This is a genomic window from Fulverythrobacter fulvus (assembly GCF_037154085.1).
In the GTDB taxonomy this organism is placed as follows: Bacteria; Pseudomonadota; Alphaproteobacteria; order Sphingomonadales; family Sphingomonadaceae; genus Andeanibacterium; species Andeanibacterium fulvum.
Genome location: NZ_JBANRM010000003.1, coordinates 223357 through 280157 on the forward strand (window position 1 = coordinate 223357; position 56801 = coordinate 280157).

51 protein-coding genes and 1 other RNA gene (2 of these 52 only partly in view) are annotated in these 56801 nt (G+C 64.2%); 29 read left to right on the forward strand and 23 right to left on the reverse strand.

The window, feature by feature from the left end; genetic code table 11:
• The 3 genes from WFP36_RS10795 to purQ all read left to right on the forward strand — a co-directional run.
• On the forward strand, positions 1-2093 hold the 3' portion of the coding sequence (locus tag WFP36_RS10795; RefSeq protein ID WP_336980400.1) for a M16 family metallopeptidase. 796 nt of this gene lie to the left of the window's left edge; 2093 of the gene's 2889 nt are visible here — the last part of the coding sequence; its start codon lies beyond the left edge, outside the window; the stop codon is at positions 2091-2093.
• Between the two features lie 81 nt (positions 2094-2174).
• Positions 2175-2411, forward strand: coding sequence for a phosphoribosylformylglycinamidine synthase subunit PurS (purS, locus tag WFP36_RS10800; protein ID WP_336980403.1), 237 nt, complete (start codon positions 2175-2177; stop codon positions 2409-2411).
• A complete protein-coding gene (gene purQ, locus WFP36_RS10805; protein ID WP_336980405.1) occupies positions 2408-3085 on the forward strand; it encodes a phosphoribosylformylglycinamidine synthase subunit PurQ in 678 nt (225 codons plus the stop codon). The genes purS and purQ overlap by 4 nt, the downstream gene beginning before the upstream one ends.
• Before the next feature lie 143 nt (positions 3086-3228).
• On the opposite strand, the gene WFP36_RS10810 is transcribed toward purQ, so the two are convergent.
• The 5 genes from WFP36_RS10810 to glmU form a co-directional block, all read right to left on the reverse strand.
• Positions 3229-5520, reverse strand: a complete 2292-nt coding sequence (locus tag WFP36_RS10810) for a putative bifunctional diguanylate cyclase/phosphodiesterase (protein WP_336980407.1) — start codon at positions 5518-5520, stop codon at positions 3229-3231.
• A 144-nt stretch (positions 5521-5664) separates the two neighbouring features.
• Positions 5665-6288 carry a hypothetical protein gene (locus tag WFP36_RS10815; RefSeq protein ID WP_336980409.1) on the reverse strand — a complete coding sequence of 208 codons (624 nt, stop codon included), beginning with the start codon at positions 6286-6288 and terminating at the stop codon, positions 5665-5667.
• Between the two features lie 3 nt (positions 6289-6291).
• On the reverse strand, positions 6292-8115 hold the full coding sequence (gene glmS, locus WFP36_RS10820; protein WP_336980411.1) for a glutamine--fructose-6-phosphate transaminase (isomerizing): 1824 nt from the start codon (positions 8113-8115) through the stop codon (positions 6292-6294).
• Positions 8116-8211: 96 nt separating this feature from the next.
• Complete coding sequence (locus tag WFP36_RS10825; RefSeq protein WP_336980413.1) at positions 8212-9042, reverse strand: TIGR00266 family protein; 831 nt, start codon at positions 9040-9042, stop codon at positions 8212-8214.
• A 29-nt stretch (positions 9043-9071) separates the two neighbouring features.
• Positions 9072-10436, reverse strand: a complete 1365-nt coding sequence (gene glmU / locus WFP36_RS10830; RefSeq protein WP_336980415.1) for a bifunctional UDP-N-acetylglucosamine diphosphorylase/glucosamine-1-phosphate N-acetyltransferase GlmU — start codon at positions 10434-10436, stop codon at positions 9072-9074.
• A gap of 62 nt (positions 10437-10498) precedes the next feature.
• Between glmU and WFP36_RS10835 the strand changes: the two genes are divergently transcribed.
• Positions 10499-11164 carry an HAD-IA family hydrolase gene (locus WFP36_RS10835; RefSeq protein ID WP_336980417.1) on the forward strand — a complete coding sequence of 222 codons (666 nt, stop codon included), beginning with the start codon at positions 10499-10501 and terminating at the stop codon, positions 11162-11164.
• A 236-nt stretch (positions 11165-11400) separates the two neighbouring features.
• Here the strand turns inward: WFP36_RS10835 and WFP36_RS10840 are convergent, their stop codons facing one another.
• A complete protein-coding gene (locus WFP36_RS10840) occupies positions 11401-12618 on the reverse strand; it encodes an OprO/OprP family phosphate-selective porin (RefSeq protein ID WP_336980419.1) in 1218 nt (405 codons plus the stop codon).
• A 222-nt stretch (positions 12619-12840) separates the two neighbouring features.
• On the opposite strand from WFP36_RS10840, the gene WFP36_RS10845 reads away from it, so the two are divergent.
• The 3 genes from WFP36_RS10845 (at position 12841) to WFP36_RS10855 (ending at position 15202) form a co-directional block, all read left to right on the forward strand.
• Positions 12841-13752: an SDR family NAD(P)-dependent oxidoreductase gene (locus tag WFP36_RS10845; RefSeq protein ID WP_336980421.1), complete on the forward strand. Its 912-nt coding sequence runs from the start codon at positions 12841-12843 to the stop codon at positions 13750-13752.
• A 109-nt stretch (positions 13753-13861) separates the two neighbouring features.
• Positions 13862-14515 (forward strand): DUF4328 domain-containing protein, encoded by a 654-nt coding sequence (locus WFP36_RS10850; RefSeq protein WP_336980423.1) that lies wholly within the window; start codon positions 13862-13864, stop codon positions 14513-14515.
• Between the two features lie 24 nt (positions 14516-14539).
• Positions 14540-15202, forward strand: coding sequence for a DUF4328 domain-containing protein (locus WFP36_RS10855; RefSeq protein ID WP_336980425.1), 663 nt, complete (start codon positions 14540-14542; stop codon positions 15200-15202).
• A 13-nt stretch (positions 15203-15215) separates the two neighbouring features.
• On the opposite strand, the gene WFP36_RS10860 is transcribed toward WFP36_RS10855, so the two are convergent.
• The 4 genes from WFP36_RS10860 to WFP36_RS10875 are packed head-to-tail and all read right to left on the reverse strand — an operon-like array spanning position 15216 to position 18174.
• The gene (locus tag WFP36_RS10860) at positions 15216-15572 is read right to left on the reverse strand and encodes a DUF2794 domain-containing protein (protein ID WP_336980427.1); all 357 of its coding nucleotides are present in this window, start codon (positions 15570-15572) and stop codon (positions 15216-15218) included.
• Complete coding sequence (gene epsC / locus WFP36_RS10865; RefSeq protein ID WP_336980429.1) at positions 15572-16279, reverse strand: serine O-acetyltransferase EpsC; 708 nt, start codon at positions 16277-16279, stop codon at positions 15572-15574. Before epsC ends, WFP36_RS10860 begins: the two co-directional genes overlap by 1 nt.
• Positions 16280-16308: 29 nt before the next feature.
• Positions 16309-16917 carry an HdaA/DnaA family protein gene (locus tag WFP36_RS10870; protein ID WP_336980431.1) on the reverse strand — a complete coding sequence of 203 codons (609 nt, stop codon included), beginning with the start codon at positions 16915-16917 and terminating at the stop codon, positions 16309-16311.
• A gap of 3 nt (positions 16918-16920) precedes the next feature.
• Positions 16921-18174 (reverse strand): heavy-metal-associated domain-containing protein, encoded by a 1254-nt coding sequence (locus WFP36_RS10875; RefSeq protein ID WP_336980433.1) that lies wholly within the window; start codon positions 18172-18174, stop codon positions 16921-16923.
• 105 nt (positions 18175-18279) lie between these two features.
• Between WFP36_RS10875 and purM the strand changes: the two genes are divergently transcribed.
• The 3 genes from purM to WFP36_RS10890 all read left to right on the forward strand — a co-directional run bounded on the left by purM (position 18280) and on the right by WFP36_RS10890 (position 21675).
• Positions 18280-19377 carry a phosphoribosylformylglycinamidine cyclo-ligase gene (purM, locus tag WFP36_RS10880; RefSeq protein WP_336980435.1) on the forward strand — a complete coding sequence of 366 codons (1098 nt, stop codon included), beginning with the start codon at positions 18280-18282 and terminating at the stop codon, positions 19375-19377.
• Between the two features lie 146 nt (positions 19378-19523).
• Complete coding sequence (purN, locus tag WFP36_RS10885; RefSeq protein WP_336980437.1) at positions 19524-20474, forward strand: phosphoribosylglycinamide formyltransferase; 951 nt, start codon at positions 19524-19526, stop codon at positions 20472-20474.
• A 4-nt stretch (positions 20475-20478) separates the two neighbouring features.
• Positions 20479-21675 carry a sulfotransferase family protein gene (locus WFP36_RS10890; protein WP_336980439.1) on the forward strand — a complete coding sequence of 399 codons (1197 nt, stop codon included), beginning with the start codon at positions 20479-20481 and terminating at the stop codon, positions 21673-21675.
• Positions 21676-21731: 56 nt separating this feature from the next.
• Here the strand turns inward: WFP36_RS10890 and ndk are convergent, their stop codons facing one another.
• The 4 genes from ndk to WFP36_RS10910 all read right to left on the reverse strand — a co-directional run bounded on the left by ndk (position 21732) and on the right by WFP36_RS10910 (position 24777).
• Positions 21732-22154, reverse strand: a complete 423-nt coding sequence (gene ndk / locus WFP36_RS10895) for a nucleoside-diphosphate kinase (protein ID WP_054529294.1) — start codon at positions 22152-22154, stop codon at positions 21732-21734.
• A gap of 124 nt (positions 22155-22278) precedes the next feature.
• Positions 22279-22779: a hypothetical protein gene (locus tag WFP36_RS10900; protein WP_336980442.1), complete on the reverse strand. Its 501-nt coding sequence runs from the start codon at positions 22777-22779 to the stop codon at positions 22279-22281.
• An 80-nt stretch (positions 22780-22859) separates the two neighbouring features.
• Complete coding sequence (locus WFP36_RS10905; protein WP_336980444.1) at positions 22860-23297, reverse strand: DNA polymerase III subunit chi; 438 nt, start codon at positions 23295-23297, stop codon at positions 22860-22862.
• 16 nt (positions 23298-23313) lie between these two features.
• Positions 23314-24777 carry a leucyl aminopeptidase gene (locus tag WFP36_RS10910; protein WP_336980446.1) on the reverse strand — a complete coding sequence of 488 codons (1464 nt, stop codon included), beginning with the start codon at positions 24775-24777 and terminating at the stop codon, positions 23314-23316.
• Positions 24778-24895: 118 nt separating this feature from the next.
• On the opposite strand from WFP36_RS10910, the gene WFP36_RS10915 reads away from it, so the two are divergent.
• The 4 genes from WFP36_RS10915 (at position 24896) to rsmA (ending at position 30572) form a co-directional block, all read left to right on the forward strand.
• Positions 24896-27193 (forward strand): LPS-assembly protein LptD, encoded by a 2298-nt coding sequence (locus WFP36_RS10915; protein WP_336980448.1) that lies wholly within the window; start codon positions 24896-24898, stop codon positions 27191-27193.
• A 223-nt stretch (positions 27194-27416) separates the two neighbouring features.
• A complete protein-coding gene (locus WFP36_RS10920; RefSeq protein ID WP_419716634.1) occupies positions 27417-28736 on the forward strand; it encodes a peptidylprolyl isomerase in 1320 nt (439 codons plus the stop codon).
• 7 nt (positions 28737-28743) lie between these two features.
• The gene (pdxA, locus tag WFP36_RS10925) at positions 28744-29754 is read left to right on the forward strand and encodes a 4-hydroxythreonine-4-phosphate dehydrogenase PdxA (RefSeq protein ID WP_336980452.1); all 1011 of its coding nucleotides are present in this window, start codon (positions 28744-28746) and stop codon (positions 29752-29754) included.
• A complete protein-coding gene (gene rsmA / locus WFP36_RS10930; RefSeq protein WP_336980454.1) occupies positions 29751-30572 on the forward strand; it encodes a 16S rRNA (adenine(1518)-N(6)/adenine(1519)-N(6))-dimethyltransferase RsmA in 822 nt (273 codons plus the stop codon). The genes pdxA and rsmA overlap by 4 nt, the downstream gene beginning before the upstream one ends.
• Here rsmA and WFP36_RS10935 read toward each other — a convergent pair.
• Positions 30547-31050, reverse strand: a complete 504-nt coding sequence (locus WFP36_RS10935) for a PilZ domain-containing protein (RefSeq protein WP_336980456.1) — start codon at positions 31048-31050, stop codon at positions 30547-30549. The genes rsmA and WFP36_RS10935 overlap by 26 nt on opposite strands.
• Before the next feature lie 214 nt (positions 31051-31264).
• Between WFP36_RS10935 and WFP36_RS10940 the strand changes: the two genes are divergently transcribed.
• Positions 31265-32167, forward strand: coding sequence for a hypothetical protein (locus WFP36_RS10940; protein ID WP_336980458.1), 903 nt, complete (start codon positions 31265-31267; stop codon positions 32165-32167).
• Positions 32168-32185: 18 nt separating this feature from the next.
• On the opposite strand, the gene WFP36_RS10945 is transcribed toward WFP36_RS10940, so the two are convergent.
• A complete protein-coding gene (locus tag WFP36_RS10945) occupies positions 32186-32539 on the reverse strand; it encodes a Rap1a/Tai family immunity protein (RefSeq protein WP_336980460.1) in 354 nt (117 codons plus the stop codon).
• 208 nt (positions 32540-32747) lie between these two features.
• Between WFP36_RS10945 and WFP36_RS10950 the strand changes: the two genes are divergently transcribed.
• Positions 32748-33704, forward strand: a complete 957-nt coding sequence (locus tag WFP36_RS10950; protein ID WP_336980462.1) for an acyltransferase family protein — start codon at positions 32748-32750, stop codon at positions 33702-33704.
• A gap of 23 nt (positions 33705-33727) precedes the next feature.
• On the opposite strand, the gene WFP36_RS10955 is transcribed toward WFP36_RS10950, so the two are convergent.
• Positions 33728-35830: a malate synthase G gene (locus WFP36_RS10955; protein ID WP_336980464.1), complete on the reverse strand. Its 2103-nt coding sequence runs from the start codon at positions 35828-35830 to the stop codon at positions 33728-33730.
• Between the two features lie 136 nt (positions 35831-35966).
• Here WFP36_RS10955 and WFP36_RS10960 point away from each other — a divergent pair, with 136 nt between their 5' ends.
• The 4 genes from WFP36_RS10960 to WFP36_RS10975 all read left to right on the forward strand — a co-directional run bounded on the left by WFP36_RS10960 (position 35967) and on the right by WFP36_RS10975 (position 39808).
• Complete coding sequence (locus tag WFP36_RS10960; RefSeq protein WP_336980466.1) at positions 35967-37181, forward strand: hydrolase; 1215 nt, start codon at positions 35967-35969, stop codon at positions 37179-37181.
• Positions 37178-38194, forward strand: a complete 1017-nt coding sequence (locus WFP36_RS10965; protein ID WP_336980468.1) for an arginine N-succinyltransferase — start codon at positions 37178-37180, stop codon at positions 38192-38194. The genes WFP36_RS10960 and WFP36_RS10965 overlap by 4 nt, the downstream gene beginning before the upstream one ends.
• Positions 38191-39441 (forward strand): N-succinylarginine dihydrolase, encoded by a 1251-nt coding sequence (locus tag WFP36_RS10970; RefSeq protein WP_336980470.1) that lies wholly within the window; start codon positions 38191-38193, stop codon positions 39439-39441. Before WFP36_RS10965 ends, WFP36_RS10970 begins: the two co-directional genes overlap by 4 nt.
• A gap of 109 nt (positions 39442-39550) precedes the next feature.
• Positions 39551-39808 carry a hypothetical protein gene (locus WFP36_RS10975; RefSeq protein ID WP_336980472.1) on the forward strand — a complete coding sequence of 86 codons (258 nt, stop codon included), beginning with the start codon at positions 39551-39553 and terminating at the stop codon, positions 39806-39808.
• A gap of 284 nt (positions 39809-40092) precedes the next feature.
• Here the strand turns inward: WFP36_RS10975 and ssrA are convergent.
• Both ssrA and mscL read right to left on the reverse strand, forming a co-directional pair.
• Positions 40093-40435, reverse strand: a transfer-messenger RNA (tmRNA) gene (gene ssrA, locus WFP36_RS10980).
• A 21-nt stretch (positions 40436-40456) separates the two neighbouring features.
• On the reverse strand, positions 40457-40876 hold the full coding sequence (mscL, locus tag WFP36_RS10985) for a large conductance mechanosensitive channel protein MscL (protein WP_336980474.1): 420 nt from the start codon (positions 40874-40876) through the stop codon (positions 40457-40459).
• Positions 40877-41039: 163 nt separating this feature from the next.
• Here mscL and WFP36_RS10990 point away from each other — a divergent pair, with 163 nt between their 5' ends.
• Genes WFP36_RS10990 through WFP36_RS11015 form a run of 6 tightly spaced genes read left to right on the forward strand, consistent with a single transcriptional unit; the run spans position 41040 to position 45605 of the window.
• Positions 41040-41681, forward strand: coding sequence for a LemA family protein (locus WFP36_RS10990; protein ID WP_336980475.1), 642 nt, complete (start codon positions 41040-41042; stop codon positions 41679-41681).
• Between the two features lie 21 nt (positions 41682-41702).
• On the forward strand, positions 41703-42551 hold the full coding sequence (locus tag WFP36_RS10995) for a TPM domain-containing protein (protein WP_336980477.1): 849 nt from the start codon (positions 41703-41705) through the stop codon (positions 42549-42551).
• A gap of 11 nt (positions 42552-42562) precedes the next feature.
• Positions 42563-43243, forward strand: coding sequence for a TPM domain-containing protein (locus WFP36_RS11000; RefSeq protein WP_336980479.1), 681 nt, complete (start codon positions 42563-42565; stop codon positions 43241-43243).
• Positions 43240-43791, forward strand: coding sequence for an NUDIX hydrolase (locus WFP36_RS11005; RefSeq protein WP_336980481.1), 552 nt, complete (start codon positions 43240-43242; stop codon positions 43789-43791). The genes WFP36_RS11000 and WFP36_RS11005 overlap by 4 nt, the downstream gene beginning before the upstream one ends.
• Positions 43791-44654, forward strand: a complete 864-nt coding sequence (locus WFP36_RS11010) for a kinase (RefSeq protein WP_336980483.1) — start codon at positions 43791-43793, stop codon at positions 44652-44654. Before WFP36_RS11005 ends, WFP36_RS11010 begins: the two co-directional genes overlap by 1 nt.
• 30 nt (positions 44655-44684) lie before the next feature.
• Positions 44685-45605, forward strand: coding sequence for a ketopantoate reductase family protein (locus WFP36_RS11015; protein ID WP_336980485.1), 921 nt, complete (start codon positions 44685-44687; stop codon positions 45603-45605).
• A 31-nt stretch (positions 45606-45636) separates the two neighbouring features.
• Here the strand turns inward: WFP36_RS11015 and WFP36_RS11020 are convergent, their stop codons facing one another.
• Positions 45637-46596, reverse strand: coding sequence for a nuclear transport factor 2 family protein (locus tag WFP36_RS11020; protein WP_336980487.1), 960 nt, complete (start codon positions 46594-46596; stop codon positions 45637-45639).
• Positions 46597-46806: 210 nt separating this feature from the next.
• On the opposite strand from WFP36_RS11020, the gene WFP36_RS11025 reads away from it, so the two are divergent.
• The gene (locus WFP36_RS11025; RefSeq protein WP_336980489.1) at positions 46807-48495 is read left to right on the forward strand and encodes a DUF4231 domain-containing protein; all 1689 of its coding nucleotides are present in this window, start codon (positions 46807-46809) and stop codon (positions 48493-48495) included.
• Positions 48496-48809: 314 nt separating this feature from the next.
• Here WFP36_RS11025 and WFP36_RS11030 read toward each other — a convergent pair whose 3' ends face one another.
• Both WFP36_RS11030 and WFP36_RS11035 read right to left on the reverse strand, forming a co-directional pair.
• A complete protein-coding gene (locus tag WFP36_RS11030; RefSeq protein WP_336980491.1) occupies positions 48810-49802 on the reverse strand; it encodes a TIR domain-containing protein in 993 nt (330 codons plus the stop codon).
• Positions 49803-50073: 271 nt separating this feature from the next.
• Positions 50074-50793, reverse strand: coding sequence for a PP2C family protein-serine/threonine phosphatase (locus tag WFP36_RS11035; RefSeq protein ID WP_336980493.1), 720 nt, complete (start codon positions 50791-50793; stop codon positions 50074-50076).
• A gap of 99 nt (positions 50794-50892) precedes the next feature.
• On the opposite strand from WFP36_RS11035, the gene WFP36_RS11040 reads away from it, so the two are divergent.
• Entirely contained in the window at positions 50893-53262 is a 2370-nt protein-coding gene (locus WFP36_RS11040) for a serine/threonine protein kinase (protein ID WP_336980495.1), read from the forward strand.
• Between the two features lie 36 nt (positions 53263-53298).
• Here the strand turns inward: WFP36_RS11040 and WFP36_RS11045 are convergent, their stop codons facing one another.
• Positions 53299-54678, reverse strand: coding sequence for a spinster family MFS transporter (locus WFP36_RS11045; protein ID WP_336980497.1), 1380 nt, complete (start codon positions 54676-54678; stop codon positions 53299-53301).
• A 508-nt stretch (positions 54679-55186) separates the two neighbouring features.
• On the opposite strand from WFP36_RS11045, the gene WFP36_RS11050 reads away from it, so the two are divergent.
• Positions 55187-56801, forward strand: partial view of a TonB-dependent receptor domain-containing protein gene (locus WFP36_RS11050; protein WP_336980499.1) — the 5' portion only. Its footprint extends 1457 nt past the window's final position; 1615 of the gene's 3072 nt are visible here — the first part of the coding sequence; its start codon is at positions 55187-55189; its stop codon lies beyond the right edge, outside the window.

Consider the following 56801-nt stretch of genomic DNA (forward strand, 5'->3'; position numbering starts at 1 on the left):
GGACCCGCTTTTCCGATTGGGCGCCTGCACCGCAGGGCCCGCAGGACATCGACGCAGGGCCGGTGAACAGCGAACTGGCCGGGCAGACCGACATCTTCATCGATCCCGCCCTGCCGGAGAATCTCTCCGCAACCCGCAACGGGCCGTGGATCGACGAGCCGGACACGGTTGAGAACCGCTTCCGCAACCTGCTGCGCCAGATCGGCTATGGCATCGTCAACCGCCGGTTCGACCGGTTGGCCAATGGCGAGAACCCGCCTTTCCGCGATGCCTTCTTCGGTACCAGCGACGTGTTCGAAACCGGCCGGACCACCAGCCTTGTGGTCGCCTCGGCCGATGGCGAATGGCGCAAGGGGCTGCTGGCGGCCGTGGAGGAATATCGCCGCGCCATGAGCTTTGGCTTCAGCGAGGCGGAACTGGCGGAACAGGTCGCCAATCTGCGCACCGGGCTGGAAAATACGGTGGCGACGGCCGAAACCCGCTATAATTCGACCTTTACCGAGGCTGCGATCGGCCTGCTGCGCGATGGCAGCGTGCCGACCACACCCGAAAGTGCCCTCGCCCGTTTCGAGGCCGCCCTGCCCCGCATCACGCCCGAAGCGGTGCTGGCAGCCTTGCAGGCCGAGGCCCTGCCGCTCGACAATCCCATGTTGCGCTTTCAGGGCCGGGTCGCGCCCGAAGGCGGCGCCGATGCCCTGCGCGCGGCATGGAACGAGGCCACCGCCGCCCCGGTGGAAGCGCGCACTGGCCAGGATGCGGGCAGCTTCGGCTATACCGATTTCGGCATGCCCGGCACGGTAGTGTCGGACAGGGTGGAGCCGCGCCTCGGCATTCGCGAGTTGCGCTTCGCCAATGGCGTGCGGCTCAACCTCAAGCGCACCGACCTGAAGAAGGACCGGGTGACGTTCGAGATCAATCTCGACGGCGGCGACATGCTCAACACGCGGGAGAAGCCGCTCGCCACCGGCATGGTCACCAGCCTGCCGCTGGGCGGGCTCGGCAAGCACAGCTATGACGATCTCCAGTCGATCCTGGCGGGCAAGAGCGTGGGCCTGGGCATCGCCAGCGATGGCGAAACCTTCCAGATGCAGGGCACGACCACCCCGCGCGATCTGGAACTGCAGCTGCAATTGCTGACCGCGGGCATTGCCGATCCCGGCTATCGTCCGCAGGGCGAGGAACGCTATCGCCGCGGCGTGCGCGATTTCTTCGCCAGTCGCGATGCGACCCCGGCGAGCGCACTGGGCAATGCGCTGGGCGGGATCGTCTCCGATGGCGATCCGCGCTTCACGATCCGTCCCGAGGCCGATTACATGGCGCTCGATTTCCAGCGTCTGAAGGCCGATGTAGGTGACCGGCTGGCCAAAGGCGCGCTGGAAGTGGCGCTGGTCGGCGATTTCGACGAGGAGCAGGCAATCGCCATGGTCGCCCGCACGCTGGGCGCCCTGCCCGCGCGCGAGGATGCGTTCCGCCCCTATGACGAGAACCGCGTCCGCAGCTTCACGACCGACCGGAGCCCGCGCACTGTGTGGCATGACGGCGCGGCGGACCAGGCGATGATCCGCTTCACCTGGCCCACCCGCGACGATAGCGACGCGCGGGAAAGCGCCATTCTCGGCCTGCTGGATGCCGTGGTACAGATCGAACTGACCGAGGAACTGCGCGAGAAGCTGGGCAGCACCTATTCGCCCTCCGTCAGTGCCGGTCAGTCACGCTTCTATACCGGCTATGGGACGTTCGACATTGCCGCCTCCATCGCCCCGGCGGACCTTGAAACCGTGCGGCAGGCCATCGTCACGACGATCACCGCCCTGCGCGCTACTCCGGTGGATGACGACACCCTGCTGCGCGCCCGCCGCCCGCTGGTGGAGAACATCGAGAACGCGCTGAAGACCAATGGCGGCTGGATGGGCCTGGTCGACCGCGCACAGTCCGAACCCGAGCGGATCGAGCGTTTTCTCGGATCGAAGGCGCTGCTGGAAAGCCTGACCGCCGAAGATCTGCGCCAGCTGGCGCTGCGCTATCTCGATCCGGCACAGGCGCTGGAAGTAGTTGCCCTGCCGCGCGCGAAAGGCACGCAGGGGGAGGAATAACGTCACCGGCTTGCGAAAAACGCGCCATGAGGCCATAGGGCGCGCGAGTCCATCAAGCCGCATTTGCGAAAGGCGCCGCCCATGAAAGTCCGGATCCATGTCAGCCTCAAGCCCGGCGTGCTCGATCCGCAAGGCCGCGCGATCCATCACGCGCTGGAAGGCCTCGGTTTCGGCGGCGTCAACGATGTCCGCGCCGGCCGCGAGATCGAGCTGGACGTGGACGACAGCGTGACGGACGAAAATCTCGACGCGATGTGCAAGCAGCTGCTCGCCAACATGGTGATCGAGAATTACCGCATCGAACGGGTGGCGGCATGAGCTTCCGGGGCGCGGTAGTCACCTTTCCGGGCTCCAATTGCGACCGTGACATGGCCGTCGCGCTGGAGGCCGTCTCCGGCGTTCCCGCGATCCGCGTCTGGCACGGCGATGCCGAGCTGCCCGCCGATCTGGACTTCATCGCCCTGCCCGGCGGCTTTTCCTATGGCGACTATCTGCGCTCCGGCGCAATGGCCGCGCGCAGCCCGGTGATGCAGTCGGTCGTGGCCGCCGCAAAGCGCGGCGTGCCTGTACTCGGCGTGTGCAACGGCTTCCAGGTGTTGACCGAAGCGGGCCTGCTGCCCGGCGCGCTGATGCGCAACGCCAGCCAGCACTTCATCTGCCGCATGGTGAAGCTGAAGGTGGAAAACAGCCAGTCGCTGTTCACCTCGGGCTACGAAGCCGGGCAGATTCTGGACATCCCTGTGGCCCATCATGACGGCAATTACTTTGCCGACGATGCCACGCTCGACCGGCTGGAAGGCGAAGGCCGCGTAGCCTTCCGCTATGCCGAGACGGTCAACGGCTCCGCCCGCGACATTGCCGGCGTGCTGAACGAGACGGGCAATGTGCTGGGCATGATGCCCCACCCCGAACGCGCCATCGAAGACGCACTGGGCAGCAGCGATGGCCGCGCCCTGTTCGAAAGCGCGATCCGGAGCCTGGTGGAAGCGTGAAGCTCTGAACTGTCACCCCGGACTTGTTCCGGGGCCCAGCTGGTTTCCAATGCGAGCGAGACGGATATCCTGTCCGTCCTACGCCGCTCCGTGTAAATCCTGAAGAGAAGCGGGACCCCGGATCAAGTCCGGGGTGACCGTCATCACGCCGCGGCGCCTCGCCCGGCCAGCGTGCGGAAGAGGGTGATCGCATCGGCGGCGTCCATCGGGCGACCGAAATAATAGCCCTGAATCTTGGTGCAGCCCAGTTCGCGGATCAGTGCGGCTTCCTCGGCCGTTTCCACGCCCTCGGCCGTGGTCGCCATGTCGAGGCTCTGGGCCATGGCCACAACGGCGCGAATGATCGCCAGGCTTTCCGCATTGTCCTTCGCCGCGCCCTGCACGAAGCTGCGGTCCACCTTGATGGTGGAGAAGCGCAGCTTGCGCAGATAGCCGAGCGAGGAATAGCCGGTGCCGAAATCGTCGAGCGCGATCGAGCAGCCCAGCGCCATGATCTGTTCCAGCGTCGCGCGGGCCGTGGCCCCGTCACGCACGAAGATGCTCTCGGTCACTTCGATTTCCAGCCGGTGGGCCGGAAGCCCGGTCGCGGCCAGTGCGGCGACGACCTTGCCCGAGAACTGCGGATCGAGCAGCTGTTCACCCGAGACGTTAACAGCCACACGCACATGGGCCGGCCAGTTCAGCGCTTCCCGGCAGGCTTCGCGCAGCACCCAATCGCCGATCGTCACGATCAGGCGGGTATCCTCGGCCAGCGGAATGAACTTGGCCGGGCTGATGAAGCCGTGTTCCGCGCTGTTCCAGCGCAGCAGCGCCTCGAAGCTGACCACGGTCTCGCTGCGGGCGTCGACCACGGGCTGGTACTGGAGATACAGTTCCTTGCGGTCCAGCGCACGGCGCAGGGCAAATTCCAACTGGCGGCGTTCTTCCGCATCGGCATGCAGCGAAGGCTCGTAAGGCCAGTGGACCGAGCCGCCTTCGTCCTTGGCGCGATAGAGCGCAAGGTCGGCATTGCGCATCAGCGTCTCGACCGAATCCCCATCGCGCGGGCCCAGCGCCGAGCCGACGCTGGCGCCGACATAGAGCGTGTGATGATCGACATCGTAGGGCAGCGAGAGGTGATCGATCACCGCGCGGGCGACCTTTTCCACACGGGTCCGGTCCGAAGCGTCGCGGATCACGATGGCGAATTCGTCGCCGCCCAGACGGCCGCACAATTCGTTCTCGCTCATCAGGCTCTTCAGCCGGGCCGAAACCTGGGCGAGCAGCTGGTCGCCGACCTGGTGGCCGAGCGAATCGTTCACGGCCTTGAACCGGTCGAGGTCGATCATCAGGAAGGCACAACGCGTGCGCCATTGATCGGCATAGCGCAGAGCCTCGTTCAGCGCCTCGGTCAGCATCAGGCGGTTGGGCAGGCCGGTCAGCGTATCGTAGCGGGCAAGATAGGCGATCTTCTCGTCGCTCTCGCGCTGTTCGGTCACATCCGAACCGACGCCGCGGAAGCCATGGAAGGTGCCGTTCTCGTCGATGATCGGGGTGCCGGAAAGCTCCCACCAGCGCTTGGAATTGCCGATGCACACCTGCACCAGTAAATCCGAGAAGCTCTCCCGCCGCTTCAGGCGTTCGGCAAGGTCATGCAGGCTGGGCGGGAACTGGCCGGTTTCCCAGGCCGACCCGGCGATCAGCTGGATGAAGCTCTTGCCCTCGATCTGGTCGAGTTCCTTGCCCAGCGCATAGACGAAGCGCGAACTGGCCGAACGCACGCGGCGCGACGTATCGATCTGCCACAGCCAGTCGGCATCGGTATCCTCGAATTCGCGCAGCAGCAGCGACACCACCTCGCTCTTTTCGGCAACGCCCGCCTCGGCGATACGGGCCGAAAGATAGGTCCGCGCGCCGCGAATGGCGCCGCCCATGGCCAGGCCGCAGAAGGATGCGGCCAGCGCGGCATAGCCAAGCGCACCGTCCACCGCGAAACTGAAAATGGCCGCTGTCCCGGTCACCCCGGCAAAGACCAGAGTCGCCACCGGAGTGGCGGCGAAGGCCAGAGTGGTGCCGGTGATCAGCATGGTCATGATCGCCCAGAAGGCGAGCCGGTCTTCCATCGGGCCATGCGGCTCGAACAGGAAGAAGGGCACGGACCATACGGCCGCGACCAGTGCCACGCTGAGCGCGTGGCCAGCATATTCGCCCTTGGTCATCGCCCGGCGATCGACATCGCGCAGGCCGTTATCGACCCGGCTGGCGTTCCACAGCACGCCCACCAGCGCCACTGTCCATCCGGCCAGAAGTAGCGGCGATACCTTGCCGAAGAAGATGCTGACCGCGATCACCAGCGCGATGGCGTGTGCAAGAAAACGCGAGAGCGAAAGCACTTCGAGCCGCGAATATTGCAGCGCGCGCAATCTGGCCCAGCTCCCTTCCTGGGGCTGGGTCACGCCGATGACGGCGAGGTTGCTCAGCCTCAAGGGAAGCTGAGGAATATCAGAGTGCGAGTCCGTCACGCCCCGGGGGATAGCTTGGAATGGTTAGCGCAGCGTAAACTCCGCCGGTTATTCCCGCAGGCCCGCAGCGGCGGATAGCTATCGGCCGATTAGCTCATCTCCGGCGAGGAACTGGAACAGCGCGCCGCTCCACGCCGCGCGATCCGCGATCAGGCTTTCATAGCCATCCGGCTTCCACGCGGCGCATTGGGCCACGATATCCGCCAGGGCGAGCACGTCATGCAGACCGGTTGCGGCAAGCACCGCTTCGCGCCCCTGTTCGCTAACCGCGCCCCACATCAGGATCGCCCCGTCGGCCACCACCGCCTGTCCTGCGATCTGGACCGACACGCCCCCGTCCGGGCGGGCGGCGGCGAGAAAGGCCGAGAAGGCGGGCTTGGCGTGATGATCGAGCTGATCCAGCCGTTCGAGCGTCAGATAACGGTAGTTCTGATATTCGATCTCGCATTTCTGCTCGACCACGAAGACCTTCCCGGTGCTGCGGCAACGAAAGCAGTAATCCAGCGTCGAGCGCCTGCCTTCATGCAGCACGGTCGGGCGCCCGAGATCTTCATAAGGCGCGCGCGGATCGCGTGCCCAGATGCGGACGATTTCCTCGGAGAATATGCCGAACAGGCGGGAAAGGAACTTGCCCCGCCCGGCATGGGCACCCGGCTGGCGAAAGAAGCTGTCAAACCCGGCGGCGGCCGGAACCGACGACACTCGTCACTCCACCGTGACCGATTTGGCCAGATTGCGCGGTTGGTCCACATCCGTGCCCTTCACGCAGGCCGTGTGATAGGCCAGCAATTGCACCGGCACGGCATAGACCAGCGGCGCGATCAACGGATGCACTTCGGGCATCTCGATCGTGGCAAGGCAGCCCTCGCCCGCCTCGGCCAGGCCCTTCGCGTCAGAGATCAGCACGATCTTGCCGCCACGCGCGCGCACTTCCTGCATGTTGGAGACGGTCTTCTCGAACAGCGGACCCGAGGGAGCGAGCACGATCACCGGCACGGCCTCGTCGATCAGGGCGATGGGGCCATGCTTCATCTCGCCGGACGCATAGCCTTCGGCGTGAATGTAGCTGATCTCTTTCAGCTTGAGCGCCCCTTCCAGCGCCAGCGGATAATCCGGCCCGCGCCCGAGATAGAGCACGTCGCGCGCAGGCGCGATCAGATGCGCCATGGCGGCGATTTCCTCGTCATGGGAAAGCGCGGCATTCAGGCTGGCCGGTGCTTCGAGCAGATGGCCGACGACTTCCGCCTCTTCCTCACGCTCCATCCGCCCCTTCTTTACCGCCAGATGCGCGGCGAGCGCGGCCAGCACGGCCAGCTGGCAAGTGAAGGCCTTGGTGGAAGCCACGCCGATTTCCGGCCCGGCATGGGTGGGCAGCAGCAGATCCGCCTCGCGCGCCATGGAACTGGTGGGCACGTTCACCACCACCGCGATCACCTGGCCTTCCGCCTTGCAGTGACGCAGCGCGGCCAGCGTATCCGCCGTCTCGCCGCTCTGGGAAATGAACAGGGCCAGCCCGCCCTTTTCCAGCACCGGCTCGCGATAGCGGAACTCGCTCGCCACATCGATGTCCACCGGCACGCGGGCGAAACGTTCGAACCAGTATTTCGCCACCATACCTGCGTAATAGGAAGTGCCGCAGGCCACGATGGTGACGCGCTTGACGCCCGAAAGATCGAAATCGATCTGCGGCAGGGCAACCTTGCGTTCGAGCTGGCGGATATAGCTGCGCAGCGTCTGCGCCACGACCACCGGCTGCTCGAAGATCTCCTTCTGCATGAAGTGGCGGTAATTGCCCTTCTCGATGGCGATGGAAGAGGCGCCGGAAGTGGTGATCTCGCGCTCGACGGGGTTATTGTCCTTGTCGAACACCTGCGCGCCTTCGCGCGTGATGATCACCCAGTCCCCCTCGTCGAGATAGGAGATGCGCTGGGTCAGCGGCGCCAGCGCCAGCGCATCGGAGCCGAGATAGGTCTCCCCTTCCCCATAGCCGACTACCAGCGGCGAACCGAGCCGGGCGCCGATCAACAGATCGGGGTGGGAGCGGAAGGCAATGGCCAGCGCAAAGGCACCGCGCAGGCGGGGCAGCACTTCGCTGACCGCTTCGGCCGGGGCCATACCCGCCTCGATCTTCTCCGAAACGAGATGGGCAACCACTTCGGTATCGGTCTCGCTCTCGAAATGGCGACCACGCGCCTGCATTTCCTCGCGCAGCGGGCGGAAATTCTCGATGATGCCATTATGCACCAGCGCCACTTCGCCGGTGGCATGCGGGTGGGCATTGCTGGTGGTGGGCGCGCCATGGGTGGCCCAGCGCGTATGGGCAATGCCGACCAGGCCCGGCGCGGGATTGCTTTCCAGCTCCGTCATCAGATTGATCAGTTTGCCCGGCGCGCGGCGGCGGATCAGCTGGCCGCCATCCACCGTGCAGACGCCGGCGGAATCATAGCCGCGATATTCCATCCGCCGCAGGCCATCGACCAGCCGCGCCGCAACCTGTTCCTTGCCGACAATGCCGATAATTCCGCACATGCTTCTAGCTTTCCTGCACTCTGGAGAAAACGCAGCAGGAGAGCTTTGCTCCGGCCGAATCCCGTGACTTGGGTCTGACAGGCGCCCGCCGGTCCATCAATCCCCGTCGAGCAGATTGCCCAGCCCGCCCAGCACCGATCCTTCGCCCCGGTTCTGGCCGCCCATCGGGCCGATTGCCGCAGCCATGCGGCCGGCGAGGCGGGAGAAGGGCATGGACTGGATCCACACCTTGCCCGGCCCGCGCAGGCGGGCAAAGAACACACCTTCACCGCCGAAGATCATCGACTTGACCGAACCGGCGCGCACCACGTCGAAATCGATCCCGGCGGTATAGGCGGCAACGCAGCCCGTATCGACATGCAGTTCCTCGCCGGGGGCCAGCGTGCGTTCGGTCACCGTGCCGCCCATCTGGACGAACACCCAGCCATCGCCTTCCAGCCGCTGCATGATGAAACCTTCGCCGCCGAACAGGCCGGTCATGATGCGCTGCTGGAAATGGATGCCGATGGAAACACCGCGCGCGGCGGCGAGGAAGGCATCCTTCTGGCAGATCAGCGTGCCGCCGACCTCGTCCAGCTTGAGCGGCAGGATCGTGCCCGGCACCGGTGCGGCGAAGGCGACCCGCGCCTTGCCCTGCCCCTGATGGGTGAACACAGTGGTGAACAGGCTCTCGCCCGTTACCAGCCTCTTGCCCGCGCCCAGCAGCTTGCCCATGAAGCCGCCGCCCTGATCGCCCCTGCCATCGCCGAACACGGTGGACATTTCGACATGGGCGTCCTTCCACACCATTGCCCCGGCTTCGGCCACGGCACTTTCGCCGGGGTCCAGCTCGATCTCGACGAATTGCAGTTCCTGGCCCTTGATCTCGAAATCGACATCGTCGGCGACAGACGAATTGCGGCTGTGGCTCCAGGGGCTCTGGCTCATGTATCTCTCCGGAAAGGGAAGCGGGGGGCTTACTTGGCCTTCTCGGCCTTCTTCTTCTTCATCGCGTCATGGAACTGGTCGGCCCAGCCGGGTTTTACCAGCTGCTCGGCCCGGACCATGCGCAATTCGCCCTCGGCAACGTCGCGCGTCACCGCGCTGCCCGCCGCGACGATGGCATCGGCCCCGATCTTCACCGGGGCAATCAGCGAGGAGTTCGATCCGATGAAGGCGCGCGGGCCGATCACGGTCTTGTATTTGAAATAGCCATCGTAATTGCAGGTGATGGTCCCCGCGCCGATATTGGCGCCTGCGCCCACTTCCGCATCGCCCAGATAGGTCAAATGATTGGCCTTGGCGCCGGGGCCGAGCACGGCGTTCTTCATCTCGACGAAATTGCCAACCTTGGCGCCTTCCTCCACCCGTGCACCGGGGCGCAAGCGGGCATAGGGGCCCACTTCGGTTCCGGTGGCCAGCGTCGCGCCCTCCAGATGGCTGAAGGCGCGGATGCGGGCCTTGTCCGCCACGCTCACGCCGGGGCCGAAGATCACATTGGGTTCCACCAGCACATCGCGGCCCAGCTGCGTATCCCAGCTGAAGAACACCGTATCGGGCGCGGTCAGCGTGGCGCCGTCCGCCATGGCCTGCGCGCGGCGGCGTTTTTGCCAGCGGGCTTCGGCCTCGGCCAGTTCGGCGCGGCTGTTGATGCCCGCCACTTCGTCCGCATCCTCGGCCACCACCACGGCACAGGGGCGTCCGTCGGCCAGGGCGAGGTTCACGATGTCGGGCAAATAATATTCGCGCTGGGCGTTATCGTTCTTCACCCGGTGAAGTAGGCCGAACAATTCTTCCCCGCGCACTGCCATCAGGCCGGAATTGCACAGGCCCACGGCCCGCTCCGCCTCGCTGGCGTCCTTGAATTCCACCATCTTGGCGATGGAACCATCCTGCGCGATCACGCGGCCATATTGCAGCGGATCGGCCGGTTCGAAACCCAGCACCACCACGGCGGGTGCATCGCCCTCGTTCAACCTTTCCGCCATGGCGCGCATCGTGTCCGGGCGCACGAAGGGCACATCGCCGTAGAGGATCAGCACGTCGCCCGGAAAACCGCCCAGCGCGCCTTCGGCCTGCTGCACGGCATGGCCGGTGCCCAGTTGCGGGTCCTGCACGGCCATTTCGACCCGGCCGCCCAGCGCTTCCTTCAACTGGTCGCGCAGATCGCCCACGATCACCACGGTGCGTTCCGGCGCCAGTTCGGCCAGCGAAGCGAGCAGATGCTCGATCATCGGCCGCCCGGCAACGGGGTGGAGGACCTTGTGGGTATCGCTCTTCATCCTGGTGCCCTTGCCTGCGGCAAGCACGATGGCGGCGATGGGGCGTTTGGCGTCACTCATGGCTGCGGGGCATGCCACCATTTTGTTGCGGTTTCCATATGGGCACGGCACAGGAGCCCGCGATGACCACAGTTCCTTTTTCCGCAATCGGCTTCGACCTCGACGGCACGCTGGTAGATACGCAAGGCGATCTCGGCGTAGCGGTGAACCACGCCCTCGCCCTGATCGGGCGGGCGCCGGTGCCGCTGGAAAGCGTCGAATCCCTCATCGGCGGCGGTTCGCGCCTGATGCTGAAGCGCGCGCTGGACCAGACCGGCGGCCAGATTCCCGACGAGGAGTTCGAGGAACTCTATCCGAAGCTGATCGCCCATTATTCCGCCAATATCGCGGTCCATTCCCGCCCCTATCCCGGCTGTCTCGCTGCGCTCGATGCGCTGTCCGGGCTGGGCGTCGGCCTTGCGGTGGTGACCAACAAGCCCGAAGCGCTCTCGCTGCTGCTGCTCAAGGAGCTGGACATGCTGGGCCGCTTCCAATGCGTGATCGGCGGCGACACCCTGCCCCGCGCCAAGCCGCATCCCGACACGGTGCTGGAAGCGCAGGCCCGCTGCGGCGGCGGCTCCTTCGCCATGGTGGGCGATTCATCCTTCGACGTGCGCGCCGCCAAGGCCGCCGGCGTCCCCGCCGTGGCACTCAGCTTCGGCTATCACGACATGCCTGTGCCGGAACTGGGCGCAGATGTGGTGATCGACCATTTCGACGAATTGCTCGGGGCGCTGAAGGGGCTTTGATACATTTGACGCACTCGTCATCCCGGGCTTGACCCGGGATCGCTGTGATCTGGGTGCTTCGTGGCCAGCGGTCCCGGATCAAGTCCGGGACGACGGATCAGGCTGGCTCCACACTACCCTGTCACCCCGGCCCTGTGCCGGGGTCCAGCTTTGTGTCCGGAAATAGCGGGATCCCGGAACAAGTCCGGGATGACCAGGTGGGAAGAGGCAGCCTGTCCGCTTCCCAACTCACACCATCAAAAGTCGAACTGCGCCCGCACCCCGAAGGCATCCGCGCCATAGGAACGGTCCGCACCCACGGCGATGGCGGCCTGATCGTATTCCATGCGCCCGTAATTGGCGATGAAGCGGGTGCGCGAGGTCGGGGTCCAGATCAGCGAGACTTCATAGCCGTTCTGCTTGCCGCCCACGATCGGCCCGTCCACCAGATCGAGATAATCGTAGCGGACATTCACCTGCACCGCGCCGATGCCGCCCTTGCCGACGGGGTTGGCGGGCTTCACCCGTTCGAAGGTGCCGCCCTTATAGGGCCGCGTATCGCCCTTGGTGAGGAAGTAGCCCGCCTCGACATAACCGCCGAAGAAGGTCGGCTCGACCAGCGCGGCGGTGCGGTTCACATGCTGCCAGCGGGTTTCGGCCATCACGTGGAACGGCCCCTTCACATAGGCCGCCTCCAGCCCATAGCTCGCCTCTCCAGTAGAACCGGAGATCGAGCCGGTATTGGCGAACTTCGTATCGGCATTATGGATGAAGGGGCGCACCGAATAGCGGATGCTGGCCGGATCGTCGAAGCTGCGGATATGGGCAGACCCGCCCAGATGCAGCCGCCCGCCGCCGATCTTGGGCGCATAGACCGCGCGCCCGTCAAAACTGTGGCCGCGATCGTTGTCGCCCAGCACGCTGTCGAGATCGTCGGTAAAGGCGCCGCCCTGCAGCAGCACGTCCCCGGTCGTATAGGCAGCGCTCAGCCCCACCCGGCGCTCATGGCCGAAAGCGGTGTTCATCGCGGCGCGTTCCGCAAAGCTCGGGAACAGATCGCTGGTCAGTTCCTCGATCCCCCAGAACGGCTTGTGGTTGCCCAGGGTGACGCGCAAATTCTTGGCCGCATCCCAATAGAGATAAGTATCCGTCCAGGTGACAGTGCCGCCTTCGAAAGGCCCGGCAAATTCGCCTTCGATGCGGAAGCCGAGATTGCCCGGCATCTTGCCGTCCACGCCCAGATAGGCGCGGCGCACTTCGATGTCGGCATCGAGCCCGCCGGGCGTGACGACATCGGCTGCCGCTTCCACCGCCGGGTCGGCGTCGACCCAGCCGGCATCGATCTGCAAGCGCCCGCGTGGCTGGAGCGACCACTCGCTGCCATCCTGCGCCATGGCGACAGAAGGATTCGCCAGCCCACCCAAGGTGGCGAGAACAAGGCCCGAAATGGCCGATTTACGAATATCTGAACGCACGATCCGTCGGTTCCGATTCTGTTTATGACATTTCGGAGGCGCCCCTAGGTCATATTTAAGACTCTTGTGTGACAAACTTCTAATCTTCCTGCCGCTACGGCATCGCGCCTCTTTAAGCGGGTGGTTGAAACCCCCGCAAAGCCGTGCCATCCCGCCCCTGTTCGCGGCGCGGCGCCCGCCCAGACGGGCAGAGCCCGCCCATCCATTTGCGGAGAGCTTGCCATGTCCATTTCCTTCGAAGGTCGCGTTGCCATCGTCACTGGCGCCGGCGGCGGTCTCGGCCGCGCCTATGCCCTCGAACTCGCCAGGCGCGGGGCCAAGGTGGTGGTCAACGATCTGGGCGGCGCGCGCGACGGCACCGGCCATTCCGACGCCGCGCTGAAGGTGGTGGAGGAAATCCAGACCGCCGGCGGCGAAGCCATGTCCAATGGCGCCTCTGTCACCGAATATGAACAGATGGCAGAAATGGTCGCCAAGGCGAAAGAGAAGTGGGGCGGCGTGCACGTCCTCATCAACAATGCCGGCGTCCTGCGCGACAAGAGCTTTTCCAAGATGGAGCCGGAAGATTTCGAATTCGTGGTGAAGGTCCACCTGTTCGGCTCCGCCTATGCCACCAAGGCCTGCTGGGAATTGATGCGGGAGCAGAATTACGGCCGCGTGATGATGACGGCCAGTTCCTCCGGCCTGTTCGGCAATTTCGGCCAGGCCAATTACGGCGCCGCCAAGCTCGGCCTCGCTGGCCTTGCCAAGACGCTGCATCTGGAAGGCGCGAAGTATAATATCCGCGTCAACACCCTCGCCCCGCTGGCCGCCACGCGCATGACCGAGGACATCATTCCCGAACAGATCTTCCCGATGTTCGCGCCGGAAAACGTGGTGCCCGCCGCGCTCTATCTGGTGAGCGAGGATGCCCCCAACAACGTCATCGTGGGCGCAGGCGCAGGCGGCTATCACTCGGCCTGGGTAACGATGAACACCCCGGTGATCCTGCCCGAAGGCGAACGCAGCGTGGAAGGCTTCGCCGCTCACTGGGAACAGATTTCCAACCGCGAAGGCGATTTTGTGCCGGTATCGGGCATGGAACAGACCCAGCGCGTGCTGGCCGCAATCCAGAAGGCGGCCACGGGGGGCTGAGTTCCTCCTGCGGGTTGCTCCGAAACGGATGTGCAGGGGCACCTGAAGACGTTGCCCAACCAGTTCGACTGCATCATACCCCCCTTGGGGAAATCAAGGGGGGTATATCATGGCAGAGATGTCTTTTGCCGAAGGCTTGGCGCTGCTCGAAGCGCGCAGCAGAATTGCAGTTCCCGCTATCTGGGTAACACTGGCCGCCTTTCTGGCGACCATGGCGGGGGAGCTGCTGGAAGCTTCGGGAATAATTTCGCTGAACGATCCGGCAGCCGACACGCCTCTGAGCCTGCTGGTTGCCGCAGTCTACATGGCTTCGTCGGTCATCTTCATCGGCTCAGCGATCATAATGGGCATGTGGATTTACCGCGCCCACGCCAATCTCGAACTGGCAGGCGCCGACGATCTCGAATTTTCCCCCGGCTGGTCGGTCGGCTGGTTCTTTGTGCCCTTCATGAACCTGTTCAAGCCATTCCAGGCCATGCGGGAGCTGTGGAACGCCAGTTACGGGACGAGCAATGCCTTCGGGGCACAGAGCCCGGGAACCGTTGCCGCCTGGTGGGCCTGTTATGTCGGGGGCAACGTCATCAGCTCTGCCGCCATGCGCTTGGCCCGGCTCGGCGGGGATAGCGGCTATGCCGTCGCGGCCTTTGCCAGTGCGATCGGTTCGCTGCTGATCGCAGCTTCGGCATGGTTCCTGCTGACCATCGTCAGGGAAATACTGGACGCACAGCGCAACCACCTGCAAGTTCAAGAGGCATTTGCCTAGGTCGGACTTTGAGGGCGTATCGACATGACGATTAATGAAGGGCTCGCTTCGCTGGGCGTAAGGGCAAAGCTGGCCCAGTGGCTTGTGGCCGGTGCAGCAGCCCTGCTGGCACTCGTCACGCTGATGGAACTCGCCCGGCGAGCCTTGCCCGCTGCGGAAGGGACGATGACGATCTTCGTCGCGGCCGGAATGGGCATTCTTGCGCTGCTCTATCTGCTGGTGGTGATCGCCTCGATCATCGTCATCCCTTTGTGGATCTATCGCGCCTGGACCAATCTGCGCCTGATCGGGCTCGGCGGCCTGCGCCATTCGCCCGCATGGGCCGCGCTCAGCCTGTTTGTCCCCATTGCGAACCTGTTCGTGCCGTTCTTCGCCATGCGCGAACTCTACAATCGCAGCCTGGGCGAGGACGAGGACCATGCAAACGAAAGCGCGGCAGACGTCACCTCATGGTGGGCCTGCTATATCGGCGGCGGCTTCGTCAGCGCTTTCACGGCGCTGGTGCCGATGTTCAACTACCTGACCGGAGGGGTGCTGATGATCACGGCACCCACCTTCATTCAGTGGATGATGTCGCTGTTCGGCACGGCTCTGCTGATCGCGGCGGCCTTCTTCCTGTGGCGGGTGATCGGTACGATCACGGCTGCGCAGCGGTCATTTGCCGGGATTGCCGAAACCTTCGCTTGAAACCGAGAGGCGTTCAGCCTTCCACGATCTTCACCAGCCGCCGCTCGATCGGGGCGAGTACGCCCGCCAGTTCGTGCCCCCGCTTCAGGACCTGACCCTGCTCGCCATACAGCGTCCACATGCCCTGTTTGGAGCGCAAGGCGGGCCGCTTCTCGATCCGGGCCTGCGGATATTCGGCGGCGCGGCGGAAAGCGGAGAAGGCCGCGAATTCCTTGGTGAAGTCCATCGCATAGTCGCGCCATTCCCCGGCGGCGACCATGCGGCCATAGAGATCGAGAATGCGCTGGAGTTCGGCCCGTTCGAAGCCGACCTGATTGGGCGCCCGCCCGGGAAACGGAACAACCGAAGGCCCGCCCGGAACCGACGCCATCAGCTATCCGTGCCGTTCAGCTTGGCGGCCGCCTGCTCCGCGACGCTTTCCACGCGCAGGGCATCGAGTTCGGCCTTCAATGCGGAAATCTGCGCCTCGAGCGTTTCGAGCCGCTGGCGGCTGCTGCTCGGCTCGCAGGGCTCGTCGCAGGGCGTGCCATAGGGAATGAATTCGCGCAGCCAGGTTTCGGCCGGAACCAGCGTGGACCGGGCCTTGAGGCCGATCATGGTCGCGCCTTCGGGCACATCGTCCGTCACCACGGCGTTGGCACCCACGCGGGCGCGCTCGCCGACCGTGATCGGCCCGATGATCTGCGCGCCGGAACCGATAATCACATTGTCGCACAAGGTCGGGTGGCGCTTGCCGCCCTTGCCATTGGCGGGATTGGTGCCGCCGAGAGTAACACACTGATAGATAGTGACATTATCGCCGATCTCGGCCGTCTCGCCGATTACGGTGAAGCCGTGGTCGATGAAGAAGTTCTTCCCAATCTTCGCGCCCGGATGAATGTCGATCGCCGTCAGCCAGCGCGACCAATGGTTCACCAGCCGGGCAAGGAAGAACATGTGCCCCTTGAACAGCCAATGCGCGATACGGTGGTAGAACAGCGCCCAGACGCCCGGATAGAGCAGGATTTCCCAGCGCGACCGCGGCGCGGGGTCGCGCGCGCGGATCGAGTCCAGGTAGGTCTTCAACCGGTCGAACATAGCCCCCTGATTCTCCCTCAAATTCCCGCTCAAAGCAAGCGAGGCTGCTCTGCGCCGACAACAGCCTCCAGCGCGTCGCGCCAGATCGAGAGCGTGGCAGGCTGCTTTCGCTCCAGGCTTATCCGGTCGATCGCGGCGACAAGTCTCTCGATCCCGGCAAAGCTGCGCTCGGCCCGGGGCACCAGATATGTGGTGGCTCCCTCGCCCAGAACAAGTCCGCGCTGTTCGGCATGGGCCAGGATCAGCGCGGCGGCCATGTCGTCATCCGGCTGGTCGAGTTCGAGATGGAGCGCCGCACCCAGGCGGGATCGCAGGTCCGGCAGGGCGATTTCCCAGCCCTCTTGCCCGGCAATCAGCAGCAGCGGCGTGCCGCTTTCCTGCGCCCGGTTCCAGCGATGGAACAGCTCGGTTTCGTCTATCCGGTCCGCATCGTCCACCGCCTCTCCGCTCTGTTCGGCGAACCACCGCGCGATGAGCGATTTGCCCGAGCGCGGTGGCCCGGTAAGGATGGCAGTGCGAAACGGCCAGTTCTGCGGGGCCGCAAGCGCATCGAAGACCGGTGCATTGGCATTGCCGACGACGATCCGTGCGGGGCCCGCTCCCGGCCCGCCGCGCAAGGGCAGAGCAATCTGGCTCATGGCTTAGCGGCTGATGCTCAGCGAATTGCCGCCCTGGCTTACATTCCAGCCCCGCGCACGCAGGGCTGCCGCCAGTGCGGCCAGATCGCCGCCATAGCTTACACGCATCACGGAAATGCCGCCGATCGCCATGCTGCTGGTTGCCGCGCCGCGCACGCCGGGCGTGCCGCGCACCGAAGCGAGGCCGGAATCGACCGCTGCCGCATTGGGAGTGGTGAACTGGACCACGAAGCTGTTGACCGTCTGCGCGGCAGGCACGGGCGTGGGCGCCACTTCGCCGGGCAAGGTCTCTCCCACCGCTGCCGCGGCCGCCGCAGCCGCTGCTGCCGCCTCGGCGCTCTGCGCATCCCGCTCCGCCGCGATCAGGGCGGCCACCGTGGGGTCCAGCGTCAGGCGGTCGGTCCGCAGGCTCGGGTCGGGGCGAAGCTGCCCGGCATTGAGCGCGGCGGTGTATATCTGGTCGAAACGGACGATGGCTTTGTTCAGCATCGCCGGAACTTCATCCTCATTCTTCGCGGTGAGAGTGAAGGTCTGCAGGAACTTGTCGTCGGGGCCATAGCGGGCCGTGAAAGTGCCCTTCACCGGGCCGCCGGGCCATTGCCGCTCAAGCTGGGCGACCGGCACGATCACGTCGGCCGCGCCGAATGCATCGAGCACGTTGCGCCACCAGCTGCGGCTGCGGCGGCTGATCTGCCCGTAATTCACCAGCAGCGAATCGCCCCCCGCGCCGGACGGGCGGACGTAATCGATCGCGCTGCGTCCGGCCTGATATTCGGCCCAGGCCCGCTGCCAGGGATTGCGCACTTCGTAGACGGTGTAAGTACCGCCAGAGCGGAGCACGGGAATCGTCAGCATCGGTGCGGAGCGCACCTGCGGCCCGCCCTGCCCGCTGAGCAGCGATCCCGCCTTGGTCCGGTCGAACACCACGCCCAGCTTGGCGATATAACGACGCGGGCCGATCTGCTCGCTCTCGATCACGATGGCCGACACCATCGAATCGATGTCGGAATCGCTCATCTTCGGCCCGCCGAGCTTTTCCCAGGCCTTGCGTTCGGCCTGCAGCCAACCGTTGCGGCGCGCGTCGTCGGCGTTCTTGCCGGTGGCGTCCACCTCGATTCCGCCGATGGAAATATCGGTGCTGCTGGCCACCGGTGCGATGCCGCGATCCCCGGAAACCTGCGCGATCAGCGCGGTTCCGGCGGCAATCGCCAGGCCGCACGCTCCCAGCGCCGCAATCCAGTGTGCCGGGCGGTCCATCTTGGGACGAAAGGTTGCTGCAAAAGTGGTCATTGGTGGAAACCGCGCGCCTTTTGCCCAAAGGGACATGGAAATCCAAGCGCGAATGCGCCAAAGGCCTTTTCCATGACGTCCAACACGCCTTCTTACACATACGAACAGGCCGGGGTCTCGATCGACGCCGGCAATGCGCTGGTCAAGGCCATCGGCCCGCTGGTCAAGGCCACGGCCCGGCCCGGCGCGGATTCCGAACTCGGCGGCTTCGGCGGATTCTTCGATCCGCGCGCTGCGGGATACAAGGATCCGCTGCTGGTTGCCGGCAATGACGGCGTAGGCACCAAGGTTAAGCTGGCCATCGACCATGACCGGCACGACACGATCGGGATCGATCTGGTCGCCATGTGTGTGAACGATCTGATCGTTCAGGGCGCAGAGCCTTTGTTCTTTCTCGACTATTTCGCCACCGGGCATCTGGATACGGGCGTGGCCGAGCGGGTGATCGCCGGGATCGCCGAAGGCTGCCGCATGGCGCGCTGCGCGCTGATCGGCGGCGAAACGGCGGAAATGCCGGGCATGTATGCCGATGGCGAATATGACCTCGCAGGCTTCTGCGTCGGCGCGGTGGAGCGCGGCGAACAGCTGACGGGCGACAAGGTCGCACCGGGGCAGGTGCTGCTGGGCCTCGCCAGTTCGGGCGTCCATTCCAACGGCTATTCGCTGGTGCGCCGCCTTGCCGCAGACAAGTTCTGGGCCCTGTCCGAACCGGCACCGTTCGATTCTTCGCGCCTGCTGATCGATTATCTGGTCGAGCCTACCCGCATCTATGTGCAGAGCCTGCTGCCCACGATCCGTGGCGGCAAGATCGCCGCCCTGGCCCATATCACCGGCGGCGGCCTGCTGGAAAACGTCCCCCGCGTGTTGCCCAAGGGTGCCCATGCGGTGATCGACGCCGGGAGCTGGGACCAGCCCCCGCTGATGGGCTTCCTCCAGAGCGAGGGCAATATCGTGCCGGGCGAAATGGCCCGCACATTCAATTGCGGCATCGGCATGGTGCTGGCGGTGGACGAAGCGCAGGTGGCTGACGTGATCGCCGATCTGGAAGCGCGCGGGGAAACCGTGTTCCGCATCGGCTCCATCGAAGCGGGCGAGCGCGGCTGCACCGTGCGCGGCGCGGCCGGCATCTGGGGTTCGGCGGATGCATGGGAAGCCAGCCATCTGGCGTGAGGTGGGGCGGCCCGATGCCGCCTCAGGTCCCCATGCGTATAAATCCCGTGCTTGTGCGAACGGGCAACCTGCCGCAAAGTCGCTCCGCACAGGGAGGGCAACGATATGCTGCAAAGCGATCGACCCGGCATTATGAGGCACGTGCGATGACACGGGCCCGGGTCGCGATCCTGATTTCCGGCAGCGGCACCAACATGGCCGCGCTGCTGTATGCCAGCCGTATGGAAGATGCGGCCTATGAGGTCGTGCTCGTCGCCAGCAACGATCCGGAGGCAGGCGGCCTCAAGCTGGCCGAGGCAGAAGGAATCCCGACTTTCTCCCTGTCGCACAAGGGCATGGATCGCAAAACTCACGAAAATTCGATGGATGCAGCGATCCGCGCATCCGGCGCCACTCATGTTGCGCTGGCCGGTTATATGCGCGTGCTGGGCGCGGATTTCGTGCGTCGCTGGGAAGGCCGGATGCTCAACATCCACCCTTCCTTCCTGCCGAAATACAAGGGCCTGCACACCCATGCCCGCGCGCTGGAAGCGGGCGACAGCCATGCAGGCGCCTCGGTCCATCTCGTCACGGCCGAACTCGATGCGGGCGAAATTCTGGGCCAGGCCAAGGTCGCGATCCTGCCCGGCGACACCGAAGATTCGCTGGCAAAGCGTGTGCTGATTGCCGAACATCAGCTCTATTCGCGCGTGCTCAACGCCTATGTCGGGCGCGACATCGATCCGGAATGGCTTGCCGGCCAGGTGCGGGCACGCGCCCTTGCCCTGCCCGATGCGGATGAAGTGCTATCCCACGGCATGCCCTGTTTCGGTATCGTGGGCGGCAAGAAATTCGCTTATGTCTCGATGAACCACCATGGCGATGGAAAGACGGCCCTGCTGGTGAAGATCAGCGGCGCCGAGGAGCAGGCCATGCTGATCGAGCATGACGAGAACCGTTATTACCGCCCGGCCTATTTCGGCGATGGCTGGATCGGCATGAGGCTGGATCTGGGCGATACCGATTGGGACGAAGTGGCCGAGCGGCTGGCGGCAAGCTGGCATTCGGTAGCGCCGAAGAAGCTCTCCGGCCTGATAAACGCGGCGGCGGAGTTCTAGGCCCATGGCGCGCTGCCCTCGCCTCCACCCGCTGGCCCGCGCACCGCTGATCGACCGGATCAACGAGTGGCTGGACAGCGCATGGCGCAAGGGCATGCTCTCCCGCCCGCCGCTCGACCCCGAGGCCCTGTGGCGCAAGGCCTATGGATCGGTGCGCGGCGGCAGCGAAACTGGCGGCCGCTGCGAGGAAGATGCGGCCGATTTCCGCCTGCGACTGGAAGTCCTCACCGAAGCTCTGGTGACAGAGGCGCGCCTCAACCCGCTGGGCGAGGCAGTCGCCCATGGCCAGCTGGTGCGCGTGTTGTGCCAGCGCTTGCGGCTGGGCCGGTTGTGGGAACGCAATCCGCGCCTTGCCCGCACGAAGCTCGCCCCGCCCATCCTGGTCATTGGCCAGATGCGGGCGGGCACAACCCGTATTCATCGCCTGCTCGCCGCCGATCCTGCGCACTCCAGCACCCGCTTTTGCGATAGCTGGAACCCGGTGCCGGAAATGCCGGATTTTCGTGCGTTACGCTCCGCCTGCATGCTGCTTGGCGCCCGGCGGATCGACCCGTGGATCGATTCCATCCATCCCTTCGGCGCGGGCCGAGCCGACGAGGAACTGGGCTGGCTGGCCAGCGCACTGAACCATTGCGCCTATGAGGCCCAGTGGCACGTCCCCAGCTTCACCCGGTTCAGCGAGGCCCGCGATCCCGCGCCGGTCTATCGCGAATTCGCGCGCATTCTGGCCACCGATGCGGCTCGGCACGGCAATGCCCGCCGCCCACGCGTGATGAAGGTGCCGCAATTCGCGGAAGACCTGCCCGCCCTGTTCGCCCAATTCCCCAACGCCCGCGCCATCGTGACTCACCGCGCGGCGCGCGATGTGGCGCGCAGTGCGGTGTCGCTGGTGGCAAACCAGATGACGATCCAGTCCGACGCGGTCGAACTGGGCTGGATCGAGCAGGAATGGCAGCGCAAGATCGCCCTGCGCGAACAGCGCGTCGAGACTGGCCTGGCGGACTTCAGGGGCCCGCTGGCCCGCGTGGACTTCCACGCCTTCGAACTCGACTGGGAAATGGCGATGGCGTCCATCTACCGTAGGCTGGAGCTTGACCTGTCGGACCGCGCCATTGCCGCCATGCACCGCGAACAGCGCCGCGCGGGTGCATCGCCCCATATCCGCCACGCAGAGGACATGCGGGCCTTCCAGTCCGCCTGATACGAAAAGGGCCGCCCAGACGGACGGCCCTTTCGCAATTCGGTGAGGCGAATGCCTTAGCCGACGATTTCTTCCGGCTTGAAGAAGAAGGCGATTTCGATCGCCGCATTCTCATCCGAGTCCGAACCGTGGACCGAGTTGGCTTCGATCGATTCGGCCAGTTCCTTGCGGATGGTGCCGGGCTCGGCATTGGCGGGGTTGGTGGCGCCCATGATGTCGCGATTGCGCTTCACGGCGTCTTCGCCTTCCAGCACCTGCACCACGACCGGGCCGCTGATCATGAATTCGACCAGTTCGCCGAAGAAGGGGCGTTCCTTGTGGACGGCGTAGAAGCCTTCGGCCTGTTCGCGGCTCATGTGGATACGCTTGGAAGCGACGACGCGCAGGCCGGCTTCTTCCAGCATCTTGGTGACGGCGCCGGTCAGGTTACGACGGGTCGCGTCGGGCTTGATGATCGAAAAGGTGCGGGTAACCGCCATGAGACTGTTCCTTATGCGAGTTCCGAGGCGCCGCGCGCCATGTATGGGATAGCGCGCGGGCCCCTAGCGCCCCCGGCTCGCCGGGGCAAGTACAAGCGACGTCTCTCCCTCTTGCGAGAACTCCTTATTTCGTCTTCTCGCGGTTCAGACCGAGACTGACGGTGGTCTTGCCATCCTCGCCGGGCGAGACATGGACCGAGAAATTCAGCCCGTCTTTCGACTGCCCGCCGACGATCCGAACCTTGTCCATCGACATTTCGGAACTGATCTCCACGCCTGCCGCCTCGGCCTGCTTGCGATAGAAGGCTACAACCTGATCGGGACTAGCGCTGGTATTCATGATGAGATTGACGCTGGAGCCGGTGTCGCCGCTCATCTTCGCGTTGGTGACTACTTCCGCTGCGGGATAGACCGTGAAGCCGTTCGGCAAATCGACATCACCTGCGTTGGAGCCGGACTGGAAGTTGACCTCGCCATCCTTGGTCTTGATCGTCATCGTGCCGCCGTCGCCTTCGGTATCGACAGTATATTCGGCCGTGCCGTCTTTGGTTTCGACCGTGCCCGATTTCTCGGACCCGCACGCAGCCAGCGCCAGTGCGCCGCACAGGATCACAAGTTTCCGCATTGCCCTCTCCCCTGTTTGAAAACAGGTGATTTGTCCGTGGAGCAGCACCGCAGGTCAACCCCTGCCCGCTCGGCTCGCCGCTAGGGTCCTTCGCGCCAGCGCCCGTTTTCGCGCTTCCAGAAACGGCGTTCCACCTCCTCGGCCGTGCCCAGGCTGCGCCAGGCGCCGCGCGCACCGTCGATCGCCTCGTCTCCGAACAGCAGGAAGGCACGGGAGAAGCCGGTGCCTTCATCCCGCCACAGCCCGTCGGCGAACATCACCATCCGCGCGCCGTTCACTGGCTCCGGGGCGGGAGCCAGCAGGATGGGCTGGCGTTCCGCATGGGCTTCCCCGGCAAAGCCGTGCGCGAGGAATTCCTCCCCCGCCTCAGCCCACAAGGCTGCCGAAACCGCGCGCAATTGTGCCTCTTCGCGCGAGACTACCAGCAGCTTCTCCCCCGCCTGGCGCACCTTGGCCGCCAGCAGCGGGATCGCCCGCTCGGCGGCTTCGGTGCCCAGTTGGTAGAAGTCGACCCGCATGGCCCCGCGTCCGGGCTCAGCCTTCGATCACGTCGCGGATGTAGCGGTCGAGCAGGCGCACGCCATAGCCGGTCGCGCCCTTGTCCCAGGTGGCGCCGGGCTTGTCCGCCCAGGCCATGCCCGCAATATCGAGATGCGCCCAGGGTGTGCCGTTCTCGATATAGCGTTGCAGGAACTGCGCGGCCGTGATCGAGCCGCCGTAACGCGGGCCGACATTCTTCATATCGGCGATCGGGCTGTCGATCAGCTTGTCGTACGCAGGGCCCAGCGGCATCCGCCACAGCCTGTCGCCGCTGGCATCGCCCGCCGCAGTGAGATTGGCGGCCAGCGTATCGCTGTTGGAGAACAGGCCCGCCTGTTCATGGCCGAGCGTGATGACCATCGCGCCGGTGAGAGTGGCAAGATCGACAATGGCGCTGGGGGCATGCTCGCGCTGAACCCAGGTCAGCACGTCGCACAGAACCAGCCGCCCTTCGGCGTCGGTATTGATGACTTCCACGGTCTGGCCCGACATGGAGGTCACCACATCGCCCGGACGCTGGGCATTGCCGTCGGGCATGTTCTCGACCAGGCCGACAACGCCGATCACATTGGCGGCTGCCTTGCGCTTGACGATGGCCAGCATGGCGCCAGCCACGGCGCCCGCGCCGCCCATGTCCCACTTCATTTCCTCCATGCCCGCCGCGGGCTTGATCGAAATGCCGCCAGTGTCGAAGGTGACGCCCTTGCCGACGAAGGCAACCGGCTTGTCGCCCGGCTTGCCGCCGTTCCACTTGATCGCCAGCAGGCGCGGCTTGCGGGCCGAACCCTGCGCCACGCCCAGCAATGCGCCCATGCCCAGTGCGGCCATCTGGGTTTCATCGAGCACGGTCAGTTCCGCCCCGGTGCCCGCGAAACGGGCCTGGCAACGCTCCACGAAGCTTTCGGGATAGATGATGTTGGCAGGCTCGGTCACCAGTTCGCGCGTGAGTTCGACGCCTTCGGCAAGGGTCTGCAGCACAGCCCAGGCGGCCTCAGTCCCGTCCGGCGCGGCCGTGACCACAATCTCCGAAAGGCTGGCCTTCTGTTCGTCCTTCAGGCGGGTGCGATAGACATCGTGGCGCCAGCTGCGCAGGCGCAGGCCGAGCAGGACCAAAGCAGCCTGCGCGGCCGAGAGGCCCGAGCGCGAGAGATCGAGCGCCATCGCCGTCTCGCCGGAAGTGAGGAAACGCGTTGCGAGCGCGGCCCCGGCCTTCTCCAGCGCGGCGTCGCGATCCGCCGCACCGGCAGAGCCCGCACCAGCCAGCGCGACGCGAAGGACCACTCCGTCGCGCTCGACGAAGGTTTCGAAGGACTGGCCTGTTTTCCCGCTGAAACGCGCCGCCCGGGCGCCCTCTACCACCGATGCCTCAAGATCCGCGGGCAAGCCATCCTGATCGACCACCATGGCGCGCAGACGGGGAAGCAGGCTTTCGGGTGCAGTGGAGAATGTGAACTTCATGGAAACTCCGGGTATGGCGAAATGCGGCTCGGCTCAGTATGCGGCAAGGCGAAACACCCTTACGCCGCGCTTGATGCGTAGCGTTGCAGTTAAGACCCGCCAGTGCGATAGGCAAGTCATGGCCCCTCCTTCGCAGCATCCGCTGCATGCCCCATTCTGTTGCACTACGGCAGCGCCTGCCCCGCAAGGTGGCCGCGTGCGGGCTGCCGCGCTGGTGCTGGCCGCTGCAACGCTCGGCTACGCCCTGCCCGTTCACGCGCAGGAAAGCGGCGAAAGCAGCACGGCCGGGCAGGAAACCGAAGAACAGCGCCAGGTCGCCTTCGAAGCGAACGAACTGAGCTACGACACCGATAACGATGTTGTCACCGCAACCGGCAACGTCATCATGCGCAGCGGCGAACAGTCCGTGCGGGCGGATCAGGTCAGCTGGGACCGCAAGGCCAACACCATTGCCGCATCGGGCAACATCCGCTTCGTCGATGGCGACGGTAATGTGCTTTACACCGACAATCTCACCCTGACGGACGACCTCAAGGTGGGCGCGATGCAGAACATGCTGCTAGCCCTGCGCGAAGGGGGCCGTCTGGCCGCCAATGCGGGCGAACGCGCGGAAGACGGCACAGTGGTGCTGACCCACGCCGCCTACTCGGCCTGCGCCGTGGAAGACGATGCCGGCTGCCCGCGCACGCCCAGCTGGCGGATCGTGGCCGAACGCGTGATCTACGATCCGGAAGCCAACCGGGTGCGCTTCAAGGGCGCGATGCTGGAAATGTTCGGCACGCGGCTGATCCCGATTCCCCGGCTGGAAGTGGCGACCGACGGACGGGCGATCTCGGGCCTAATGATCCCGAACCTGCGCATTTCCCCGTCCAACGGCGTGGAAATCAGCCAGAGCTATTACCACCGGCTGGCGGACAATCAGGACCTTTCCGTCACTGGCTATGTCTATACCGAGGCACCGCCGATGATAGGCGCGCAATATCGCGCGCTGCTGGACAAGGGCGCCTTCCAGATCACGGGCTATGCCACGCGCAGCGCGCGCATTCCCATCGGGCCTGAGACCGACACGGGTACGGTTACCCAGCAGGACTGGCGTGGTTATTTCTTCGCCAATGGCCGCTTCCAGTTCTCGCCCGAATGGAGCCTTACCGCCTCCGCCCGCGTGGCGAGCGACCGCACTTTCCTGCGCCGCTACGACATCAGCCGGGATGATCGCCTGCGCTCCACCTTCAATGTCGAGCGGATCGACGACAATTCCTACCTGACCATTCAGGGCTGGGCCACGCAGACCATGCGGTCGGGCGATTCCCAAGGGCAGGTGCCGATCGTCCTGCCGATGATCGACTACCGCCGGCGGATCGACGATCCCGTACTGGGCGGCAAGGTCCAGTTGCAGCTCAACAGCCTGGCCATTACCCGCACCAATGGGCAGGATACCCAGCGCGCCTTTGCCGGGGCCCAGTGGGACCTGCGCCGCATTACCGGCATGGGGCAGGAAATAACCCTGACGGCCCTGCTGCGCGGCGACGTGTATCATTCGGACCAGAACGAGCTTACCTCCACCGTGACCTATCAGGGCGATCCGGGCTGGCAGGCGCGCGGCGTGGCATTGGGCGCAGTGGATGTGAAATGGCCCTTCGTGGGCGAATTCCTGGGCGGAACGCAGGTCTTCACCCCGCGCGTGCAGGTGGTCGCCAGCCCGCAGATCCGCAATCTCGCCGTACCGAACGAAGATGCCCGCGCGATCGACCTGGAGGATTCCAACCTCTTCGCGCTCAACCGCTTCCCCGGCTATGACCGGGTGGAAGACGGGGTCCGCTTCACTTACGGTTTCGACTGGCAGTTCAACAAGCCGGGCCTGAAGATCAAGACGACCATCGGCCAATCCTATCGCCTGACGACCGAGCCGACCCTGCTGCCCGACGGGACCGGGATTTCGGAGCGCGTCTCGGACTTCGTCGGCCGCACGGAAGTGCGCTACAAGGATTTCGTCAAGGTCACGCACCGCTTCCGGCTGGACAAGGATAATCTGGCCGTGCGCCGCAACGAGTTCGACCTCACGGTCGGCTCTAACCGGACCTATTTCGAAGCCGGCTATCTGCGCCTCAACCGCGACATCGCGGAGGATATCGAGGATCTGCAGGACCGCGAGGAATTGCGCGTGGCCGGCCGCGTCGCCTTTGCCAAATATTGGTCCGCCTTCGGCTCGGCAGTGATCAACCTCACCGACCGCAACGAAGACCCGACGCTGACCTCCGACGGTTTCGAACCGCTGCGTACGCGCCTTGGGGTTGCCTATGCGGATGACTGCCTCGAACTGGGGTTCACCTGGCGGCGGGACTATGTGGCGAGCGGCGACGCGCGCAAGGGCAACACTTTCCAGGTCCACATCGCGCTCAAGAATCTGGGCTTCTGATTCCCGCGCCGGGACGTTGTTGGGCACCTGCTGCCCCTCGCCCGTTGGCATGGATGCGCAAACGCGCTATCCGCCGCTCACTGCAGGGGACGCTCAGCTTCGGTTAAGCAGCAAAAGGCGAACCGAAAGACAGCTACGAAAGGCGCGGATACGCGCCGCTGACGGGAATTAGTGCGTGATCAAATCGGTCAAGAATCTGCTGAATACCGGGCGCGGCATTACCATGGCGGCACTTGTCGCCGGTTCTGCGCTTGCCGGCGTCACTGCCCTCCACGCCCAGGACGAGACTGCAGACAGCGCCGACCCGTTCAACCTGCCATCGTCCATCACTCTGCTGGGCAAGGAAGATCCCAACCTGCGCAAGGCGACTGCCGTGGTGAACGGCTTCGTCATCACCGGCACCGATATCGACCAGCGCGTGGCGCTGATCCTGGATGCCAACAAGCAGGAAGTCTCGCCGGAAGAGCACCAGCGCCTCAAACTGCAGGTGCTGCGCAACCTGATCGACGAAACGCTGCAGATCCAGGAAGCCAAGGCACTCGAGATCGAAGTGAGCAAGGGCGAGGTCGACCAGACCTATGAACGCGTCGCCACGCAGAATTTCGGCCAGAGCAAGTCCGAACTCGACGCCCATCTCAAGAAGATCGGCTCTTCCCCCTCCTCGCTCAAGCGCCAGATCGAAGGCGAAATGGCCTGGCAGCGCATCCAGCAGCGCAACATCCAGCCCTTCATCTCGGTGTCCGAGGAAGAAGTGAACGAGTTGCTGGAGCGTCTGAAGGCAGCCAAGGGCACGGAAGAATATCGCATCGGCGAAATCTACCTGCCCGCTACTGCGGAAAACGAGCAGGTCGTGGCCGAAAATGGCCGCAAGATCATGGACCAGCTCCAGCAGGGCGGCAGCTTCGTCGCCTATGCGCGCCAATATTCGAAGGCATCCAGCGCCGCGGTCGGCGGCGATCTGGGCTGGATTCGCCTGCCGCTGCTTCCGGCCGAACTCGCCACTGCGGCCCAGCAGATGCAGCCCGGCCAGTTGGTCGGCCCGGTGAAGGTCGCCGGCGGCTTCTCGCTGATCTACCTGATCGACCGGCGCCAGGTGCTCACGGCCGATCCGCGCGATGCGACGCTCAGCCTCAAGCAGATTTCGATAGCCTTCCCGGCAGGCACTACCGAAGCACAGGCGGAACCGAAGATCGCCCAGTTCAACGCCGGCGTTGCCCGGATGCGCGGCTGCGGCGATGCGGAATCGGTGGCGAAGGAAATCGGCGCCGATGTTGTCGCCAACGATCAAATCGCCGCGCGCGCCCTGCCCGAAGCCTTGCAGGACATCCTGCTCAAGCTGTCCATCGGCCAGAGCACGCCACCTTTCGGAACAGTGCAGGACGGTGTGCGCGTGCTGATGCTGTGCGGGCGCGATGATCCGCAAGTGGATACCGGCCCCAGCTTCGAACAGCTGATGAACCAGCTTGAAGACGATCGCGTCAACAAGCGCGCCCAGCGTTACCTGCGCGACCTGCGGCGCGACGCGATCATCGAGTATAATTGAGCCACGCATGAAGGCGCTCGCGGCCTCGCTCGGCGATCCCGCCGGGATCGGGCCGGAACTTCTTTGCGAGGCATGGGCGGCCCGCCGGGAAGCCGGGCTGATGCCCTTCTTCGCCGTGGGCGGAGAACATCTGCTCGCCGCAGCGGCAGCCCGGCGCGGAGTGGAAACGCCGATAGTCCCGATTGGCGCCCCTGGCGAAGCCGCCGCCGCATTCGCGGAAGGCCTGCCGGTGCTGGGCGAGGCAGATGGGGATTATTTCCCCGGTGAACCCAATGCCGACGGGGCAAGGCTGGCCCTCTCGTCACTGAGCGATGCCGCTCGGCTCGCGGTATCCGGCAAGGCAGCGGGTATCGTCACCGGGCCGATCTCCAAGGCATTGCTGGCCGAAGTCGGCTTTACCTTTCCCGGCCAGACCGAATTCGTGGCCGATGCCAGCAATGTGGCGGCCGACGATGCCGTGATGATGCTGGCCGGGCCGCAATTGCGCACCGTGCCGCTGACGGTCCATTGCGCCTTGTCGGAAGTCCCCACCCGCCTTTCGCATGCGTTGATCGTGGGCAAGGCCCGCATCGTCGCGCGCGCGCTGGCCCGCGATTTCGGCATCGCGAGACCCCGCCTCGCCATTGCCGCGCTCAATCCCCATGCGGGCGAAGGCGGCAAGTTCGGCGATGAAGAACAGCGCATCATCGCCCCGGCGATAGAGGAACTGCGCGCCGAAGGGATCGAGGCGACCGGCCCGCATCCGGCCGACGCCCTCTTCGCCCCGCATGAACGCGGCCGCTTCGACGTGGCCTTGTGCATGTATCACGATCAGGCCCTGATCCCGCTGAAGGCGCTCGATTTCGACAATGGCGTGAACGTGACGCTGGGCCTGCCGATCATCCGCACCTCGCCCGATCACGGCACCGCCTTCGGCATCGCGGGCAAGCGCCTTGCCAATCCCGGCGCGACCATCGCCGCCATCCGCATGGCCGGTGAATGCGCCGCGCGCCGCGCCGATACCCACAGCCACGCATGAGCCTGCCCCCCTTACGCGAAGTAATCGCCCGCCATGGGCTCAGCGCGTCCAAGGCACTGGGGCAGAACTTCCTGTTCGACGAACAATTGCTTGACCGGATCGCCGCCATTCCGGGCGATCTGAAGGATCGAGCGGTGCTGGAAGTCGGCCCCGGCCCCGGCGGCCTGACCAGAGCACTGCTGCGCGCAGGCGCCCGCGTGACGGCCATCGAGATGGATCGGCGCTGCCTGCCCGCCCTTGCCGAGCTTTCCGACGCTTTCCCCGGCCAGCTCCGCGTGATCGAAGGCGATGCGCTGAAATTCGCCCCTGCTGACCTGTTCGGCACCGAGCCCTACGATGTGGTGGCGAACCTGCCCTACAATGTCGGCACGGCCCTGTTCGTCGGCTGGCTCTCCGGCGAAAGCTGGCCGCCGCAATGGCGATCGCTGACGCTGATGTTCCAGCTCGAAGTGGCCGAACGGATCGTGGCGAAGGAGGGGACTGGCGCCTATGGCAGGCTGGCCGTGCTCGCCCAGTGGCGATCCGAGGCCAAGCTGGCGATGAAGGTCCATCGCAGCGCCTTCACGCCTCCACCCAAGGTGATGAGCGCCATCGTCCATGTGACGCCCGCCGCCATGCCCGAAGGGGTTTCCGCGCGCATGCTGGAACGCGTGACCGAGGCCGCCTTCGGCCAACGGCGCAAGATGCTGCGCCAGAGCCTGAAGGGCCTGCCCGGTGCGGTTGAGGTGCTGGAAGGCCTGGGGATCGACCCGCAACGCCGCGCCGAAACCCTGAGCGTGGCGGAATTTGTCGCTATTGCGCGTGCGCTAACTGGCTGACACCCTTTCCGGCCAGCGCTGCCTCGACACTGCTGAGCGAGCCGAGGGCAGAACCTACGAAATCCGCGACATACAGCGTTCCCACGAAGGCTGCGGCAAAGAAGACCGCGAATTCGATCCGCCGGATCAACCCGCCCTGTTTGGCCGCAACGGCAGTGACCTGTTCGGCAGAGCGCACCGGGCCGCGTGCGCCGTGCTTGAGTTCCCCTTCGCCCGACATCAACCCGATCACGCTGATACGATCGCGAAAAGCCATGCCGAAACGGCGAGGGCCCGACCATTTCACCTGCCCGACGAGATTGTTGCGCCCCACCACAAGTTCGACGATCTCGCCCCGCTGTGGCGCATTCTCGGCGCTCGCAGCCAGCCCGCGGGTCGAAAGATCGAGGATGCACGCCTCCCGTTCCGGCCCCGCGCCGCGCAGGCGCGCCCGGATCATCACTTTCGTGCGTGCTTCAACCCTGGGGGTCTGCCCCATAAGGCTGCTCCTGTTAACCCTGGCCCCGTTAACCTTCGCGGCCAAGGTCGCAGGCAAACCTTTGAGAGTGGTTAAGGCATGCCAGTTAAGCTTCGGCTTCTGGCCCCGTGAACGCTATTCGCCTGAAATTCAGCGTTTTCTGTTATGGAATAGCCCTTAGTATTTTCCTCGCGCGAGGCCGTGATATCTCACGCAAATCCTGGGGGAGGACAAATTGCGTTCATATCTGCTCGCCGGAAGTTTTGCACTGGCCGCTCTTGTTGCACCGAACGCCGTCGCGGCAAAATCCGGAGTCGGGCTACAACCTTTGACCGAATGGAAGGTCGATTTCACTTCCGAACGTTGCAGATTGAGCCGACAATTCGGGACCGCCGACAGGCCCCTTCACTTGCTGATCGATTCCTATGGTTCGCGCCAGACCTTCCGGGTCGAGTTCAGCGGCAACCCCGCCCCCTCATCCAACAGGATCAGCGGCACGTTGTCCTATCGTCTGACTGGCGATGAGGCCTTCCGTGAGGACATTGCCTTTCTCAGAGGCACGTCCCGGAATGGCAGAGCCTTATGGTTTTCCATGTCATTCCTGCCTGCGGAACTGGCAAATCCGGACATCGAGGAATTCAACAGCGATGAATATTGGGCAATGGAGGCGCAGCCCGAGACAGTATTGCCAGACTACGAACAAGGGGTGGAAGAAATCACGCTTAGGCTCGCGCCGAGCAAGACGATGTCATTGGTATTAGGAGAGATGTCGCAGCCGTTGGCTGATCTTCGCCTCTGCGTAGACGGGCTCATCAAATCGTGGGGCCTTGATCCCACGCAGCAGAAAGGCCTTACCCGCCAACCCATTCCCGACACAGCGTCAGTCGCCAAGCTACAGAAAAGCTACCCGCCCGAGATGCTCAAGCAATGGCGGAACGCATTCGTGCCCATCAGGATTATGGTGGATGTAAACGGTGCAGCGACTGACTGCGTGATCCAACGCGCCACGGTCGATGAGAGTTTCAAAGCCGCCATATGCGGCAATCTGGCCAACCGTTTCAAACCCGCGCTCGACGCAAACGGAAATCCTGTAGCGAGCGTCTTTTACACGAGCGTGATCTTCACCATGAATTCTTGAGCAGAATGAGGCGGCCTCTCAGCTTTGTCCGGCCGCGGAGCAGGGATAGGCCTCCGTCAGCGCATTGATGACCATGCTGACCGCCGAGAAATTGCGATCGTGGCTGGCCAGATAGGCCACCACCTTGTCCCGCAGGTCGCCGATCACCGCATTGCCGACCGGGCAGATCGACGGATTGATGATGCCGATATCCTGCATGTAGGTCACCGTGTCATAGACCCCCATCAGAAAGCCGTAGCATTGCTCCAGGGTCGCATCATCGTCGCTGGAACATTGGGTGAAGATATCTTCACCCGTCTTGAACACTCCGCTCGAAGGGGTGGGCGTGTCGGACTGCGCATGGCCTGGGCTTGCGGCCAGTGCCCCTGCCATGGCCGTTGCAAGCATGGCGGATCTGAAGAAGGACGATGCTCGCATTGATCACTCCTGCAATTTTCACGCCTTCATAGCACACGGGCGGCGCCTGACCGAATGCCCGTTGCGGAAATGTGTAAACTTTCGCCCTTATTTCAGCATCGGATGGGACGATCCTCGAACATCCGAGGGATCGCCAACGGCTGGCCTCATGCGGAGATATTTCATGGAAAAACACTGGCGCAGCCTCGATGGCCTCAGGGGCGTGCTCGCGCTGGCCGTGGTGTTCCTGCATTTCGGGATCAATTCCTTCGGAATGCGCGTGTTCGGCCTGCCGGAGCTTCGACTGGGGCTTGCGGTTGATGTGTTCTTCATCCTCTCCGGCTTCGTGCTGACCCATTCGGTCCGCCACGGCACGACCTTCCGCACCTTCGCGTTGAAGCGATTGCTCCGGCTCATGCCGGTCTACTACGTGACTACGCTGGCCGCGTTTCTCGTGGCGCCCGAACTGCCGCAGGACCTGTGGACGGAGTTTTTCGCCATCACTCCGTTCTTCGTACGGGATGCCGCCAATTATCCTGCGTGGAGCATTTGCTTCGAGCTATATCTGCCGCTGCTGGCGGTTCTCGTCCCTGTCCGGCTTTCCCCCGGACTGGTTCGCCCGGCCCTGCTCCTGACATTGCTGGCCAGCGGAATCTGCCAGATATTCGTGATGGAAGGCAATGTGCTGTACCTGCCCCGCGCCATTCTGGGCCTTGCGGCGGGCCATCTGCTCTATCGTTCGAAGATCGAATGCCGCGTGCCGTTCGATGCGGTCGCCGTGGGGGTTATCCTGCTGATCCTGGCAGCCGCCTTCGCGCCCCCGATCACGATATTCCTGCCGTTTCTCACCTCGGCAGCCATACTGGCTGGCACACGGGGGGGATGGCTGTTTGCGACCATGCCGGCGCAATGGCTGGGCTCGATTTCCTACACGCTCTATCTGGTCCACGTCCCGGTCTATTACGCCATGGTGAAGCTGCTCGGCGCGGCCGCCGGACAGAATCCCCCGGTAAAGCTGGCAGGCATTGGCGTGGCCCTCGTTCTCGCGACACTACTCACAAGAGTGGTTGAGCGCCCGGCAATGGCCCTCTCCTCCCGCCTGTTTCCCCGCCCCTCCGGCGTGAGGGGCGAGGCAGCCTAGGCGGCAGGAATAGAGGGCGGCGCTCAGCCCGCCTTCTTCTTCAGGCGCCAGGCATGGAGCAGCGGCTCGGTATAGCCGCTGGGCTGCTCCACGCCCTTGAACACCAGATCGCAGGCGGCCTTGAAAGCCAGGCTGGTGTCCCAATTGCCCGCCATCGGCTCATAAGCCGGGTCGCCTGCATTCTGCGCATCGACCTTTGCGGCCATGCGCCGTAGCGAGTCCATCACCTGTTCGGGCGTGGCGATGCCGTGCAGCAGCCAGTTGGCCATGTGCTGGCTAGAAATGCGCAAGGTGGCGCGGTCTTCCATCAGGCCGACATCGTTGATGTCCGGAACCTTGGAACAGCCCACGCCCTGATCGATCCAGCGCACGACGTAGCCCAGCAGGCCCTGTGCGTTATTATCCAGTTCGGCGCGCACTTCCTCCTCGCTCCAGTTCGCGCCTTCGGCCAGCGGAATGGCGAGCAGCGCGTCCAGCCCCGGCGCGGGCGGCAGGGTCTTCTGGATCTCGAACACATCGGCGCGGTGGTAATGCAGCGCATGAAGCACGGCGGCCGTGGGGGACGGCACCCAAGCGGTGCTGCCGCCCGCCTTCAGGTGGCCGATCTTCTCCTGCATCATCGCGCCCATCCGGTCCGGCGCGGCCCACATGCCCTTGCCGATCTGCGCCTTGCCCGAGAGCCCACAGGCAAGCCCGATGGTGACATTGCGCTTCTCATAGGCATCGAGCCAGGCCGAGGCCTTCATGTCGGCCTTGCGGACCATGGGCCCGGCCTGCATCGAGGTGTGGATTTCGTCGCCCGTCCGGTCGAGGAAACCGGTGTTGATGAAGGCGATACGGTCCTTCACGGCATGGATGCAGGCGGCGAGATTGGCGGACGTGCGCCGTTCCTCGTCCATCACGCCCACCTTGATCGTATGGCGTTCCAGCCCTAGCAGATCCTCCACCGCGTCGAACAGATCGTTGGTGAAGGCGCATTCCGCCGGCCCGTGCTGCTTGGGCTTCACGATATAGATGCTGCCTTCCCGGCTATTGGCCCAGCGGCTCTTGCCTTCGAGGTCCAGCGTGGAAATGGCGCTGGTGAAGACGGCATCCATGATCCCTTCGGGAATCTCGCCCCCATCGGGCAGCAGGATCGCCGAATTGGTCATCAGATGGCCGACATTGCGCACGAACAGCAGGCTGCGCCCCATCAGGGCGAGCATCTCGCCCCCGGTGCGCTGGACCATGATATCGTCGTTCAGCCTGCGGGTAACGCTCTTGCCGCCCTTCTCGAATGTGTCGGACAGGTCGCCCCGGATCACACCCAGCCAGTTGCGATAGGCGGCCAGCTTGTCCTCCGCGTCCACTGCCGCGATGGAATCCTCCAGATCGACGATGGTGGTCAGCGCCGCTTCCAGCCGGATGTCGGAAATACCCGCCTTGTCCGTCTTGCCCACGGGATGCTGGTCGTTGAACACCACCTGGATCAGCAGGCGATTGTGACGAAAGACGATGGAATCGTCCGTCTCGCCCACCAGCTGGCTGACGTCGGCCAGCGGGATTGCCGGGTCCGGCCCTTCCAGATCGGCCCAGCTTCCCTCGAACAGCGGCAGCGCCTCGTCCAGGAACGCGCGCCCGGCGGCAACCACTGCCGCGCCGCGCACAGGGTCGTAGCCGGGGCCAGTGGCAGGCGCGGCGTCCAGCGCATCGGTGCCGTAGAGCGCATCGTAAAGGCTGCCCCAGCGGGCATTGGCGGCATTCAGCAGGAAGCGGGCATTGAGCACCGGCACCACCAACTGCGGCCCGGCCAGAGTGGCGATTTCCGCATCGACATTCTTCGTGCCGATTTTGAAGGGCGCCGGTTCGGGCACCAGATAGCCGATTTCGCGCAGGAACAGTTCATAGGCCTGCGGATCGTGCGGCTTGCCGCGCCGTTCCTTGTGCCAGGCGTCGATCCGGCTCTGGAAATCGTCGCGGATCGCCAGCAACTCGCGATTGCGCGGCACGAAGCGGTCGCAGATCGCCGCGAAGCCCTGCCAGAACTCGCCGGCGTCGCGATCGAGCGGGGCCAGCACCTCGTTTTCCAGGAAGGCGGCCAGTGCCGCATCCACCTGCAACCCGCTGCGTTCAACCCGCTCACTCATCGCTCTCACTCCTTCAAAATCCAATTTTAATTAGCCTGCTAACTAGCGATCTTTCCCGTCGCGGCCAGAGCTTTTCCGCACCTGCATCTCACAAGGGGTTGGACAGCGCCACATGGGAAGTTAGAGATGGTTTCGTATGCAACAGGACGCGCAAATTTCCGGGGCTCAGCTGCTCGATTCCATCGACCAGACTGCCATGCTGGCGCAGGTCGAGCGCTGGGCGGCGATCAATAGCGGCACGGGAAACCTTGCCGGACTCGCGGCGCTGGCAGGCGAACTGGCCGATGCCTTTTCCACCCTGCCCGGCGAAGTGACGCTGGAAGAACCTGCCCCTGTCACCGCCATTGCGCCCGATGGTAGGGAAGTGGCGAAGGAACACGGCCGCCACATGGTGCTGCGCGTCCGCCCCAAGGCGGAGCGGCGGTTCCTGCTGACCGGCCATATGGATACGGTGTTTCCCGTGGACCATGCCTTCCAGTCGCTCGCCTGGCTTGACGCGGACACGCTCAATGGCCCCGGCACGGCCGACATGAAAGGCGGGCTGAGTGTCATTCTGGCAGCCTTACGTGCCTTTGAGGCTACCGCAGGTGCCGCCAAGGTCGGTTACGACGTGATGATCAATTCGGACGAGGAAACCGGCTCGCTCGCTTCCGCGCCGCTGATTTCCGCGCTGGCGCAGGGGAAATATGCTGCGCTGACCTATGAGCCCTCCGCCCTGCCTGACGGCACCCTTGCCCATGCGCGCGGCGGCAGCGGGAATTATTCCGTCACCGTCACCGGCAAATCCGCCCATGCCGGGCGCAATCCGCAGGACGGGCGCAATGCCGTGGTCGCCGCCGCGCGGCTGGCCGTGGCACTGAAGGCGCTCGATCATGCGGGCCTCAGCGTCAATCCGGCGAAGATCGACGGCGGTAGCGCGAATAATGTCGTGCCCGATCATGCCGTGCTGCGCTTCAACATCCGCCCGCGCTCGACCGAGGCGGCGGATGGCTTCCAGGCCGCCTTCGCGGCCCTGCTGGCAGAGCTTTCCAGCGAGCTTAAAGTGGCCTTCCATGTCCATGGCGGCATCACTCGCCCGCCCAAGCCGGTAGATACCCGAGCGCAGAAATTGTTCGATCTGGTAAAGGCTTGTGGCACGGAATTGAATCAATCTCTCAGCTGGCGCGACAGCGGCGGCGTGTGCGACGGCAACAATATCGCCGCCTGTGGCGTCCCCGTGGTGGATACGATGGGCGTGCGCGGCGGGTCTATTCATTCACCGCAGGAATTCATGATCGTTTCCTCGCTTCGCGAGCGTGCGGCCCTGTCCGCCCTCGTCCTTCAACGCCTGTCCGTGGGAGCCCCGCTTTGAGTTTTCGCCTGCGCGCCGCGACTGCCGCGGACCTCGAACCGCTGTACCAGATGGCCAAGCTGACCGGCGGGGGCTTCACGAACCTGCCGCCCGACCGCAAGGCGCTCTCCGCCAAGCTGGAGCGGGCCCAGACCGCTTTCACGCGCCCCGATGGCGAGATGGCCGACGAAGTATTCGTGCTGGTGCTGGAGAATGTGGAAACGCGCGAAGTGCGCGGCACTTGCCAGCTTTTCACCCAGGTCGGGCAGCTGTGGCCGTTCTATTCCTATCGCCTCACCACGCTGACCCAGCATTCGCAGGAACTGGACCGCACGGTGCGCGCGGAACTGCTCAGCCTCGTCACCGATCTGGAGGGATCGAGCGAGGTAGGCGGGCTGTTCCTCCACCCCAATGAGCGCGCGGGCGGCCTTGGGATGCTGCTGGCCCGCAGCCGTTACCTGTTCATCGCCATGCACCGCAAACGCTTTGCCGACCGCATCCTGGCGGAACTGCGCGGCATTATCGACGAGCGCGGCGGATCGCCCTTCTGGGACGGGGTGGCAGGCCGGTTCTTCGGCATGAGCTTCCAGGAAGCCGATTATTTCAACGCCATCAACGGCAACCAGTTCATCGCCGACCTGATGCCCAAGCACCCGGTCTATATCGCCATGTTGAGCGAGGATGCCCGCAACGCCATCGGCGTGCCCCATCCCACCGGCCGCGCGGCGATGCGCATGCTGGAGGCCGAAGGGTTCAACTTCGAAGGCTATGTCGACATTTTCGACGGCGGCCCGACCATGACCGCGCGCACCGACAAGGTGGAGAGCGTGCGCAATTCCAGGCGCTGCACCGTGGTGGCCACCGAAGTGGACATGGGCGAACGCGCGCTGATCGCCACGGGCCACCTTTCCAGCTTCCGCTGCTGCTATGGCGCGCGCAGCATCGACGCGGACGGCAATATCTCGATCGATTCCCGCGCGGCAGACATTCTGGACGTGACGCCCGGCGACGAGGTCTGGAGCGTGGCGCGGTGACGCTGGTCGAAATCAATTTCGACGGGCTGGTCGGCCCCAGCCACAATTATGCCGGGCTCAGCCTCGGCAATCTGGCCGCAACCGCCCATGCGGGGGAAGTTTCCCATCCCCGCGCGGCTGCCCTGCAGGGCCTCGAGAAGATGCTCGGCAACATGGCACAGGGGCTGACGCAGGGATTCTTCCTGCCCCTGCCCCGCCCCAATCACCGCTTCCTGACCGAACTCGCCGCCGACGGACAGACCGATCGGGGCCTGATCGCGGCGGCGTGGTCCGCATCCTCCATGTGGACAGCCAATGCGGCGACGGTTTCCCCCAAGCCGGATACGCGGGACCTGCGCTGTCACCTCACCGTGGCCAATCTCGTCACCATGCCGCACCGCTATCAGGAATGGCCGGACACCGCGCGTCAGCTGCGGCTCGCCTTCGCGGATGCCGCGCATTTCGCAGTGCACGATCCCGTGCCTGCCTGTTTCGGAGACGAAGGCGCCGCCAACCACATGCGCCTGTGCGCCAGCCATGGCGAGGCCGGGCTGGAAATCTTCGTCTATGGCAGGCGCGGCGGCCCCTTCCCCGCCCGCCAGCACGAACAGGCGAGCCGCATCGTCGCCCGCGCCCATGGGCTCGATCCCGATGCCGTGCTGTTCGTCGAGCAGAACCCCGATGCGATTGCGGCGGGCGCCTTCCACAACGATGTGGTCGCGGTCGCCAATGAGCGGGTGCTGTTCACGCATGAACAGGCCTTTGCCGATCCGGACGGCACCTATGCCGCGATCCGCGCGAAAATGCCCGAGGCCGAGATCGTGATCGTTCCGGCAAGGGCGGTGAGCCTTGCCGAGGCGATCCGCACCTATCTGTTCAACGCCCAGCTTGTCACTCTGCCCACGGGCGAAATGGCGCTGGTGATCCCGATGGAAGCGCATGAAAGCCTTGCGGTGCGTGGCTGGCTGGATGCGATGCTGGCAGGCAATGGCCCGATCCGCCGGGTGATCCCCGTGGATGTGAAACAGAGCATGGCCAATGGCGGCGGCCCGGCCTGCCTGCGCCTGAGAGTAGTGGCCGATCCCCAGACCGTCGATCCGCGCTTCCTGCTAACCCCGGCCAAGGCAGAGCTGGTCGCGGCGGTGGTGGAGGAATGGTGGCCCGCACAGATCGATCCGGCCACGCTCGGCTCATCCGCGCTGGAAGAAGAAGTGGTCACCGCGCGGCTCAAGCTGCTCGAGGCGCTGGACCTCACCGAACTGGCCTGATGCTGTCGGCCGCCTTTACACAGCGACGAAATGTTAACCACTTACTTGCCCGGATTTCTGCGTCTGGCATGATCGTTGCTGCTCACCATGTTAAGGAAGAGGGGAACGCATGCTCGCCAAAGTCAGAAGGCTGTTTACGATCAAGACGAAGGTCGAAGCCTTTCTGATCATCTATGCCCTGGCACTCGGCGCGGTGGAACGCGGCACCCTCTACCTCAGCCAATATCCGGGCGTCGGCGGCAAGTTGCTGTTCCTCGCCTGCACCGGGGCAGTGTTCATGGCTGGCGGCAAGATTCTCGACTGCCTGAAGCTGGAAAAGCAGAAGCGCCTCGCCGAAATGGAACTGGCCGCGCAGACGGTCCACTGATCTCCACCACGGGATCGGCCATTCTTCACCCCAGGATCGAACATTCTTCGTCATTCCCGCGCAGGCACGCGCCAGGCGGCTTTTCCGGGCCCGGCCAAAGAGCGATTTCGGCCGGAATTTCGTTCAGGCCGGAGCGAGAGTGCGGGATTTCGAGAACCGGAGCGGAGCGTACTTCGGTACGTGAGCACCGGAAGCGCAGAAAGCCTGCGCTCGCAGCCCGGCATGGGCGGAATTCAGGCTGAAATGGGGTGGGGGATTCTGTTGCTAGGCTCCCCCGAGCCCCCGGAATCCACTTCTGTTGCCCGGTGGGTCCAACCGCGTTCTAACTTTGTAACTTCAGGCCGTTAGGCCCTAGAATTACGCTGCGAGAGCAAGTGCTTCGTTGTCGTTGGCACTTATGAGTTTTGAGCCTTTAACGGGTTACTCAGCCCGGGCGAAAACAGTGCTTTTCAACACACGTCGATCCTGGTTCGGCCCCGTCATTTCCCCCGCGACAACGGAGGAGGTGGTGGAGCCGCCGGGTACTGCCCCCGGGTCCGCTGTGCCTATTGCACACCGCAGTTTATCGCCATAGCCGGCCGAAACCGGCAGGCCTTATATAGGGGCGCTTTGCTGAATGGGAAGTGGCTGGCGAACCAGCCCTTCCGCTTATTTCTTCAGCGCGTCCCTGATTTCGGTCAGCAGGTCGATCTCGCTCGGCCCGGCGGGCGGCGGCGGAGCGGCTTCTTCCTTCTTGCGCAGCACCTTGTTCACCGTGCGCACCATCAGGAAGATCACGAAGGCCAGGATCAGGAAATTGATCACGGCGGAAATGAAGGCTCCCCAGGCCAGCACATTCGCCCCGGCGGCCTTGGCCGCGGCCAGCGGAGTGCCCGGCGCAACCTCGCCGCTGAGCACGATATACTGGTCCGAAAAATCGACATTGCCGATGATCGCGCCCACCAGCGGCATGATCACGCTGTCGGTCAGCGACGTGACGATCGCGGAAAAGGCCGCACCGATGATGACGCCCACGGCCAGGTCCATCACATTACCCCTTGCTATGAACTCCTTGAATTCCTTGATCATTTTCATTCCCTCCAGGCTCATGACGTAAACTTCACACTGCCACCTTTGCGCAAATGTCACAAGCATCCCCTATCCGGTTATCCTTGAACGCGGCCCCCACCGTGCTATCTATGCAATACAGTAAGCCGTCCGCAGGAATGGACGGCATGGAGGAACGATCGCCATGACCAGCTCGCTCACCGCCCGCATCACCCGCCTTGCCGTCGTCGCCGTTGCCGCGCTCGGCCTCGCGGCCTGCGGCATCAACAGCGTGCCGACCAAGGAAGAAGAAGCGAAGGCCCAGTGGGGCACGGTCGAAAGCGCCTATCAGCGCCGCGCCGACCTCATTCCCAATCTCGTCGAAACGGTGAAGGCCGCCGCTGGCTCCGAAAACCAGATCCTCACCAATGTCGTCGAAGCCCGCGCCCGCGCGACCTCGATCAACATCACGACCGACGATCTGTCGAACCCCGAGGAATTCGCCAAGTTCCAGGCCGCCCAGAACCAGCTGACACAGGCGCTGGGTCAGTTGCGCACTGTGGTGGAAGCCTATCCGCAGCTCCAGAGCCAGCAGGACTTCAAAGACCTGATGGTGGCTCTCGAAGGCGCGGAAAACCAGGTGAACGTGGAACGCATCCGCTACAACGAGAAGGCGCGGGAGTATAATACCGAAATCCGCACCTTCCCGTCGATCATGGCCGCCAAGATCGTCTACGGCTCCAAGCCGATGGAATATTTCAAGGCCGATGAAGGTGCCAAGGAAGCCCCCAAGGTTGACTTCGGCGGCATGGCCAGCGCGCCCTCTTCCGCTGCGCCGGCAAAGTAAGGAGTTGGCGGAGATCAGGCTGTGACCTTGCCGCAACCGCGCGGTTTCGCGCTCGCCATGCTCAACGCCCTGCTGGCAGTCATGCTGCTGGCAGGGCTTTCCGCCCCCGCACAGGCAGCGTTGCCACCGCGTCCGGCGGGCCCTGTCTATGACGGGGCCAATCTGATCCCCGATCAGCAGGAAGCAGCGATGGATGCCCGGCTGCGCGAATACAACGCGAGGACCGGCCGCGCGGTAATCGTGGCAACTGTGCCCAGCCTCGATGGCGACACTATCGAGAGCTACGCGCCCAAGCTGTTTGAGACCTGGGGCATCGGCGGAGCAGAGCGCGACACGGGCGTGCTGCTGCTGGTCGCGCCGAATGAGCGCAAGGTGCGCATCGAAGTCGGCTATGGCCTGACACCCTATATCACGGACATCCTTTCGGGCCGGATCATCCGCAACGACATCACGCCGCGCTTCAAGGAAGGCGACATGGCCGGCGGGATCGAGGCCGGGCTGAACGCCATCGTCACTCAGCTTGACCGTTCCCCGGAAGACGCCAAGGCAATCGCAGAGGCCGCTGCCGCTGCCGAAAAGGCGCGCGAGACGGACAGCACTCCCAGCATTGGCGGGATCATCTTCTGGATCGTGCTGATCATCTTCTTCGCGCTCGTCTTCGGCAGGCGGAACCGGGGTTATCGCCGCAGCGGCTTCGGTAATGCAGTGGGCAACATCATCCTGTGGGAAGCACTCAATGTTGCCACACGCGGTGGCCGGCATGACGGCTGGGGCGGAGGTGGCGGCTTCGGCGGCGGCGGTGGTGGAGGCGGCTTTGGCGGCTTCGGCGGCGGCATGTCCGGTGGCGGCGGCGCTTCGGGCAGTTGGTGAGGGGACAGTCCATGGCACGCATCACCCTTTCCGACGAGGAACGCCAAAAGGTCAGCGACGCGGTAGCTGCGGCGGAGGCCGACACCGCAGGCGAGATCGTGACTATCGTCACCGATCGTTCCGATGGGTATATCGATATCGCCTTTGCATGGTCGGTCGCGGTCAGCTTCCTCGCCATGACGCTGTTCACCGCTTTCCCCGATTTCTATCTCGGCCTGATCGACCGGATTTTCGGCCTGTGGGGCCATGACTGGACGCATCGGGAATTGCTGTCGCTGGTGATGGCCGTGGGCGTGATCAAGTTCATCGCCATGATGCTGCTGCAATTGATCCAGCCGCTGAAGTTCTTCCTGATCCCGCCCTCGGTGAAATCCGCCCGCGTACGGGACCGTGCGGTCAGCTTCTTCAAGGTGGGGGCAGAACGGCGCACGCATGGCCGCACCGGCATCCTGATCTATCTGTCCATGCGCGAGCATCGGGCGGAAATCGTCGCGGACGAGGCGATTGCCGCCAAGGTGGAGCCGACCGTCTGGGGCGAGGCGATGGTGGACATGCTGACCCATATCAAGGATGGCCGGATCGGTGACGGAATGGCCGTGGGCGTGCAGGATGTGGGGGCGATCCTCGCCCAGCACTTCCCACGCGCCGAAGATGACCGGAACGAACTGCCGGACCGCCTGATCGAAGTATGACCGAAACCACCATTCCGCCAGACGCCGCCATGCCTGAGGAAATCCACTGGCAGGGCCGCTTCATTATCGCCAAGACCCGGGGCAAATGGGAATATGTCAGCCGAGCGCGAGACATTCGCGCGGCTGTGATCCTGGCGCTGGATGGTGACGAAGTTATCCTGGTCGAACAGTTCCGCGTGCCGCTCGGCCGCCCCTGCCTGGAACTGCCCGCCGGGCTGATCGGCGACGATGCGGGCGCAGAGGGCGAACATGCGCTCGACGCCGCCCAGCGTGAGTTGGAGGAAGAGACCGGCTATCACGCGGCCCAGTGGGAAAATCTGGGCGAATATTACTCCTCCCCCGGCATGGTCAGCGAGAGTTTCACTCTGCTGAAGGCCACGGGCCTGACCAAAGTGGGCGAAGGCGGCGGCACGGAAGGTGAGAATATTAACGTTCACCGCGTAAAACTGAGCCAGATCGCGAAAACCATCGCTGAATTCCGGGCAAAGGGACACGGGATCGACGTGCGGCTGTTGATGCTGCTCGGTGGAGGCTTTATCGGCGGGTAATGTCCCGGCCCGAGGAATTGCTCGCCTTCCTGCCTGAAGGCTTCCCCGCCAACCTTTCCTCTGCCGAGGCGGCTTGCCTTGTCGCGGAACGGATCGCCAATCTGCCGCGCGGCACTATGCCCCCAATCATCGGGATCAATGGCGCGCAGGGGTCAGGCAAGTCCACGCTCACCCAGTTGATCGGCATCGCGCTGGAACGCTTCCACTCCATGCGCCCGGCCCTGCTCTCGCTGGACGATTTCTATTTCGGCAAGCCGCCGCGCTTGCAGCTTGCCCGGCTGGTTCACCCGCTGTGCGAAACGCGCGGCGTGCCCGGCACGCATGACGTGCTGCTGATGGCCGATACGCTCGACGCGCTGGCCAAGGCGGGGCCTGACAGCCGCACGCCCCTGCCCCGCTTCGACAAGCTGGATGACGACCGAGTGAGCCGCGAAGAATGGCCCGAATTCGAAGGCCGCCCGGACGCGATCCTGCTGGAAGGCTGGTGCGTGGGCCTGCGCGCCGAGGACCTGCCCGCCTGGACTGGCCCGATCAACGAGTTGGAGGCGGAGGAAGACCCGGCAGGCGACTGGTTCCGCTGGTCGCTTGGCGAACTGGCGCAGGCCTATCCCGCGATCTGGGACCGCTTCGCCCTGCTCATCTCCATCGAAGTGCCGGATATCGAAACCGTGATCGCCTCGCGCCTCAAGCAGGAAGAAGGGCTGGCCGCAGGCAGTGACCGGCCGCGCATGGACCGGGCGGGCGTGACGCGCTTCGTCCAGCATTACGAGCGCTTCACCCGCGCGGTCTGGGCATCCATGCCGCAGCGGGCCGACATGCTTTTCCGCCGGACGCCGGATTTCGGCTACAGCCTGGCGAAGTGACCGCTACGAAGCGGCGTAAGGGAGAGAAGAATGAAGATCGCAATCGTCGGCGCAGGGGCCATGGGCTGCCTATATGCAGCCGCTTTCCATCGCGCGGGTTGCGCCGTCACGCTGGTGGACGTCAACCGCCCGCATATCGATGCGATCAATGCGCGCGGACTGGAGCTTGAAACCCGCGCCGGTCACGAAATTCTGCCCCTCCCCGCCCGCCTGCCGCAGGATGCGGAAGGGATCATGGACCTGCTGCTGGTCTTCACCAAGGTGTTCCACACAGATGGGGCCATGGCTGGCGCCGCGCATCTGATCGGACCTGACACATACGTCCTCACCCTGCAGAACGGCCTCGGCAATGCGGAACGGATCGCCGCCCATGTGCCGAAGGATCGTGTGCTGGTGGGCATCGCTTCCCTGCCTGCCGATCTGGAAGGGCCGGGCAAGGTCCGTTCGATGGGTGAAGGCGGATCGCGGCTCTATCCTGCCTTCACGCAGGATGAGAGTTTTGCCGCCCAGGTAGCCGAGAAGCTGACGCAGGGCGGGATGACCGCCAAGCTCGAACCGAAGATTCACGAGGCGATCTGGGAAAAGGCGATCTTCAACGCCGCCATGAACCCGCTCTGCGCCCTTACCCGCCGCACGCCAGGCTTTTTCCTCGAAAAGCCGGAAGCACGGGGCATGATCCACGACGTGGTGGAAGAAGGCACTGCCGCCGCCAATGCCAATGGCTATGCCATCTCGTCAAAGCCGATCCACGACCTGACGCTGGTTTCCATGACCGACCATGCCGATCACGAAGCCTCCATGCTGCAGGACGTGAAGGCCGGACGCCGCACGGAAGTGGATTCGATCAACGGCGCCATCGTGGAAGCCGCAAAAAGAGCGGGGGCCGAAGCCCCCGTCACCGAAACATTGTGGCGTCTGGTGAAGCTCGAGGAGGCAAAGCTGGGAGAATAACCCCCAGCCTTGTTCCCGCCTTGCCCGTAGATCAATCCTCAGGCGCGACGACCTTGCGGCTGTGGAACAGCCACTTGCCGTTGACGCGCACGACTTCGTCCACTCCATTGCCCGCGGCGATCAGCTTCGGCGGATCATCCAGCTTGCCGGTCTCGCTCAAACGATAAGTCTGCCAGTAATAATGGATCTTGGCCGTGTGCGGCCCGGTGAATTCGATCCAGTGATTGCTGGTGGCGTGCTGAAGCTTCGGGGCGGCCTTTCCGTCCTTGGTGAAGTCCGCAATCATCTTGCGCAGCGCTTCGCGGCCCTTGGTCTCGCCGAACGAGCCGTCTTCCGTGAAGGAGGCGGCGTAGGCATCCGCATTGAACTTGTCGAGCGCGCGGTCATAGCGCCACATCAGCGCCTCGATCTCCTCGCGGTCTTTCGCCTGACGCAGTTCGACGTCGACGCTACCGACTGGCGGGGCCCCGGCATCAGGCAGGCTAGCGGGATCCCAGTGCTGGTCGGCCTTGCCGTCCACGAAGCGCCAGGTATCGAACCAGGTGGTGGTGTAGGTCTTGGTCGGATCGCCCGGCATGGGCAGGGCGCGCACCGTCAGCACAGTGACGTAATCGCCTTCCGCCTGCACTGCCACGATGGGCGAAGTGAGCGTCTTGCACTCCTTGTCTTCCGGACGCTTGGCCACGTTGATGAAGTAATCCATCACGCCCTTCAGGCCCGAGGCCGCGAAAGGGTTGTGCTGGATATAGCGGTCCGTGATCCATTCAGGCGCACGGGTCCACTGATTGCACTGCAGCAGCTCCTTCATGATGTGGAGCGCGGCCTGCTTGTTCCGGTGCAGCTTGGGATCGCTGCTGTTGAACAGCGAAACCGGGTCCGGATGGGCGATTACCGGATCGCTCAGCGGCTTCATCTGCGCGGATGCGGGCGCAGCCGCGAGCATGCCAGAAGCCAGCAGCGTCGCTGCCAGCATCGTTATTTTGGACTTCATGGAATATCCCCTCTGACTTCCTGATTCTCCCGTACCGGATTTGTGTAACGGCCCCGTCATTTGTTTCAAACAATGCATATGGATTGCTTGGTTGTTGCGCTGCACCACGCGCATGCTAACCAAGCGTCATCATCTTCCGCCCGCCTGGGCACAGTCTGCCGAGCTTGAGACCATGCAATCGACAGCCCTTCCCGGCGGGACTTCCGCCCGATGAGCAATTCCGCGCCACCCCCTTCGCTCGGCTTCAGCGTCGGCATTACCGGCCACCGGGCCGACCGCATCACGGACAAGCCTGCCGTGCGCGCCCGGCTGGACGAAGTGCTCAGGACCATCCAGCAGTCGATGGACCATATCGCGACCGGGCATCTGTTCCAGGCTGGCCGGCATCCCCTGCGCATGGTCTCGGCCATTGCCGAAGGGGCGGACCGGATGGCGGCCGAGGCCGCGCTGGACCTTGGCGAGACGCTGGAAGTGATCCTGCCCTTCCCGATGCCGGAATACGAGAAGGATTTCGAGACTGCGGAATCCCGCTCCGAATTCCACGACCTGCTCGGCCGTGCTTCCGCGCTGATCGTGCTCGACGGGGACGATGAAGACCGCCCCCGTTCCTACGAGGCGGCGGGCATGACCCTGCTCGACAATTGCGACCTGCTGATCGCTATCTGGGATGGCGGGCCGGGGCGCGGCCGGGGCGGCACGCGCGAGATCATCGGCCAGGCCGCGCGGCGCGCCATGCCGGTGGTGGTGATCCCGCCCGACGGCTCCTCCATCACAATTCACGGATCGATCCACGGCGAGCCGATGCGCTTCATGGATGTGCCGACGCATTCGCTCGACATCCTGCCCGATATCGTTGCCTCGCTGCTGGGCACTTATGGCGACGCGAAGGAAGAGGCGGAATGGCGCAAGCTCGCCGAGATGCCGCCAAACCCGCTGATTCACGAAGCCTATCCACTGCTGCTGAAGCTGGCTGGGGTACGTCCGTGGTTTCGCCGCAAGAGCGCCGCCGGTGGCTGGGAAGATCCGCCCGCCAAAGGCGCGCTGGCCGAAGCCTTCCACTGGTGGGACGATGCTGCCATTCGCGCGGCGCAGGCCTTCCGCTCGGCAGTGATCGTCAACTTCTCGCTCGCAGCCATGGCTGTCGTGCTCGCGGCCAGCGGCGTGCTGGGCGGACATTACAAATGGCTGTTCGTGGTGGCGGAAATCGTCACGATTCTGCTGCTGCTGATCAATGCGGTTCATGCCGGGCGGATGCGCTGGCAGGAACGGTGGCTGGAATCCCGCCAGGTGGCCGAACTGCTGCGCGTGTGCACCATGCTGCGCAGTGTGGGCATCGGGCGCGGCATTGCCGATCCGGGTGAAGGCGGTTCCAATGGCTGGTATGCCGGGGCCATCGCGCGCAGCTGCGGCATGGAATCGGTCGACCTCTCCCACACACTCACCGCCGCGGAGCCGCTGATCACCGAAGTGACGAGCCAGGCAAACTGGAACGAGAGCACCTCGCACCGGATGCATCTGGCGGCCCATCGTATCGAGCGGTTCGGCGAAGTGCTGTTCGCGGCCGTGCTCGCCTCCTCGGTGGGCTGGCTGATCCTCTATTTCACCGCCGAACATATCGCGACGGACCTGAAATACGTCCTCACCACTATCACAGCCGGCCTTCCGGCAGTCGCCACGGCGAGCTACGGCATCCGAGTGATCCTGGATTTCGAAGGCATCGCCGGGCGCGCGCACCAGATTTCGCTGGGCCTCAACGCCCTGCTCAAGCACTGGGAAGCCAGCCCGCAGACTTCGGCCAGCCTGCAGGAATTCGCCCGCCGCGCGGCGGACATCATGCTGAGCGACGTGGCCGCATGGCGCCTGCTGGCGGAAGGACGGCGACTGACGATCCCGGGCTAGTTCGCAAGGAGGTGTCACCCTTTCGGGCAGGAAAACACCGTGTTTCGTTTGCAGGGCCCCGCCCTTGCGAGGCCCGGTTTCCAGCCGTTTTTCCACGTTTGACGCGGGCCGGAGTGTCACCTTCGGTTTCGGGTTTTCGTGCAGGCCTTGCGCGTTCCGGCAAGCGGGATCGTGACAGGCTAAGGAAGTGCGAAGCGGGTCGGGTGCGAGGTTGTTCATCGCACAGGATAAACCCCATTTGGGGGCGTGTAGGAAAGTGTTTTCCGGCGCGCGTCCTTGGCCGCCAACTCGCTGGCAGCCAAGTCTCCGCCCGCTCAGACCTCCGCGCGGGTGCGCACTTCGTGGACCAGCGTGTAATGGCCCACGGTCAGCACCGAGCCGACCGGAAGCACGGCCGCGCCCATCACGCGCTGGCCATCCACATAGGTCCCGTTGGTGGAATTGAGATCGGAAACGAACAAGTCGTTTTCCTTCAATTCGACCGTGCAGTGGGAGCGGGAGACCTTTGAATCGGCCAGCACCACATCGGCGGGCGCGACCCGGCCGATCTTGATGCCCAGCGGCCCCACGATGTAGCGCTTCGTCTCGCCATCGCCTGCCGAAACCTCGAGACAGTGCAATTCATCACTGCCCATCAGCGCGAATTCGTCTGACTGGGTGTAGAACTGCGTCGCCTCGTATTCTTCCTCAGGCTCCTCAATCGCGGCGGCAGCCTGAGTGCCGCCCTGCTTCATGATCGCTTCCTGAAGCGCGGCCACGGCCGAAAGCAGGCTGTCCATCTTGACGTTTGAAGCGCCGTCCGCCTGCGCGGTCGCGACCGCCGATCGCAACGGCGGCGGAGCCGGCCGGGTGGCGACCGGCTGAGGCGGAGGCGGCGGAGGCAGACCGGCGGCGGCATCGGCCGCACGCCCATTGGCCACCAGGCGCCGCACGTCCTTGACGAACACCTTCCAGTGATCGTCCGCAACATCGCCATCCCAGTGGCAGAGATCCGCCGTATGGGTAAGTTCGAAGATGATCGGGCGATTACAGGGCTCGATAATCACGGGCGCCAGCGTGCGGTTCCGGTCCGCCAGCGTCGCTTCGGCGCGCACCCAGCGGGAAATGACCGAACGCGGCGACCACAGAACCACCACGGCCTTGGCCGCGCGCAGTTCCTGCTCGATTATCTCGTCGAAGGTTTCGCCCGAATGGAGCGCAGCGTCCCACCACACCGAAAAGCCTTCTTTCCCGAAAGCTTCGGCGAATTTCTGCGCGGTCCCCTGATCATCCCGCGCGTAGGAAATGAAGATGTCCTGTCCGTGCAACTCGACACTCCAACCGGAACAGCCTGAGGACATTCCCCGGGCATGTTGGCATTTCTGCGATCCCCACCGCGACGCTGCCCATCGTTCAAAAGAAAAACGGCGCAGCGACTATCTGTTCTTGAAACGCGCCCGACTCCCCCCGAAGCCCAAGTCACGATTGGGGCGGGAAGATATCTCAAGACCTTTCATTCGCAAGTGCAAAAGATCATTGACACAAATCCCGCATTCACCGTGAAAATCCCGGAAACGCGCGGGTTTTATCGCCCAGAAATCAGGCTGACTTCACCCTGACGATCACTATCGTCACATTGTCGGGCGCGCCGCGCGCCAGCACCATTTCCAGCAGCGAATCAGCGGCTTGCTCGATCGGCTTGGAATAGAGTGCGGCGAGGATTTCCACTTGGCTGACCATGCGCGTCAGCCCGTCACTGGCGAGCAGGAAGATGTCCCCCGGAAATGCGACACCGCCCTTGGTCTCGACATGCAATTCTTCCGCCGCCCCGACTGCCCGGGTAATGACGTTGGAATTGGGGTGCTTTTCGGCATCGTTCGGGTCGAGCATCCCGGCCGCGACCAAATCCTGCACCAGGCTGTGATCGCGCGTGATCTGCACGATAGTCCCGTCGCGATAACGATAGGCTCGGCTGTCCCCCGCCCAGAAGCAGCAATATTGGCCATTGCCCAGGGCCAGCCCCACCACCGTGCTGCCGATGGTGCGCGGTTCCATGCCCTGATGGGCAAGATCGATCAGATAGCTGTTGGCTCGCTTCAGCGCGGCGACGGCCTGCGTCGTCAGCGCCTCGGGGTCCGGTGTCGGCCCAAGGCCGGAAATTGCCTCGACAACCTTGGCGCTGGCAACTTCGCCCGCCTCATGCCCGCCCATGCCATCGGCGACCACCCAGATTCCCTTGTCGGGATAGCTGGCAAAGGAATCCTCATTCAGCTTCCTGCGCAGCCCAACATGGGTTCGTAACGCGCATTCGAAACCCATTACTTATTCCTTACACAGGTCCCGCCTAAAGGCTGGATATTTGCAATGGATCGTGCAATTTCCGTTGCGGCGCAACATTTAGAGCACGGGAAGTCATCAATGAGCAAGGCCTATAGCAACAAGGCGCTGCCCGCTGGCACGATCTTGCGCGAATGGCGCCTGGAACAGGTCCTTGGCGTGGGCGGCTTCGGTATCGTCTACAAGGGCCGGGGCATCTATTTCGACGAACTCGTCGCCATCAAGGAATACTTCCCCAGTTCGATCAGCGAGCGGGACGAGGACGCGACTGTCGTTCCCATCGATTCCGACGCCGAAGAAGTGCACGCTCTGGGCCTCAAGAAGTTCGTGGAAGAGGCCAAGCTGCTGTGGAACCTCTCCACCCCCACGCGCCACCCCAATATCGTGAGCGTGCGCAGCCTCTTCGAGATTCACGGCACCGCCTACATGGTGATGGATTTCGAGGATGGCGTCTCGCTCTCCAGACTGCTGAAGCAGGGCACCCAGTTCAACGAACAGAGCCTGACCGCGCTGATCCGCCCGATCGCCGAAGGGCTTGAGCGTGCACATCGCGTGGGCGTGCTCCACCGCGACATCAAGCCGCCGAACATCCTGGTGAACGACGATGGGCGCCCGGTGCTGATCGATTTCGGCTCCGCACGCTTCGAATCCGGGGAAGCGACCAGCACCAAGGTCACCTTCCACACCCCGCCCTATGCGGCGATCGAACAATATGTGAAGACCTACGATCAGGGCCCGTGGACCGATATCTACGCGCTGGGCGTGGTGCTTTACGAATGCATCACCGGCGAGAAGCCGCCCGAAGTGCTTGAGCGCATGCATGGCGGGCTCGGCAAGCCGCTCGCCGATAGTAACTGGCCCGGCTACAGCAAGGGCTTCCTGCGCGCGGTCGATGCCGCGATGACGATCAAGCCCAGCGAACGCCCCCAGTCGATCTCGCAATGGCTCGAACTGTTCGACCGGGGCGAAGACGCTCCCCTGCCCACCCCCGCGCCGGACGAGGAAGACGAGGACGCAACCCGCGTGTCTGCCTTCGTTTCCGCGCCGGAGGAACTGGTGCCGGTAGACCCGCCGGCCGAAGGCGTCGCCAAGGTGGAGCAGGTCGATATCGCGGTTCCCGACGATCCGAAGGACGTCAGCTTCAAACGCGCCGGTCAGGACACCAGCGCAGGCAAGAAGGTGGCCGAGGTCCCGCCGCCGCCGGTGGAAGCCAAGGCCGAAGCACCGGCGCCTGGAAAGTCGGACAAGGCCGAAAAGACAGCGGAGGCAAAGCCAGCCGCGAAGGCGGAGAGTGCGGCCACGCCTCCGAAGAAGCCCACTGCCCCTGCCGCGACGTCCGGCCCTGCCAAGAAGCTGAACCCTGCCATCATTGGCGGCGGCGCACTGGCACTGGTGCTGGCCGCAGCCGGCGGCTGGTATCTGTCCAGCGGTGACACTGCGAGCCAGACGGACGAGGCGCTGCTGACCGGCGATGCCCTGCCTACCGAAGAGGTGGTGGAAGCAGTCAGTATCGAGGACGCAAGCGGTATCGGAGAAGCGGTTCAGGCATTGCTGAACGATGCTCGCCGCCTGCGCGCCCCTGCCGCCGCGCTGAAGGGCCTGGTCGATGCGGGCCCGCTGCTTGCGACACTCGATGCCGAGCGGCAGAAGCTTACCGGCGATGCGGCCAAGGCCAAGGAAGACGAAATGGGCAAGGTGGCGCGCACCGCCGCCAGCCAGTTCGGCGCCGCGTTGGTAGCCGATGCCGATGGCCGGGCCCGCCGCCTCGCGGCTGACCTTCCCTGGGCCAATCCGCGCAGTCCCGGCGCAGCCGCCGGGGCGACGGCCGAACGGCAGAAAGTCGCAGCGGATATTCGCAGGGCATTGGGCGACATAAGGGGGGCTGCTGCGGCCTCCTCCAAGGCGACAGATACGGCGCAGGCACTGACGCTGGCCCGCCAGGCGCTCGCCCGTAACAGCGCCTATAACGCTCTGATCGGCCGGGCCTATCGCACCAAGGACGGTTCGTCGGAATCCGCCTCTGCCGCCAGCACGGGCGAAACTCAGAGCACCGCGTCGCAAAACTCCGCAAGCAGTGCAGCCGAAACGGCGCAACCCGCCGCCGCCACTACGGCAGCCCAGCCCGCAGGCCGGGGCGAAGCGGCCACCGATGCGCAAAAACGCCAGCTCAAATCCGTGGTCGACAGTGCGAAGGACATCTCAAAGCAGGTCATCCGCCTTGGCGACCGCAACAAGCCGGGCGCCAATGCCACGGACGCGCAGAAGGACGGCTATCGCACCCGTCAGGCCAATGCCAACACGGCGCGCGATTACGAGAAATATCTCGACACGCTCACCAATTCGATGCGGGGCGCCCGGACGAAGGCGGAAGCCGATCAGCTTATCAGCCAGGCGAACCAGACGAAGTCCTATCTCTCGCAGCTTCTCTCCGGCTCCAAGGCGGCCGACTGACGCGCGTTTACAGGCAGTTAGGCGGGCGGCGGTTCATCACGGAGCCCTGCCCGCTTGGCGCTCTTCCTCCATGATCCGGCTGACCATGGCGCAATAGGGGCGCAGCGAGAGATATTTCATCGCAAGGCCTGCCGTGCCGAAGATGATCGCAATCGTCACCATCGAATAACGCAGCATGGCTTCGTCCCCGAAGACGTAGTCGGTGATGAGCGACACGGCGAGCGGCGCGATGGCCGATCCGACCACACTGATCATGAACAGGTAGATCGCGTTCACCTGGCCACGGAACTCGTTGGGCGTCACGACCTGGATCGCCGCCACATAGCCCGGTGAGGCAATGCTCGAACAGAGCAGCGACACGGCCGAGCAGGCCATCGCCAGTTGCGGCGTGGGCATGAGCGGCTGGACCACGGCGAATGGCAGGGCGGAGGTCAGCCCGATCAGCGACAGGCGCAGCATCGCGCCGGGATCGCCGCGCCGGGCCAACCGCTCACCCAGCCATGCCCCGATGGCGAGGCCGACCGGGGTAGTCACCAGAGAGATCGTGCCCATCAATGGTCCGGCCGTCGCCGGTCCCCAGCCATAGGTGCGCTCGTAGAACGGAATACGCCAGTGGAGCAGCCCGGTCAGTTCGATCTGCAGCAGTGCCACGCCGGCCAGAAAGAAGCCGAAGAAACGGAAATTGCCACGAATGAAGCGCAACACTTCCAGCAGCGGCGGCTTGTCCGCGCTTCTGCGCCCGCGCCGTGCAGGCTCCCTGACGGTGAGAAGGAATATCAGCGCCACGACGATTCCGGGGGAGCCCACCAGCAGCAGCACGATCTGCCAGTCGCGGAACAATATGCCGAAAGGGCCGGCAATGTCCCTGCCCTCGAAATGGCCGAGCAGCATGCCGCCCGCAATGAGCGAAAACGCCATCCCGCCCACGATGCCCATGGAATAGAGCGACATGGCCCGCGCCAGTTTCTCGCGAGGGACAAGGTCCGAGATCATCGACAGCGCATTGGGGCCCTTGAGCGATTCGCCTGCCCCGGTGCCAGCGCGCGACAGGAAGAGATGCCAGAAATTCTGGGCGAGCGAACCCAAGGCGGTGGCCGCGCTCCAGAGGGTGATGCCGAAGGACAGGATCAACTTGCGGTTGCGTGTATCCGCAAGGCGCGAGAGCGGCAGCCCGACCATGGCATAGACCCCGGAAAAGGCGATCCCGCTGAGCAGGCCGATCTCCGTGTCGGACAGGCCAAGATCCCGCTTTATCGGCTGGATCAACAGCGAGAGAATTCCGCGATCGATGCTGTCCAGTGCGTTGATCAGGCCTAGCATCGCGATAGCATACCAAGCCACGGCTGCCTTGGGGTAAGGCGACCGCACCCCGCCTTGTAACGCACCGTATTCCGGCGCTTTTCTATCCTCTTCCATGGCCTGCGCCCCTGTTCTGACGGAGATCGTCTTCGGCAATGGCGAAGAGGGCTATCTCGCCCCGAATATATTAAGCAAGCAAATTATTAGATATCTATTGGATCGCCTCATGCGTGGCCAGAGGCGGACAAAGTCAATCTCTAGCTAATGATTTTATCACTATCTGCTAGTGTTGCATTCGTTAGCTAGATAAGTATTATGTCCTTGTCGGGCGGTGCCCGATCCGGGCTGCTGCGCGCGCTGCATCCGGTGAAACGGGCGCTGGCGGAGTCTCGTCGCCATAGCCTGCTTCAACCCGTCGGCAGGCGGACACTTGCCGCAACAACGACGGCCACCACGTGGGCGGCCGTGTGATTTCGCGCAACCACTAAACAAAACGCAGTGCCAGGGCGCTTTCGGAACACGGTCAAACGGACCGGCCGAGACCTCGGGGAAGATTTGGGAGGATGAGATGTTGAAGGGACGTTCCCTGGCCAGGCTTGGCCAGAATATATTTGCGTGTTCCAGCGTGATTGCCATCGCCGTGAGTGCCACCTCGGCACAGGCCCAGGATCAGGGCCAGAACGGGGCCACTGCACAGGCGACCGCCGCACAATATGACGATCAGGCTATCGTCGTGACCGGCTCGCGCATCGTGCGGCGGGATTATGACTCGGATTCGCCCATCGTCACGATCGCACCCGAAATGCTCGAGGATTCCGGCTCGGTCTCGCTGGACGAACAGCTCAAGGAACTGCCGCAATTCACCGGCGGCGCCGGCGCGCAGGTCAGTTCGCGCGACGTGCAGCAATTGCCCACCAACAGCCCGGGCATCGCCACGGTCAACCTGCGCGGCCTTGGCTCCAACCGCACGCTCGTGCTGCTGGACGGGCGCCGGGTCCAACCCGCCAACGCGACCATGGTGGTCGACACGAACGTCATCCCGAAGGCGGCCATTTCGGGAGTGGAAGTCATCACCGGCGGCGCCGCCTCCACCTATGGCGCGGATGCCGTGGCCGGTGTGGTGAACTTCCAGCTCAAGCGGAACTTCTCGGGCATCGACATCGACACCCAATACGGCATCACGGAACGCGGCGATGGCGGCACGTGGGACGTTTCCGCCCTTGTAGGTTCGAACTTCGCGGATGATCGCGGCAATGCGATCCTGGGCGTCAACTTCTCCGACCGCCGCGAAGTGTACGAACAGGACATTCCCTTCTTCGAACGCTCGCTGAGGGACCCCAACTTCACCGGCGGCGGCACTTTCCCGCTCTTCCCCGGCTACACCCTGTTTCCGACTGCCAACCTGGTCACTTTCGATTACGGCAGCACGAACAATTACCCCACCCAGGCGGCAATCGACGCCGTGTTCCAGAAATACGGCTATGCCGCTGGAGACGTGCCGACCGGCGCCAATACCGATCTGTTCTTCAATTCGGACGGCACTTTGTTCAGCACGGCTCCCGGCAAGATTTCCGGTAAGCCCGCCGTCAATTACAAGGGCACGGCCTATCCGGATACGCGCCTGCTGGCGAACGGTTCGCTCGCGCCCAACATCTCGACGGCCTATGCCTCGATCCCAATGCGGCGCTATTCGCTGTTCGGCCACGCCTATTACGACGTGACCGACGACATCACCCTCTACGTCCAAGGGCTGTTCAACCAGTCGGATGTGGAAACCCAGTCCACCTATTCCAGCGTGGCGGATCAGTGGGGCATCGGCGTGACTTTCGATGCGGCGACCTGCGGCGCGGCGGTGGGCCATCCGGTCCCGCAGGACCTGTGCGATGTCCTGCGCAGCCGCCCCAATCCGAACGGGCCGTGGGAACTTAACTGGCCCGCGACCTATCTCGGCCCGCAAAAGCTGAAGACGACGCTGACCACTTACGAAGTGCTGGTGGGCGCCCGCGGCAATCTGCCCTTCTCGGACTGGACCTTCGATATCTTCGCCTCGCACGGTCGCACCGGGCAGGAGACGACCTATGAGAACTTCGTCGTCCTCAGTCAGGCGCAGAAGCTGGTATCGCTGCCGAATTACGGCGCGAACTCCACCTTCTACAATCCTCGCGTGGGCCTTGATGCAAAGTGCACCAGTGGCCTCAATCCCTTCACGGTGACTGCCGTTTCGGACGATTGCCACGACC

Excerpts from the sequence above, each read along its gene's own strand:
- epsC (WP_336980429.1), bottom strand. The coding sequence starts at position 16,279 with ATGTTCGACCGGTTGAAGACCTACCTGGACTCGATCCGCGCGCGCGAC.
- ndk (WP_054529294.1), bottom strand. The coding sequence starts at position 22,154 with ATGGCGGTTACCCGCACCTTTTCGATCATCAAGCCCGACGCGACCCGT.
- WFP36_RS11045 (WP_336980497.1), bottom strand. The coding sequence starts at position 54,678 with ATGGAAGAGGATAGAAAAGCGCCGGAATACGGTGCGTTACAAGGCGGG.
- WFP36_RS10845 (WP_336980421.1), top strand. The coding sequence starts at position 12,841 with ATGTCCATTTCCTTCGAAGGTCGCGTTGCCATCGTCACTGGCGCCGGC.
- WFP36_RS10910 (WP_336980446.1), bottom strand. The coding sequence starts at position 24,777 with ATGAAGTTCACATTCTCCACTGCACCCGAAAGCCTGCTTCCCCGTCTG.
- WFP36_RS10945 (WP_336980460.1), bottom strand. The coding sequence starts at position 32,539 with ATGGCAGGGGCACTGGCCGCAAGCCCAGGCCATGCGCAGTCCGACACG.
- WFP36_RS10875 (WP_336980433.1), bottom strand. The coding sequence starts at position 18,174 with ATGGACCGCCCGGCACACTGGATTGCGGCGCTGGGAGCGTGCGGCCTG.
- WFP36_RS10960 (WP_336980466.1), top strand. The coding sequence starts at position 35,967 with ATGCAACAGGACGCGCAAATTTCCGGGGCTCAGCTGCTCGATTCCATC.
- purS (WP_336980403.1), top strand. The coding sequence starts at position 2,175 with ATGAAAGTCCGGATCCATGTCAGCCTCAAGCCCGGCGTGCTCGATCCG.
- pdxA (WP_336980452.1), top strand. The coding sequence starts at position 28,744 with ATGAAGGCGCTCGCGGCCTCGCTCGGCGATCCCGCCGGGATCGGGCCG.
- WFP36_RS10835 (WP_336980417.1), top strand. The coding sequence starts at position 10,499 with ATGACCACAGTTCCTTTTTCCGCAATCGGCTTCGACCTCGACGGCACG.
- WFP36_RS10855 (WP_336980425.1), top strand. The coding sequence starts at position 14,540 with ATGACGATTAATGAAGGGCTCGCTTCGCTGGGCGTAAGGGCAAAGCTG.
- purQ (WP_336980405.1), top strand. The coding sequence starts at position 2,408 with ATGAGCTTCCGGGGCGCGGTAGTCACCTTTCCGGGCTCCAATTGCGAC.
- WFP36_RS10870 (WP_336980431.1), bottom strand. The coding sequence starts at position 16,917 with ATGAGCCAGATTGCTCTGCCCTTGCGCGGCGGGCCGGGAGCGGGCCCC.
- WFP36_RS11010 (WP_336980483.1), top strand. The coding sequence starts at position 43,791 with ATGTCCCGGCCCGAGGAATTGCTCGCCTTCCTGCCTGAAGGCTTCCCC.
- WFP36_RS11005 (WP_336980481.1), top strand. The coding sequence starts at position 43,240 with ATGACCGAAACCACCATTCCGCCAGACGCCGCCATGCCTGAGGAAATC.
- WFP36_RS10955 (WP_336980464.1), bottom strand. The coding sequence starts at position 35,830 with ATGAGTGAGCGGGTTGAACGCAGCGGGTTGCAGGTGGATGCGGCACTG.
- WFP36_RS10905 (WP_336980444.1), bottom strand. The coding sequence starts at position 23,297 with ATGCGGGTCGACTTCTACCAACTGGGCACCGAAGCCGCCGAGCGGGCG.
- WFP36_RS11020 (WP_336980487.1), bottom strand. The coding sequence starts at position 46,596 with ATGAAGTCCAAAATAACGATGCTGGCAGCGACGCTGCTGGCTTCTGGC.
- WFP36_RS10915 (WP_336980448.1), top strand. The coding sequence starts at position 24,896 with ATGGCCCCTCCTTCGCAGCATCCGCTGCATGCCCCATTCTGTTGCACT.
- purM (WP_336980435.1), top strand. The coding sequence starts at position 18,280 with ATGACGTCCAACACGCCTTCTTACACATACGAACAGGCCGGGGTCTCG.
- WFP36_RS10975 (WP_336980472.1), top strand. The coding sequence starts at position 39,551 with ATGCTCGCCAAAGTCAGAAGGCTGTTTACGATCAAGACGAAGGTCGAA.
- WFP36_RS11040 (WP_336980495.1), top strand. The coding sequence starts at position 50,893 with ATGAGCAAGGCCTATAGCAACAAGGCGCTGCCCGCTGGCACGATCTTG.
- WFP36_RS11015 (WP_336980485.1), top strand. The coding sequence starts at position 44,685 with ATGAAGATCGCAATCGTCGGCGCAGGGGCCATGGGCTGCCTATATGCA.
- WFP36_RS10890 (WP_336980439.1), top strand. The coding sequence starts at position 20,479 with ATGGCGCGCTGCCCTCGCCTCCACCCGCTGGCCCGCGCACCGCTGATC.
- WFP36_RS10990 (WP_336980475.1), top strand. The coding sequence starts at position 41,040 with ATGACCAGCTCGCTCACCGCCCGCATCACCCGCCTTGCCGTCGTCGCC.
- rsmA (WP_336980454.1), top strand. The coding sequence starts at position 29,751 with ATGAGCCTGCCCCCCTTACGCGAAGTAATCGCCCGCCATGGGCTCAGC.
- WFP36_RS10825 (WP_336980413.1), bottom strand. The coding sequence starts at position 9,042 with ATGAGCCAGAGCCCCTGGAGCCACAGCCGCAATTCGTCTGTCGCCGAC.
- WFP36_RS10920 (WP_419716634.1), top strand. The coding sequence starts at position 27,417 with ATGGCGGCACTTGTCGCCGGTTCTGCGCTTGCCGGCGTCACTGCCCTC.
- glmS (WP_336980411.1), bottom strand. The coding sequence starts at position 8,115 with ATGTGCGGAATTATCGGCATTGTCGGCAAGGAACAGGTTGCGGCGCGG.
- WFP36_RS10950 (WP_336980462.1), top strand. The coding sequence starts at position 32,748 with ATGGAAAAACACTGGCGCAGCCTCGATGGCCTCAGGGGCGTGCTCGCG.
- WFP36_RS10850 (WP_336980423.1), top strand. The coding sequence starts at position 13,862 with ATGGCAGAGATGTCTTTTGCCGAAGGCTTGGCGCTGCTCGAAGCGCGC.
- WFP36_RS10900 (WP_336980442.1), bottom strand. The coding sequence starts at position 22,779 with ATGCGGAAACTTGTGATCCTGTGCGGCGCACTGGCGCTGGCTGCGTGC.
- WFP36_RS11000 (WP_336980479.1), top strand. The coding sequence starts at position 42,563 with ATGGCACGCATCACCCTTTCCGACGAGGAACGCCAAAAGGTCAGCGAC.
- glmU (WP_336980415.1), bottom strand. The coding sequence starts at position 10,436 with ATGAGTGACGCCAAACGCCCCATCGCCGCCATCGTGCTTGCCGCAGGC.
- WFP36_RS10860 (WP_336980427.1), bottom strand. The coding sequence starts at position 15,572 with ATGGCGTCGGTTCCGGGCGGGCCTTCGGTTGTTCCGTTTCCCGGGCGG.
- WFP36_RS11025 (WP_336980489.1), top strand. The coding sequence starts at position 46,807 with ATGAGCAATTCCGCGCCACCCCCTTCGCTCGGCTTCAGCGTCGGCATT.
- WFP36_RS11035 (WP_336980493.1), bottom strand. The coding sequence starts at position 50,793 with ATGGGTTTCGAATGCGCGTTACGAACCCATGTTGGGCTGCGCAGGAAG.
- WFP36_RS10935 (WP_336980456.1), bottom strand. The coding sequence starts at position 31,050 with ATGGGGCAGACCCCCAGGGTTGAAGCACGCACGAAAGTGATGATCCGG.
- purN (WP_336980437.1), top strand. The coding sequence starts at position 19,524 with ATGACACGGGCCCGGGTCGCGATCCTGATTTCCGGCAGCGGCACCAAC.
- mscL (WP_336980474.1), bottom strand. The coding sequence starts at position 40,876 with ATGATCAAGGAATTCAAGGAGTTCATAGCAAGGGGTAATGTGATGGAC.